The 56,755-nt window shown below is 74.1% G+C and carries 47 protein-coding genes (1 of these 47 only partly in view); 23 read left to right on the forward strand and 24 right to left on the reverse strand.

All coding sequences use genetic code 11. The features are described from left to right. Positions 1-113 precede the first annotated feature (113 nt). Positions 114-284, reverse strand: coding sequence for a hypothetical protein (locus tag ACZ7IF_RS24940; protein ID WP_470975154.1), 171 nt, complete (start codon positions 282-284; stop codon positions 114-116). A 172-nt stretch (positions 285-456) separates the two neighbouring features. Between ACZ7IF_RS24940 and ACZ7IF_RS24945 the strand changes: the two genes are divergently transcribed. Next, positions 457-1,578 carry a type ISP restriction/modification enzyme gene (locus tag ACZ7IF_RS24945; RefSeq protein ID WP_470975351.1) on the forward strand — a complete coding sequence of 374 codons (1,122 nt, stop codon included), beginning with the start codon at positions 457-459 and terminating at the stop codon, positions 1,576-1,578. 10 nt (positions 1,579-1,588) lie between these two features. Here ACZ7IF_RS24945 and ACZ7IF_RS24950 read toward each other — a convergent pair whose 3' ends face one another. Continuing rightward, on the reverse strand, positions 1,589-2,311 hold the full coding sequence (locus ACZ7IF_RS24950) for a TetR/AcrR family transcriptional regulator C-terminal domain-containing protein (RefSeq protein WP_470975157.1): 723 nt from the start codon (positions 2,309-2,311) through the stop codon (positions 1,589-1,591). A gap of 77 nt (positions 2,312-2,388) precedes the next feature. Here ACZ7IF_RS24950 and ACZ7IF_RS24955 point away from each other — a divergent pair, with 77 nt between their 5' ends. Together ACZ7IF_RS24955 and ACZ7IF_RS24960 are read left to right on the forward strand one after the other, a co-directional pair. Then, entirely contained in the window at positions 2,389-3,360 is a 972-nt protein-coding gene (locus ACZ7IF_RS24955; protein WP_470975159.1) for an ATP-binding cassette domain-containing protein, read from the forward strand. Next, positions 3,357-4,148, forward strand: coding sequence for an ABC transporter permease (locus tag ACZ7IF_RS24960; RefSeq protein WP_470975162.1), 792 nt, complete (start codon positions 3,357-3,359; stop codon positions 4,146-4,148). Before ACZ7IF_RS24955 ends, ACZ7IF_RS24960 begins: the two co-directional genes overlap by 4 nt. Positions 4,149-4,180: 32 nt before the next feature. On the opposite strand, the gene ACZ7IF_RS24965 is transcribed toward ACZ7IF_RS24960, so the two are convergent. Further along, positions 4,181-5,137 carry a hypothetical protein gene (locus tag ACZ7IF_RS24965; protein ID WP_470975165.1) on the reverse strand — a complete coding sequence of 319 codons (957 nt, stop codon included), beginning with the start codon at positions 5,135-5,137 and terminating at the stop codon, positions 4,181-4,183. Positions 5,138-5,262: 125 nt separating this feature from the next. Here ACZ7IF_RS24965 and ACZ7IF_RS24970 point away from each other — a divergent pair, with 125 nt between their 5' ends. Continuing rightward, the gene (locus ACZ7IF_RS24970; protein ID WP_470975167.1) at positions 5,263-6,459 is read left to right on the forward strand and encodes a CaiB/BaiF CoA transferase family protein; all 1,197 of its coding nucleotides are present in this window, start codon (positions 5,263-5,265) and stop codon (positions 6,457-6,459) included. Between the two features lie 91 nt (positions 6,460-6,550). On the opposite strand, the gene ACZ7IF_RS24975 is transcribed toward ACZ7IF_RS24970, so the two are convergent. Then, positions 6,551-6,820 (reverse strand): hypothetical protein, encoded by a 270-nt coding sequence (locus ACZ7IF_RS24975; RefSeq protein WP_007263256.1) that lies wholly within the window; start codon positions 6,818-6,820, stop codon positions 6,551-6,553. A 350-nt stretch (positions 6,821-7,170) separates the two neighbouring features. Here ACZ7IF_RS24975 and ACZ7IF_RS24980 point away from each other — a divergent pair, with 350 nt between their 5' ends. Next, complete coding sequence (locus tag ACZ7IF_RS24980) at positions 7,171-8,760, forward strand: serine/threonine-protein kinase (protein ID WP_470975353.1); 1,590 nt, start codon at positions 7,171-7,173, stop codon at positions 8,758-8,760. Between the two features lie 14 nt (positions 8,761-8,774). On the opposite strand, the gene ACZ7IF_RS24985 is transcribed toward ACZ7IF_RS24980, so the two are convergent. Next, positions 8,775-9,584, reverse strand: a complete 810-nt coding sequence (locus ACZ7IF_RS24985; RefSeq protein ID WP_470975169.1) for an SGNH/GDSL hydrolase family protein — start codon at positions 9,582-9,584, stop codon at positions 8,775-8,777. 193 nt (positions 9,585-9,777) lie between these two features. On the opposite strand from ACZ7IF_RS24985, the gene ACZ7IF_RS24990 reads away from it, so the two are divergent. Continuing rightward, positions 9,778-10,875: a DUF5925 domain-containing protein gene (locus tag ACZ7IF_RS24990; RefSeq protein ID WP_470975172.1), complete on the forward strand. Its 1,098-nt coding sequence runs from the start codon at positions 9,778-9,780 to the stop codon at positions 10,873-10,875. A gap of 199 nt (positions 10,876-11,074) precedes the next feature. Here the strand turns inward: ACZ7IF_RS24990 and ACZ7IF_RS24995 are convergent, their stop codons facing one another. Beyond that, positions 11,075-12,133 (reverse strand): protein kinase family protein, encoded by a 1,059-nt coding sequence (locus ACZ7IF_RS24995; protein WP_470975175.1) that lies wholly within the window; start codon positions 12,131-12,133, stop codon positions 11,075-11,077. A 9-nt stretch (positions 12,134-12,142) separates the two neighbouring features. Further along, on the reverse strand, positions 12,143-12,529 hold the full coding sequence (locus ACZ7IF_RS25000) for a GntR family transcriptional regulator (RefSeq protein ID WP_470975178.1): 387 nt from the start codon (positions 12,527-12,529) through the stop codon (positions 12,143-12,145). Between the two features lie 83 nt (positions 12,530-12,612). Here ACZ7IF_RS25000 and ACZ7IF_RS25005 point away from each other — a divergent pair, with 83 nt between their 5' ends. The 3 genes from ACZ7IF_RS25005 to ACZ7IF_RS25015 all read left to right on the forward strand — a co-directional run bounded on the left by ACZ7IF_RS25005 (position 12,613) and on the right by ACZ7IF_RS25015 (position 15,263). After that, positions 12,613-13,557 (forward strand): GNAT family N-acetyltransferase, encoded by a 945-nt coding sequence (locus ACZ7IF_RS25005; protein WP_470975181.1) that lies wholly within the window; start codon positions 12,613-12,615, stop codon positions 13,555-13,557. Next, positions 13,554-14,036: a ribonuclease FAU-1 family protein gene (locus ACZ7IF_RS25010; RefSeq protein WP_470975184.1), complete on the forward strand. Its 483-nt coding sequence runs from the start codon at positions 13,554-13,556 to the stop codon at positions 14,034-14,036. Before ACZ7IF_RS25005 ends, ACZ7IF_RS25010 begins: the two co-directional genes overlap by 4 nt. A 171-nt stretch (positions 14,037-14,207) precedes the next feature. Then, positions 14,208-15,263 carry a lytic polysaccharide monooxygenase auxiliary activity family 9 protein gene (locus ACZ7IF_RS25015; protein WP_470975187.1) on the forward strand — a complete coding sequence of 352 codons (1,056 nt, stop codon included), beginning with the start codon at positions 14,208-14,210 and terminating at the stop codon, positions 15,261-15,263. 38 nt (positions 15,264-15,301) lie between these two features. Here ACZ7IF_RS25015 and ACZ7IF_RS25020 read toward each other — a convergent pair whose 3' ends face one another. The 3 genes from ACZ7IF_RS25020 to ACZ7IF_RS25030 all read right to left on the reverse strand — a co-directional run bounded on the left by ACZ7IF_RS25020 (position 15,302) and on the right by ACZ7IF_RS25030 (position 22,295). Next, positions 15,302-16,162: an esterase/lipase family protein gene (locus ACZ7IF_RS25020; RefSeq protein WP_470975190.1), complete on the reverse strand. Its 861-nt coding sequence runs from the start codon at positions 16,160-16,162 to the stop codon at positions 15,302-15,304. A gap of 1,001 nt (positions 16,163-17,163) precedes the next feature. Further along, positions 17,164-18,471, reverse strand: a complete 1,308-nt coding sequence (locus ACZ7IF_RS25025) for a DNA polymerase Y family protein (protein WP_470975193.1) — start codon at positions 18,469-18,471, stop codon at positions 17,164-17,166. After that, positions 18,468-22,295 (reverse strand): DNA polymerase III subunit alpha, encoded by a 3,828-nt coding sequence (locus ACZ7IF_RS25030; RefSeq protein WP_470975195.1) that lies wholly within the window; start codon positions 22,293-22,295, stop codon positions 18,468-18,470. Before ACZ7IF_RS25030 ends, ACZ7IF_RS25025 begins: the two co-directional genes overlap by 4 nt. Before the next feature lie 144 nt (positions 22,296-22,439). Between ACZ7IF_RS25030 and ACZ7IF_RS25035 the strand changes: the two genes are divergently transcribed. Next, positions 22,440-23,540 carry a DUF3533 domain-containing protein gene (locus ACZ7IF_RS25035; RefSeq protein WP_470975197.1) on the forward strand — a complete coding sequence of 367 codons (1,101 nt, stop codon included), beginning with the start codon at positions 22,440-22,442 and terminating at the stop codon, positions 23,538-23,540. 78 nt (positions 23,541-23,618) lie between these two features. Here the strand turns inward: ACZ7IF_RS25035 and ACZ7IF_RS25040 are convergent, their stop codons facing one another. Together ACZ7IF_RS25040 and ACZ7IF_RS25045 are read right to left on the reverse strand one after the other, a co-directional pair. Continuing rightward, entirely contained in the window at positions 23,619-25,268 is a 1,650-nt protein-coding gene (locus ACZ7IF_RS25040) for an amidohydrolase (RefSeq protein WP_470975199.1), read from the reverse strand. Positions 25,269-25,302: 34 nt separating this feature from the next. Then, positions 25,303-26,679 (reverse strand): purine-cytosine permease family protein, encoded by a 1,377-nt coding sequence (locus tag ACZ7IF_RS25045; protein WP_470975203.1) that lies wholly within the window; start codon positions 26,677-26,679, stop codon positions 25,303-25,305. A gap of 131 nt (positions 26,680-26,810) precedes the next feature. Here ACZ7IF_RS25045 and ACZ7IF_RS25050 point away from each other — a divergent pair, with 131 nt between their 5' ends. The 8 genes from ACZ7IF_RS25050 to ACZ7IF_RS25085 all read left to right on the forward strand — a co-directional run bounded on the left by ACZ7IF_RS25050 (position 26,811) and on the right by ACZ7IF_RS25085 (position 38,601). Next, a complete protein-coding gene (locus ACZ7IF_RS25050; RefSeq protein ID WP_470975206.1) occupies positions 26,811-27,413 on the forward strand; it encodes a TetR family transcriptional regulator C-terminal domain-containing protein in 603 nt (200 codons plus the stop codon). Between the two features lie 359 nt (positions 27,414-27,772). Beyond that, the gene (locus ACZ7IF_RS25055) at positions 27,773-28,636 is read left to right on the forward strand and encodes an alpha/beta fold hydrolase (RefSeq protein ID WP_470975356.1); all 864 of its coding nucleotides are present in this window, start codon (positions 27,773-27,775) and stop codon (positions 28,634-28,636) included. Positions 28,637-28,783: 147 nt separating this feature from the next. Next, the gene (gene fxsA, locus ACZ7IF_RS25060; RefSeq protein WP_470975359.1) at positions 28,784-29,041 is read left to right on the forward strand and encodes an FxSxx-COOH cyclophane-containing RiPP peptide; all 258 of its coding nucleotides are present in this window, start codon (positions 28,784-28,786) and stop codon (positions 29,039-29,041) included. A gap of 29 nt (positions 29,042-29,070) precedes the next feature. Beyond that, positions 29,071-31,326: a radical SAM/SPASM protein FxsBH, inactivated beta-hydroxylase extension form gene (gene fxsBH / locus ACZ7IF_RS25065; RefSeq protein WP_470975209.1), complete on the forward strand. Its 2,256-nt coding sequence runs from the start codon at positions 29,071-29,073 to the stop codon at positions 31,324-31,326. Beyond that, entirely contained in the window at positions 31,323-32,186 is an 864-nt protein-coding gene (locus tag ACZ7IF_RS25070; protein WP_470975212.1) for an AAC(3) family N-acetyltransferase, read from the forward strand. The genes fxsBH and ACZ7IF_RS25070 overlap by 4 nt, the downstream gene beginning before the upstream one ends. Before the next feature lie 43 nt (positions 32,187-32,229). Beyond that, positions 32,230-33,657, forward strand: coding sequence for a TIR-like protein FxsC (locus ACZ7IF_RS25075; RefSeq protein ID WP_470975362.1), 1,428 nt, complete (start codon positions 32,230-32,232; stop codon positions 33,655-33,657). Continuing rightward, on the forward strand, positions 33,654-37,631 hold the full coding sequence (gene fxsT / locus ACZ7IF_RS25080) for an FxSxx-COOH system tetratricopeptide repeat protein (protein WP_470975215.1): 3,978 nt from the start codon (positions 33,654-33,656) through the stop codon (positions 37,629-37,631). Before ACZ7IF_RS25075 ends, fxsT begins: the two co-directional genes overlap by 4 nt. Before the next feature lie 61 nt (positions 37,632-37,692). Continuing rightward, positions 37,693-38,601 (forward strand): DUF4231 domain-containing protein, encoded by a 909-nt coding sequence (locus tag ACZ7IF_RS25085; RefSeq protein WP_470975218.1) that lies wholly within the window; start codon positions 37,693-37,695, stop codon positions 38,599-38,601. A 58-nt stretch (positions 38,602-38,659) separates the two neighbouring features. Here ACZ7IF_RS25085 and ACZ7IF_RS25090 read toward each other — a convergent pair whose 3' ends face one another. The 4 genes from ACZ7IF_RS25090 to ACZ7IF_RS25105 form a co-directional block, all read right to left on the reverse strand. Continuing rightward, positions 38,660-39,139, reverse strand: coding sequence for a hypothetical protein (locus ACZ7IF_RS25090; RefSeq protein WP_470975221.1), 480 nt, complete (start codon positions 39,137-39,139; stop codon positions 38,660-38,662). Positions 39,140-39,230: 91 nt separating this feature from the next. Beyond that, the gene (locus ACZ7IF_RS25095; protein WP_470975224.1) at positions 39,231-40,115 is read right to left on the reverse strand and encodes a S1 family peptidase; all 885 of its coding nucleotides are present in this window, start codon (positions 40,113-40,115) and stop codon (positions 39,231-39,233) included. A gap of 162 nt (positions 40,116-40,277) precedes the next feature. Then, the gene (locus ACZ7IF_RS25100) at positions 40,278-41,087 is read right to left on the reverse strand and encodes a DUF1684 domain-containing protein (RefSeq protein WP_470975227.1); all 810 of its coding nucleotides are present in this window, start codon (positions 41,085-41,087) and stop codon (positions 40,278-40,280) included. 76 nt (positions 41,088-41,163) lie between these two features. Then, positions 41,164-42,444, reverse strand: coding sequence for a DUF5685 family protein (locus ACZ7IF_RS25105; protein ID WP_470975230.1), 1,281 nt, complete (start codon positions 42,442-42,444; stop codon positions 41,164-41,166). A gap of 284 nt (positions 42,445-42,728) precedes the next feature. Between ACZ7IF_RS25105 and ACZ7IF_RS25110 the strand changes: the two genes are divergently transcribed. Further along, positions 42,729-43,187, forward strand: coding sequence for a cell division protein SepF (locus ACZ7IF_RS25110; protein ID WP_007263282.1), 459 nt, complete (start codon positions 42,729-42,731; stop codon positions 43,185-43,187). 17 nt (positions 43,188-43,204) lie between these two features. Here ACZ7IF_RS25110 and ACZ7IF_RS25115 read toward each other — a convergent pair whose 3' ends face one another. Both ACZ7IF_RS25115 and ACZ7IF_RS25120 read right to left on the reverse strand, forming a co-directional pair. After that, the gene (locus tag ACZ7IF_RS25115; RefSeq protein ID WP_470975232.1) at positions 43,205-44,389 is read right to left on the reverse strand and encodes an acyl-CoA dehydrogenase family protein; all 1,185 of its coding nucleotides are present in this window, start codon (positions 44,387-44,389) and stop codon (positions 43,205-43,207) included. 100 nt (positions 44,390-44,489) lie between these two features. Next, positions 44,490-46,229: an MFS transporter gene (locus ACZ7IF_RS25120; RefSeq protein WP_470975235.1), complete on the reverse strand. Its 1,740-nt coding sequence runs from the start codon at positions 46,227-46,229 to the stop codon at positions 44,490-44,492. A 292-nt stretch (positions 46,230-46,521) separates the two neighbouring features. Here ACZ7IF_RS25120 and ACZ7IF_RS25125 point away from each other — a divergent pair, with 292 nt between their 5' ends. Together ACZ7IF_RS25125 and ACZ7IF_RS25130 are read left to right on the forward strand one after the other, a co-directional pair. Then, on the forward strand, positions 46,522-47,676 hold the full coding sequence (locus ACZ7IF_RS25125; protein WP_470975365.1) for a mannosyltransferase family protein: 1,155 nt from the start codon (positions 46,522-46,524) through the stop codon (positions 47,674-47,676). Positions 47,677-47,959: 283 nt separating this feature from the next. Continuing rightward, positions 47,960-49,012 (forward strand): phosphatase PAP2 family protein, encoded by a 1,053-nt coding sequence (locus tag ACZ7IF_RS25130; RefSeq protein ID WP_470975238.1) that lies wholly within the window; start codon positions 47,960-47,962, stop codon positions 49,010-49,012. Between the two features lie 247 nt (positions 49,013-49,259). Here the strand turns inward: ACZ7IF_RS25130 and ACZ7IF_RS25135 are convergent, their stop codons facing one another. Both ACZ7IF_RS25135 and ACZ7IF_RS25140 read right to left on the reverse strand, forming a co-directional pair. Then, positions 49,260-50,231, reverse strand: coding sequence for a helix-turn-helix transcriptional regulator (locus ACZ7IF_RS25135; RefSeq protein ID WP_470975240.1), 972 nt, complete (start codon positions 50,229-50,231; stop codon positions 49,260-49,262). 88 nt (positions 50,232-50,319) lie between these two features. Next, positions 50,320-51,054, reverse strand: a complete 735-nt coding sequence (locus ACZ7IF_RS25140) for a transglycosylase family protein (RefSeq protein ID WP_470975243.1) — start codon at positions 51,052-51,054, stop codon at positions 50,320-50,322. 293 nt (positions 51,055-51,347) lie between these two features. Here ACZ7IF_RS25140 and ACZ7IF_RS25145 point away from each other — a divergent pair, with 293 nt between their 5' ends. Then, entirely contained in the window at positions 51,348-52,163 is an 816-nt protein-coding gene (locus ACZ7IF_RS25145) for a hypothetical protein (RefSeq protein WP_470975245.1), read from the forward strand. 159 nt (positions 52,164-52,322) lie between these two features. After that, positions 52,323-52,721 carry a hypothetical protein gene (locus ACZ7IF_RS25150; RefSeq protein ID WP_470975248.1) on the forward strand — a complete coding sequence of 133 codons (399 nt, stop codon included), beginning with the start codon at positions 52,323-52,325 and terminating at the stop codon, positions 52,719-52,721. 13 nt (positions 52,722-52,734) lie between these two features. Here ACZ7IF_RS25150 and der read toward each other — a convergent pair whose 3' ends face one another. The 4 genes from der to ACZ7IF_RS25170 all read right to left on the reverse strand — a co-directional run. Beyond that, on the reverse strand, positions 52,735-54,198 hold the full coding sequence (der, locus tag ACZ7IF_RS25155; RefSeq protein ID WP_470975250.1) for a ribosome biogenesis GTPase Der: 1,464 nt from the start codon (positions 54,196-54,198) through the stop codon (positions 52,735-52,737). Between the two features lie 75 nt (positions 54,199-54,273). Next, the gene (locus tag ACZ7IF_RS25160) at positions 54,274-54,957 is read right to left on the reverse strand and encodes a lysophospholipid acyltransferase family protein (RefSeq protein WP_470975253.1); all 684 of its coding nucleotides are present in this window, start codon (positions 54,955-54,957) and stop codon (positions 54,274-54,276) included. Then, positions 54,918-55,619, reverse strand: coding sequence for a (d)CMP kinase (gene cmk, locus ACZ7IF_RS25165; protein ID WP_470975256.1), 702 nt, complete (start codon positions 55,617-55,619; stop codon positions 54,918-54,920). The genes ACZ7IF_RS25160 and cmk overlap by 40 nt, the downstream gene beginning before the upstream one ends. Before the next feature lie 169 nt (positions 55,620-55,788). Beyond that, a protein-coding gene (locus ACZ7IF_RS25170) for a prephenate dehydrogenase (protein WP_470975259.1) crosses the window boundary here: on the reverse strand, positions 55,789-56,755 show its 3' portion. The gene runs 122 nt beyond the window's last position; only the last 967 of its 1,089 coding nucleotides appear in the window; its start codon lies off the right edge, out of view; its stop codon occupies positions 55,789-55,791.

Here is a 56,755-nt window from a genome sequence, read left to right on the forward strand (position 1 = left end):
GAGGGGAGGGGGACGCATCCACCCCCCGATTCTCCACCCCTCCCCCCCCCCCCTCCCCCCCCCCCCCCCCCCCCCCCCCCCCCCCCCCCCCCCCCCCCCCCCCCCGGCACACGCTACTTCTGCTGCTCGTTCTCCTCCGTGAGGCGCTCGCCCTCGGCCTGCGAGGGCGTGGTGCGCATCGTCTGGGGGTGGTGGCGCTGCTCCTTCTCCCGCTCGTCCATGTCCTCGTCGAGCCGCTCGCCCTCGGCCTGCGACGGGGTCGAATACTCGTCGTACGTGCTCATGGCCGGCTCCTCGGTCGGTACGGATGCGTACGCCGGTCGATACGGATGCGTACATAAACGACGGGTACGCACATAAGGAGCGTAACGCTTCGGCCGGGACACGGCCCGGCCCCGGCGGGCCGTCGCTACCATCTGCCGGGTGAGCGCTGACGTACCGCTGCTGGACGATCTGATGCCCTGGGCCGTGGGCGGCCTGCGCCTGGGCCGGGACTGGGTGGCGGCGCCCGATCCCGCCACCCTGCGGGCCCGCTGGACGGCCCTGACCGATGCCGAAGGGGCGGAGCGGGAGCGGCTGTTCCGCCCGAGCCGGACCCGTACGCCCTCCGCCGGGGCGGCCGCGCTGCCCGGCCAGCGCTCGGCCACCGCCCGCTTCGCCGATGCGCCCGGCGCCTTCCCGGAGCCCGTACGGGTGCTCCGCGCGCCCTTCGACGAGCAGTGGCTGCTGCCCGACCAGCGGCTCATCGACTCCGCCCGCCCCGAGCTGTGGCGGGTGCGCGACGCACAGCAGGTGTTCCTGCTGGAGGCCCCGGGCCTGCTGGCCACCGCCCACCTCCCGGCGGGCCGGCTCGGCCGGATCCGCCCGCTGCACCGCCGCCCCGGCGGGGCCGAGCCCAACCTCGCACCGGGCCTGCTGCCCCTGCTGGGCGGGCGGCACGGCGGCTGGGTCACCCCGGAGGACGTGCTGTGCTGGATCCTCGCCGCCGGCCGGCCGGGGCCCCGGGGGTACGAGGTCCCGCTCGCGGCCGACCCGGAGTGCTGGCGGGCCGGCCTGGAGCTGGGCCACCGGCTGCTGACCGTCCAGCTGCGCGGGGCGCGCGGCGGGGAGCCGCCCCGGCTGCCCGGCGGGCGGCGGCCGTACGTCCGGGCGGCGGTCACGGCCTGGCCGGAGGGGCTCGGCTACGACGCGGAGAGCGAGACGCTGACCCTCGGCGACGGGGTCGTCTCCCCCGTCCCGGCCGGGGCCTGGGAGTACGAGGTTCAGGGCGCCCGGGTGCTGGAGGGGTGGTTCGCCGCCCGCAGCGCGCACCGGGATCCGCAGGCGGGCGGTCTGGAGGGGCTGGGGCCCGCCGAGTGGCCGCAGTCCTGGACCTCGGAGCTGCTCGCCCTGGTGACGACCCTGGCGCTGCTGGCCGATCTGGCGCCGGAGCGGGCGGCGTTCACCCCCGGGCCGCTGCTGCCGGCCGCGGAGCTGGAGGCCGCCGGGGTGCTGCCGCCGCCGCGCTGGGCCCGGCGTCCGGCTTCGGTGCTGGACCACCAGGAGGAGGGCCCGGGCGGGCAGTTCGCGCTGCTCTGACGACGGGCCCTCAGGCCCACCCCGCCAGCAGCCGGGAGACCGCGCGGTCGAACACCTCCGTCATGTCCGCCCCGGCGGCGGTCACCGGGGTGCCCTCGGTCAGCGCCGCCGTGAGCCTCGGGTACTCCCCCGTCGCCAGCCGGGAGCCGAGCCAGGCCGTCCGTACGCCTTCCTCGGCGGCCTCGCTCCAGGGCAGCGAGCGGGCCCGTTCGGCCATCGCCAGTTCCCCCGCCACGAAGGTGGCCACCGCGCCGTTGACGGACGCGATCAGCTCCAGCTTCTCGGCCCCGGACACCTCCAGCGGCTCCAGGCAGACCAGGCTGTGCTCCAGGTACCGCAGGGCGTTGGGGCTGAAGCCGTAGACCGGGCTCAGCAGCCGGGGCAGCCAGGGGTGGCGGCGCATCACGGCCCGGGTCTGCCGGGCCAGGGCGAGCAGGTCGTCCCGCCAGTGGCCGCTCGGCGGGGTGAGGTCGTACTCCCCGCTGACCGCGTCGACCATCAGCTCGTACAGGTCCTCCTTGCGGGGGACGTAGTTGTACAGGGACATCGTCCCGGCGCCGATCCCGGTCGCCACCCGCCGCATGGAAACGGCCTCGATCCCCTCCGCGTCGGCGATCCGCACGGCCTCGGCCGCGATCGAGTCGCGGCTGTGCGCGGGCCGGGGCCCGCGGCCGGCCCGCTGCGGGCGGGCCCAGATCACTTCGGGTTCAGCAGGGCGCCCGCCGGCTGTCATCGGTCACATCACCTCGTCGTCGTCTCCTCCACCATCTTAGTTACGTACGTCGTACGTAGTGCGGTAGGGTGCGGCGCATGACGACTACGTACGCTGTACTTAGTGAGGGTCTGGAGAAGCATTACGGCACGGTGCACGCCCTGCGCGGGCTGGACCTGGCCGTGCCGGAGGGCACCGTCTGCGGACTGCTGGGCCCCAACGGCGCGGGGAAGACCACCGCCGTGCGGATCCTCACCACCCTCACCGCACCCACCGCCGGACGCGCCCTGGTCGCCGGACACGAGGTCACCGCCGACCCGGCCGCCGTACGCCGCGCCATCGGGGCCACCGGCCAGTACGCCTCCGTCGACGGGGACCTGACCGGCCGGGAGAACCTCCGGCTGTTCGCCCGCCTCGCCGGACTGCGCGGGCGGGCCGGGCGGACCCGCGCCGACGAGCTGCTGGAGCGCTTCGGCCTCGGCGAGGCCGCCGACCGGGTGGCCGCCACCTGGTCGGGCGGCATGAGGCGGCGCCTGGACCTGGCCGCCGGCCTGGTCACCCGCCCCCGGGTGCTCTTCCTCGACGAGCCCACCACCGGGCTGGACCCGGCGGCCCGCGACCAGATCTGGACCGCGGTACGCGGCCTCGCCGACGGGGGCACCACCGTGCTGCTGACCACCCAGTACCTGGAGGAGGCCGACCGGCTCGCCGACGACGTGGTCGTCGTCGACCGGGGCCGGGCCGTCGCCACCGGCACCCCGGCCGGCCTCAAGGCCCGGATCGGCGCCCGCGCCGAGGTCGCCGTCGCCCGGCCCGATGCCCTCGCGGGCGCGGCCGCGGTCCTCGACCGGCTCACGGGCGGGCGGCCCGTCCTGGACGAGGAGCGGCTCACCGTCCGCGTGACCGTGCTCGAAGGCGGGCTCACCCTGCCCCGGATCATCCGCGAGCTCGACACCGCCGGGATCCCGGTGACCGACGCGAGCCTGCGCCCGCCGACCCTCGACGAGGTGTTCCTGCGCCTCACCCGGATCCCCTCCGCCATCCCGGACGACAAGGAGCACGCGGCATGACCACCCTGCTTTCGGACGGCGGCGCCGTCCTGACCCGCCAGCTCCAGAAGGCCCGGCACGCCCCGGCCCTGCTGGTCCTGACCCAGACCATGCCGATCGCGATGCTGCTCTTCTTCGGCTACGTGTTCGGCAGCGCGCTCGCCATGCCGGGCGCCGAGTACCGCGAGTTCCTGGTGCCCGGGCTGCTCGCCGCGACCGCCGCGAACGGCCTGATGACCGGCATGTTCACCGCCGCGCAGGACGCCCACCGGGGGGTCATGGACCGCTTCCGGACGCTGCCGATGAGCCGGGCCGCGGTCCCGCTGGGGCAGACCGCCGCCGATCTGCTGACCACGGCGGTGTCGATGGTGCCGCTGATGCTGGTGGGGCTGGCGATGGGCTGGCGGATCGAGAACGGCCTGCCCGGGGCCCTGGGGGCGCTCGGCGTGCTGCTGCTGTTCCGCTTCGCCACCGCCTGGGCGGGCACCTACCTCGGGCTGGTGAGCCGCAGCGAGGAGGCCGCGGGCCAGCTCGGCAGCGCCACCTTCGTACTGCCGATGCTGTCCAGCGCGTACCTGCCGACGGCCGGACTGCCCGGCTGGCTGCGGGCGGTCGCGGAATGGAACCCGATCAGCGCCGTCGCCACCGCCGTACGGGAGCTGTGCGGGAACGCGGGCGGCGCGGCCACGGCGCCGGGCGCGGCCTGGCCCGCGGCCCATCCGGTGGCGGGTGCGGTGCTGTGGTCCCTGCTGCTCCTGCTGCTGTTCGTGCCGCCGGCCACGCGCCGGTTCGCGCGCGGCCGGGGCTGAGGACCGGTCAGGACCGGGCCTTCCGGAGGGTGTCAGGGGATCGGCGTGAGCGGCACCTGCACGGTCACCGGGACCGTCGCCGTCTGCGGGTTGCCGTCGAGCGCGTCCGTCAGGGACGTCCGGGTGCCGGCCGTGAAGCGGCAGCCGGCGACGGCGAGTCCGCACACCCGGTAGCGCACGACCACCGAGGCGGTGGCGCCGGAGCGGATCGAGCCCACCGTCTGCGGCACCGGGCCGAGCTGGGTGATCCCGGACCCCGTGGGCAGGGCGTCGAGGAGCTTGACGTTGAAGGCGTCGCCGGCGCCCGTGTTCCGGATCCGGTACTCGACGCTCAGCGTGCGGGAGAGGTAGTTGCCGAGGCCGCCCCAGTAGGCGCGGTGGGTCACGGCCACCTGCGGCTGGAGGGGCGAGATGCTCCCCAGGAGGTCCAGACCCCACAGCTTGTTGGTGCCGGGGGTGACATCGGCGTTGATGCTGTAGTTCCCGCTGCCCGTGGCACCCCGGTAGGCGTTCGTCGAGGTGGCGTTCGGCACGACGTGCCAGGTTCCGATCCCCGACGCCGTGGTCCCGTCGTACGAGAGGCCGGGCGCCTCGCAGCCACCGCCGTCCAGCTCCACGGTCACGAACCCCCGTGCGTTGGCGAGGATCACCTGGGTGCCGTCCGGGGGGAGCGCGGCCTGGGTGCCGCCGACCCGGAAGGGCAGGTTGACGGCCATCTGGCTGGGCAGCGAGGAGAAGACGCCGGGGCCCAGCGTGGCGCCGCCGCCGAGCGTCCGGCCGTCGGTGAGCGGTCCGGCCGGGCAGCCCGGCGCGCTCGTCACGACACCGTCGGTACCGGACCCGCTCACGCTCACCGGATCCGGGCCCCGCCCAGCCGCCCCGGCAGGTGCCGCCGTCGCCGCGAGGCCCGCCAGCAGCGCCATCACGACGACCGCCGTCCGCCGGGCCGTGGAGCGGGCGGGGGATGCGGCGGCGGTCGAGGCTCTCATGGGCGGCCCTTCGGTACGGCGCGACGGCGGACGCCCGCACCTTACGCATCCAATCCGGACATTCCGCTGGACCCGGGCTCCGGACACGGGTGACAGACCCGGCTTCCACCCGGTAGGCAGACCCCATGGCTACCGAACCCCTCCCCCTCGCCGGCCTCACGGTCGTCGCCGTCGAACAGGCCGTCTCGGCCCCCTTCGCCACCCGCCAGCTCGCCGACCTCGGAGCCAGGGTGATCAAGGTCGAGCGGCCCGACGGCGGTGACTTCGCGCGCGCCTACGACACCGCGGCCCACGGCCTGGCCTCGCACTTCGTGTGGGCCAACCGCGGCAAGGAGTCCCTCACCCTGGACCTGAAGGACCCGCGCGGGCTGGAGGTGCTCCACGGCCTGCTCGACGGCGCCGACGTCTTCGTGCAGAACCTCGCGCACGGGGCCGCCGCCCGGCTCGGGATCGACGCGGCGACGCTGTGCGCCCGTTACCCGCGCCTGGTCGCCGTGGACGTCTCCGGCTACGGCGCCGAGGGCCCGTACGCCCACAAGCGCGCCTACGACATGCTCGTGCAGTGCGAGGCGGGGCTGGTCTCGGTGACCGGCACCCCCGATCGGCCGGTGAAGGCGGGGATCCCGGCGGCGGACATCGCGGCCGCCATGTACGCCTTCTCGGGGGTGCTCGCGGCCCTGCTGCGGCGCGGCACCACCGGGCGCGGCGGGCCGGTGGAGGTGTCGATGCTCGACGCGCTCGCGGAGTGGATGGGGCATCCGCTGCACCACACGATGCACGGCGGGGAGCAGCCCGTACGGACCGGCCTCGCGCACGCGGTGATCGCGCCGTACGACGCCTACGCGACGGCCGACGGGGACCGGGTGCTGCTGTCGGTGCAGAACGACCGGGAGTGGCGGCGCCTCGCCGTCCAGGTGCTGGAGCGGCCGGACCTGGCGGAGGATCCGGCGTACGCGACGAACGCGGCCCGCACCCGGGGCCGGGAGAAGACGGACGCGGTGGTGGCCGAGGCCCTCGGCGGCCTCGGGGCGCAGGAGGCCGTGGCGCGGCTGGAGGCGGCCGGGATCGCCTGCGCGCGGCTGAACTCGGTGGCACAGCTCGCCGGGCACCCGCAGCTGGCGGCACGCGAACGCTGGCGGGAGGTGGGTTCACCGGCGGGCCCGCTGCGGGCTCTGCTGCCGCCCATCGGGCTGCCGGGAGGCGCGGAACCGCGGATGGGTGCGGTGCCCGCGCTCGGCGAACACACCGACGCCCTGCTGCGCGCCCTGGGGATGACGGACGCGCAGATCACGGCACTGCGCCGGGACGGTGTGATCGCCTGATGCCGGGGTGGCGCCGGGGGTTCCCCGGAAGACGCCGGACGTGGAGACGGGGCCGGGCCGCAGCCGGACGGGGGGCCGGCTGCGCGGACGGTCAGGTGCGGCGGCTGCCGAAGAGCGTGCGCCGCAGCCTGCGCAGCGGTGCGAAGAGCGCGACGCGCGCGCTCCGGCTCCGCTGGACGTGGGTGTGGTCGCGCGAGGTGAGCTCGCGCATCAGCAGGGTCGCCTCGGCGACCTCGTGGCGCGGGGCGGCGGGACCGCCCAGCACGGCGAGGTGGCGGTCGAGGCGCGAGCTGACCGCGCTGCTGCCGCAGGTGATGGCAGGCACGCGGGGCGGCCTGCTGCGCATCGTTATCTGTTCCATGTCTCTCCCCACCCGTACGAGGGCACCCGGCCCGGGCAGGGTAACCCTATCGCCCCCGCAACGCCCGCGGGTATCCCGGCGGTGTGAATTACCCCTGTAATTACGGGTAGTTGACGATTACTCAACGGAGTCGACCGTCACTCTCCGTACCATTCGGCCGACTTGGAGGGCGCCGCGCAGCGGTCGGTGACAGTGTCGTCACGACGGGGGCCGCCCGGCGGGTACTGCGCTAACTTGGAGTGATCACCCGGTGACGCAGGGGGGTTCGCGTGAATGGGAACGAAAGCGGGGACGCCGGGCGTGTCATCGCCGGCCGGTACCGGCTGCTCGGCGAGCTGGGGCGCGGCGGCATGGGCGTGGTGTGGCGGGCCCGTGACGAGGTGCTGGGCCGCGAGGTCGCCGTCAAGGAGGTGCGGGCCCCCGCCGGGCTGGACGCGGCCGAGGTCGAGCGGATGTACCGGCGGCTGGAGCGGGAGGCGTGGGCCGCCGCCCGCGTCTCGCACCGCGGGGTGGTGACGGTCTACGACGTCGCGAGCGAGGAGGGCCGCCCGTGGATCGTGATGGAGCTGGTGCGCGGGCTCTCCCTGGCGGAGGTGCTGGAGGGCGAGGGTCCGATGACCCCGCAGCGGGCCGCGCACATCGGCGAACAGGTACTGTCCGCGCTGCGCTCCGCGCACGACGCCGGGGTGCTGCACCGGGACGTGAAGCCGGCCAACGTACTGGTCGCCAATGACGGCCGGGTGGTGCTGAGCGACTTCGGGATCGCCCGCCTGGAGGGCTCCGCCGCGCTCACGATGACCGGCGAGGTGATCGGCTCCCCCGAATTCCTGGCCCCGGAGCGGGCGTTGGGCAGTGAGCCCGGCCCGGAGTCGGACCTGTGGTCGCTCGGGGTGATGCTCTACGCGGCCGTGGAGGGGGTGTCGCCCTTCCGGAAGGACACCCCGCTGTCCACCCTGCAGGCCGTGGTGGACTCGGAGTTGCCCCCGCCGCGCCGGGCCGGGCCGCTGGAGCCGGTGCTGGAGGGGCTGCTGCGCAAGGACCCGGCCGAGCGGCTGTCCGCGGCGGAGGCCGCCCGGATGCTGCGGATCGTCGGCGCGGGCGGGGCGGTACGGGATCCCGGCGGGCCGGTGTCGGGGCCGGGCGCGCCGACGGCCACCGCGCGGGCGGGATCCGGGGCGGGGTACGGGCCGGAACACGGACAGACCCCGCCAATGCCGGTGCCGGTACCCGCCCCGGCCCCGGCGCCGGAACCGGAGCGCGGTTCGCGGGGGCAGGGGCGGGCGGGGGCGGTGCTGACCCTCGGGATCGTGGTGCTGCTGCTGGCGCTGGCCCTGCTGGGGTGGCTGCTGCGGGACACCTGGGGCGGGGAGGGATCGGGAGACACCCCCTCCCCCTCGGCGTCCCCCTCCGTGTCCCCCTCGGCCTCCGCCCAGGCGTCGGCGTCCGCTTCGGCCTCGGCCTCGGCCTCCTCCAGTGCCACTCCCGCGCAGAGCGTCACCCTGTACGCCCACGCCACGCGCCCGGCGTACGGCGGGAGCTGCCCGCCGGCCGAGGCGGCCGCGCCCGCCTTCACCGGGACCATCGAGGTGGCCCGGACCCCGGCGGTGGTGGAGTACCGCTGGGTCAGGCGCGGCGCGGGCGGGGGGCCGGCCGCCGACTGGCAGAGCGTCGTGTACGAGGAGGGCGGGGCGCGCACCCGCCAGCTGAACCACACCGAGCCGGGCGACCCGGCGGGCGCGAGCGTCCGTGACGCGGTCCGGCTGGAGGTCCGGGCGCCGGCGCAGACGGCCTCGGCCTGGCTGGAGTACTCCCTGACGTGCGAGAAGGAGACCCCGACGGGCGGGGCCTCCTCCCCCGGTTCCGCCGGGCCCTCCGGTTCACCGGCCGCGACACCGACGCCGACGCCCACGCCCACACCGAGCGCGGGTGTCAGCCCCTAGGTGTGCTGTCCGGATCAGGCCTTGGCGGAGAAGACGGGCAGGTAGCCGCCGGACTGTCCGGCGGCGGTGGGGTGGTACGACTCGCCGATGTTGGTCCAGTTGACGCTGTGCAGCCAGGCACTGCCGGAGCAGATCTCGTGGCCGGTGAAGGCTCCGGCGACCGAGGCGAAGGTGTAGCCGTGGTCGGCGGCCCGTTTGGCGATGGCGGCGTTGAGGTGGTCCGCCGCGCCGTTGATGGCGGAGCGTTCGCCCTCGGTCAGACCGGCCACACAGGTGCCGTTCAGCTTGTAGAAGCGGGGATAGCCGAGGACGACGACCTTGGCGGCGGGGGCGCGGCCCCGGATCGCGTCGTAGACCTGGTCGAGCTGACCGGGGAGGGTGGTGTCGACGTACCGCTTGGCCTCGTTGACCCGGCTGACGCAGGTGGACTCGGACTGCAGGACGCAGGTCGTCATCACGTCCGAGAATCCCGCGTCGTTGCCGCCGACGGTGATGCTCACCAGGTCGGTGCCGGAGTTGAGGGGGCCGAGCTGGCCGTTGAGCACGTCACCGGTACGGGCGCCCGAGCACGCGGTGAAGGAGAAGGTCTGCGGGGAATGGGCGGCGGCCCACAGGGCCGGGTAGGCGCGCGCGGTGCGCTTGCAGTTGCCGCTGGAGCTGTCGTAGTTGCCGGCGCCGACGCCGGAGGAGTACGAGTCGCCGAGGGCCACGTATCCGAAGTCGGCCTGCGCGGCGGACGCCTGGCCGGCGCCGAACAGGGCGGCGCCCGCGGCGAGTAACAGGGAGGAGGTCAAGGCGGCGAAACGCGACATTCTCTTGCTCATGTGGGTGCGGCTCCTTGTGGGGGGGTTACTACTGAGTCCGTAGTACAAGCAGCCGGGGATGGCTGGAAGTGTCCATGCCAAGAATGTTCGGGGTGGGAATCTTCACCCGCGCCGGGTTTGAAGAGGGAACCCGGCCACTCGATCCGGCGAAACACACGTGCGTGGGGGCAGTTCGTGCCGGATCATGGGCGCCATGCCAGCAGACCCGCATGACGCGCTGCCGATCCGGCTCAATGTCGACGACAGCGACTCACCGTCGGATGTCGTCGACGCGCTGTTCCTCGGCCGGTTCGCGACCGGCGAGCAGCCCTACGCGCAGAGCGTCACGATCGAGCGGGTGAAGGCGGAAGCCACCCTGCTGCCCCCGCGCGCCACCGTGCTCCGCGCGGCGCGCGACACCGACCGCAGCGCCACGCTCGCCGAGGGCGAGGGCTGGACGGTCCTGGTCTCCCGCTGGAGCCGGGGGGCGGACGTCACCGTGACCGCGGTCAGCGACGAACTCGCGGAGAAGGTGCTCGGCGAGGCCACGGAGGGGGCGCGGGACGAGCCCGAACCGCAGCCCGAGAACGTCACCATGGGCTTCTGGTACGTCTCCCCGCGCCGCGGCCCGTACCGCACGACCCGGCAGATCTCCGCGGGCACGTGGGAGGACGTCCGGCCGAACTACACGGCGCCGGTGGCGCTGGCGATGGACCGGCTGATGAAGGTCACCCCGGACGACATCGCCGGCCGGCTGCTCCTGCTGCACGGGCCTCCGGGCACCGGCAAGACCTCGGCGCTGCGCACGCTGGCGCGGTCGTGGCGGGACTGGTGCCAGGTGGACTGCGTCCTGGACCCGGAGCGGCTGTTCAACGACGTGGGCTACCTCATGGACATCGCCATCGGCGAGGACGAGGGCACCGCGAAGGGCCGGTGGCGGCTGCTGCTGCTGGAGGACTGCGACGAGCTGATCCGCGGCGAGGCCCGGCACACGGCGGGGCAGGCGCTGTCGCGGCTGCTGAACCTGACGGACGGTCTGCTGGGGCAGGGCCGCAACGTCCTGGTCGGCGTCACGACGAACGAGGACCTCGAACGCCTCCACCCGGCGGTGGTCCGCCCGGGGCGGTGCCTGGCCCGCATCGAGGTCGGCCGGCTGACCCACCGGGAGGCGGTGGACTGGCTCGGCACGGACGAGGGCGTCTCCCGCGAGGGCGCCACCCTGGCCGAACTCTTCGCCCTCCGGCGCGGAACGGGTCCGGCGGCCGTGCTGCCGCCGCAGCCGCACTCCCCGGAGGCCGGGCTCTACCTCTGAGGGCTGTCCCGTGCGGATCTCGCCGGTCCAGCCCGCGTCGTCCGGTGCCGTGCACCGCAAGGCGGAGAGGCTCCCGGTCACCGGCCGTCCTCGGGCGCCTCGGCAACGCGGCGAGGTGCGGTGCCGGACGGGGCGGGGCGGGGCGGGCGGGCGGGGCAGGCAAGATCCGGAAGAGACCGTCAGGCCCGGTCCCCGGCGCTCAGGCTCCGGCGGCGCGGGCGAGTTCGGCGGCGGGGAAGGGCGTCCGCTTGCTCCGGGAGAGCAGCCGGTGGTGGAACCCGTCCAGGACGACGGCGGCCCTGACGTGCCGTTCGATGATCGCGGCGATCCCGGGCGGAACGCCGTCGGGCCTTCGCCCCTCGGCCCAGTCCCGGAGGAACACGTCCGTGTCCGTACCGCCCCGGACCCGGTCGGCGAGGTGATGACGGATCAGCTGGCCCGCGGTGTAGTGGCGGTCGTAGGAGAGGTGGTCCGAGAGGAACCTCTCCTCGGCCGCCGAGAGGTCGAACTCCGAGCTCAGGGCCAGCCCGAAGTCCGCGAAGTAGACCCGTCGGCCGTCGGTCAGGAGGTTGCGGAAGTGGGCGTCGAAGTGCACGAGCCCCCGAGAGCTCATGAACGCCGTACCCCGCGCCAAGGCGTCCTCCGCCCACGAGTACGGGGACCCGCCGCCGGCCGGCCCCGCGCCCTCTCGGTGCTCGTGCAGCCACGCACCGAGCGTGTGAGGCACGTGCTCCAGGAAGAGGACCAGGCTGCGGGAAGACCTGCCGATGGCCTCCAGCCGCGCGCGCACGGCCGGTGAGCCCTCCCAGTGCGCCACCGCCGCGTCGATGCCCCCGAAGACGTCCACGAAGCCCTCGGGAGGGGAGTCGGGCAGGACGCGCCAGTGGTACATCAGCGGAAACCCGTCGTACTCCCCGCCCAGGACCCAGTGGGTGGTCATGGTGTGCGCGGCCAGTTCCCGCCAGGCGCCGAAACCGGCCGAGCCCACTCCGTACTGGTAGAACACCGGCAGGCCGAAGAGGTTCGCCGTCGAGCGGACGTTCTCCGGCCGGGTCTCGACGTCCGTCAGCGGCACCCTCTTGACGAAGACCCGCGTCCCGTCGACATCCAGTTCCGCGACCCTGCCGCCGATGCCGGCCCCGGCCGGGGAAGCGGACGCCACCATGTCGGCGAGCCGGCCGTCACTCGGCAGGGACAGCCGGGTGGCCGTGCGCCCGTAGGCGGCGAGACGCGCGGCGTGCGCGGGAGTCACGGACATGACGGACCCTCAGGGAGCGCAATAGCGGGCGCGGAGGGCCTCGGTGGCGGCGGACAGGGCTTCGGCTTCCGTCAGGCCCAGGCGGTGGGCGCGGTCCGCGAAGGCCTGCGCGGCCGTGGCCGCCTCGCGCGAGGAGCCCTCCGCCGCCGCGACGAACGTGCCGTTGCGGCCGCGCGTCTCGATCACCCCGTCGGACTCCAGCGCCCGGTACGCCTTCGCGACGGTGTTCGCGGCCAGCCCCAGTTCCTCCGCCAGCCCCCGCACGGTCGGCAGCTTGTAGCCCGCCGGCAGCGCTCCCGACCGGGCCCGGTCCGCGATCTGCGCGCGCAGCTGCTCGTACGGGGCGGCCGAGCCGGCCGAGCCGTCGATCCTGATCCTGAGGTTGGTCGAGGTCACGCGGCCGATTCTCCCCCATGAGCCCGACGGACCGCGCGTAATTCGCAGGCGCCGCAGGGATCTCCGCCCGTAACGTCCGCCCCATGACCATCCATGTCCGCGACGTCCGCCCCGACGACCTCCCCGCCGCCGAGGCCGTCGTACAGATCCGCCGGGCAGCGCTGCCCTTCATGATCGACACCCCCTCGGGAGTCGCCCATGAACTCGCCTCCGCCAACCCCGCGAAGCACTACCGCCTGCTCCTCGCCGAGACCCCCGACGGCCGTCCCGTCGGCACCGCGCAGGCCGGGCTGGCGTACGACAGCCCGCAGCCGGGGCTGTCCTTCGTGAACGTCCACGTCGACCCCGCGCACCGGGGCCTGGGCACCGGGGCCGCGCTGCTGCGCGCCGCCGAGGAGCACCTCGCGGCGCGGGGCGCGGTGGACGCGTACTCCTGGGTGCTGGACGAGCCCGCGCACCGGGGCTTCGCCGAGCGGCGCGGCTACCGTCCCAGCCGCTCCGCGCACTTCCTGCGGCTGGACCTGGCCTCGGGCGCCCTGCCGCCGCTGCCCGGGGAACTGCCCGCCGGGGTGGAGCTGCGGCCCGGGGCGGCCTTCGCCGCCGACCCGCGCCCGCTGTACGAGGCCGACGCCGAGGTCACGGCCGACGAGCCGGGCGACGTGCCCGCGGAGCTGGACGACTACCAGGACTGGCTGGACACCGTCTGGCACCAGCCGACCCTGGACCACGAGCTGACGACGGTCGTCCTCGTCGACGGGGCCGTGGCCGCCTTCACCGCCGCCCGGACGGACGGCGCGACCCGCTACGGCACGGCCATGACCGGCACCCTGCGCGCCTTCCGCGGCCGCGGACTGGCCAAGCTCGCCAAGACCGACTCGCTGCACCGGGCCCGCGCGGCCGGGTACACCGAGGCCTTCACCGGCAACGACGCCGGCAACGACCCGATGCTCGCGATCAACTCGTGGTTCGGGTACGAGATCTGCGCGACCGAGACGCGCTTCACGAAGAAGCTGGGAGCCACCGCATGACCGAGTCCTGGACCGTGACCCTCACCAAGGCCGGCCGCACCAAGATCAGCTACCCGGCGGCGCAGCTGTCCGACGACGGGGACCGGATCTCGGTGCGGGCCCCGTGGGCGGCCGAGGGGGTGAAGGACTTCGGGTTCGTCCGCTTCGAGCCCGGCGACGTGTTCGTCGAGCACTTCTGGCGGACGCGGTGGTACGCGGTCAAGGAGGTGTGGACCGGGGAGGGCGTCCTCAAGGGCTGGTACTGCGACGTGACGCGCCCCGCCGTGGTCCGCGGGGGCGAGATCGTGGTCGACGACCTGGACCTCGACCTGTGGGTGTCGGCGGACGGGACGTCGGTCCTGCGGCTGGACGAGGACGAGTTCGCGGCGAGCGGGCTGGCCGCGAGCGACCCGGAGGCGGCGGCCCGGGCGGTACGGGCGCTGGACTCCCTGGAGGAGCGGGCGCGCACGGCGGAGGGCCTCGCCGCGCTCCTCCGGTAGGTGTTTCTGTGGGCCCGCTTAGGCCTTCCTTAAGCGGACCCTAAGAATCCCTTCCCCGGGCTCCATCCGGGCCGAACGGGCCTGCCTGCGGGCTAGCTTGGCGGGGCCAGACAGGGCCGCCGGCCGGTTCCGCTGGCGCTTCCCCGCCTTGCGCCCGAAGGAGATCCACCCATGCCCGCACGCCGTGCCCGTACCGCCGTCCGTATCGCCGCCGCCGGTCTCGCCCCGCTCGCGGTGGCCGCGTACGCCGCCGGGCCGGCGGCCGCCCACGGTTCGATGACGGACCCGGTCAGCCGGGTGGCGGCGTGCTACGCGGAGGGTCCGGAGGCCCCGAAGTCGGGGGCGTGCAAGGCGGCCGTCGCGGCCGCCGGGCCGCAGGCGTTCTACGACTGGAACGGGGTGAACATCGCCAACGCGGCCGGCCAGAGCAAGTCGCTGATCCCGGACGGGCAGCTGTGCTCGGCGGGCAACGCCAAGTACAAGGGGCTGGACCTGGCCCGCGCCGACTGGCCGGCCTCCCCGATGACGGCCGGGGCGCACACCTTCCGTTACAAGGGGACCGCCCCGCACAAGGGCTCCTTCGAGCTGTACGTGACGAAGGACGGCTACGACCCGTCGAAGCCGCTGAAGTGGTCCGACCTGGAGCCGGCGCCGTTCGCGAAGGCCACCGACCCGGGCATGCAGAACGGCGACTACGTCTTCAGCGGCACGGTCCCGAAGAAGACCGGCCGCCACCTCGTCTACAGCATCTGGCAGCGCTCGGACAGCCCGGAGGCGTTCTACACCTGCTCGGACGTGGTCTTCGGCAAGGACAGCGGCGGTACGGCTCCGGGGGCGGGGGCCACCCCCGGCGCGAAGCCGTCCGCCGGCTCCTCCGCCAAGCCCGTCGAGCCGCCCAAGGCGCCGACGGACCAGCAGATCTCCGACGGCGCGGGCAAGTCCACGATCGAGCACAACGGCCACGGCGACAACGACCCGAAGACGAACGGGCAGTCCGCCGCCTCCCCGATCGCCGCCGCCCCGGCCTCCGGCCGGGCCTCCGCCGCGCCCTCGCCGGCCGGCGCCGCAGGCACCGGCACCGGCGGGGACCTCGCCGCGACCGGCGGCAGCTCCGCGACCCCGGTGATCGCGGTCGCCGGGGCCGGAGTGCTGGCCGCCGGTGCGGCCGTGCTGTTCGCGCTGGCCCGCCGCCGCGCGACGACGACGGCCGGCCGGCACGGCCGCTAGCGGGCGGGTACCGGGCGGACCGCCCGCACCCCGGGGTCTCAGTCGAAGACCGAGGCGCAGGTGGTCCGTTCGGCGTGCGCCGGGTCGAGGGCGTTGAGTGCCTCGTGCCAGGCGATCCGGTCGGTCAGGCCGATGGTCACGTGCTCCGAGAGGTCCAGCGGGCACAGGTCCTGGAGTACGACGTTGCGTACGTCCGGCCCGTCCAGGAAGGCGCTCCGGTAGGGGGTGACCACCTCGTCGTACTTGGTGGCGATGACCGTGTACTTCACCCCGGGGACGGTGTCGCCGCCCGCGTTCAGCTTCTGCTGGAAGGCGGAGCCGGCGATCTGGTCGGCGAGCCCCGGGGTGGCGGTGCTGATCAGGTCCTCGGCTCCGGGGAAGTACGGGAGCAGCCGGGTGAGTCCGGACAGGGTGGTGCCGTGGTTGTCGGGGGCGAGGCCGACGAGGGCGTTGACCTTGGCGGCGCCGCCCAGGAACTTGAGGTAGTAGCGGGGCATCATGCCGCCCTGGGAGTGGCCGACCAGGTCGGCCTTGGCGGCGCCGGTGGAGGCGAGGACCTTGTCGACGAAGGCGTCGAGCTGGCCGGCGGACTTGTCGATGGGCCCGAGCCCGTTGAAGAAGGGCACGCCGGGCAGCTGGCCGTAGTCGAGGGAGTAGACGCAGTAGCCGCGGTGGACCAGGTAGGGGGCGAATCCGAGCCAGTTGTCGACGGAGTTGCCGAAGGTGCCGTGGACCAGGACGACGGGGCGGGGATGGGCGGCGGACGGCTTGCAGGACCAGTTGTTCCAGCCGCTGCTGGGGGCGGACGCGGCCTGGGCGGCGCCGGTGGGGGCGACGAGGGCGGCTGCGGTGAGTGCGAGGACGGCCAGCGGGCGGAGCAGGCGTCTCCAGGGCAGCATCGTGTGATCTCCTTGCGGGTCAAGGGGAATGCGTGGGGGTTGGTCCCGTGATCCGGATCACAAGGGGAGCTGCTGTGGCTAAATTACGGTCCAGTAGCAAGACTTGGAAGTTACGCGTCGGTAAAAACTGGTGTGTCGAGCCTTCCTCCAGTACCGCTCAGGAACAATGGACGCCCCTGAACACGGACTTGAGGTGAATCCCCGCGATGCAGAGGGCCCCCGGATCCGGCACCGCCCTGGCCGCACCACCCGAGCTGGCCGCCGACCCGCTGGTCGCCGCCGTCACGGAGGCCGCCGTACGCGTACTGGCGCCGGAGGCGGAGCGGACCGCCGTGAGCGGGGTGCCGCGTACGCATCTGGACGCGCTCGCCTCGGCCGGCGCGTACGGGCTGATCGGATACGAACCGGATCCGGCCTACGGGCTGACGGCCCGCCAGGTGTTCCGGGAGGTGCACGAGGTCCTGGCCGCGGTGGACCCGTCGACCTGGTTCGTGTGGACCCAGCACGTCCCGCTGGCCAAGGCCCTGCGGCAGGCGGCCGGACCGGCGGGGGACGCCCTGCGCGAGAGCCGGCTGCCGGACCTCGCCGGCGGGAAGACGCGCGCCACCGCCGGCTTCGCGTTCCTGCGCCATCCGCGCCCGCCCGTCACCGCCCGGCGGGTCCCGGGCGGGTGGCGGCTCGACGGCCGGATGCCGTGGGTGACCGGGTGGGACCTGGCCGACACCGTGTTCGCCGGCGCGGTCGGCCCGTCCGACGAGGCGGTCCTCGCCCTGGTCGACCGCACCGACAGCGGCCTGAGCTCCGTCGCAGGAGCCCCGCTGTGGGCGATGGGCGGTACGCACACCGCCACCGTCGAACTGCGCGACGTCCACGTACCCGACGAGCGGGTGGTCGGGCTGCTGCCGAGGGCCGACTGGATCCGGGCCTACGACCTGGAGAACGCCGACGCGCAGCCGGCCGTCTTCGGCCAGCTGCGCGCCACCGCCGGCTTCCTCCTCCAGTCACCCCCGTACGAGGACCTCGGCCTGCGGCTGGCCGAGCGCACCGCCCGGCTGCGCGCCGAGGCCTACGCCCTGCGCGACGAGGTCCCGCGCGGGGAGCGCACCGGGGACCGCCTCACCCTCCGGGCCGCCGTCCTGGACCTGGCCGTACGGGCGGCGGCGACCTGCGTGGCGGTGGCGGGCGGCCGGGCGATCCAGTACGGGCACACCGCCGGCCGGCTCTCCCGCGAGGCCCAGTTCCACCTGATCCAGGCCCAGACCACCCCGCTGCGCGCGGAGACGGCCCGGCTGATGCTGGACGGCGTCTGAGCGGCGACCGGGGCCCGCGACCGACGCGGGGCGGACCGTGCCGGGGCCGAAACGGGCGTTGGCGCGGTCGATGGCGGCCTCCACCGTCAGCCGGGATTCACGGACCGGGTCCAGGGTGAGCTGGCGGGTCACGCCCTCCGCGCCCGTGAGGTCCTCCGCGCGCAGCACCATCCCGGTCAGCCGGGCCCGTTGCAGGCCGGCCGCGTCCATCAGGCGGTACGCGAGGGTGCGCAGGTCCTCGTCGTGGGCGGAGGGCTCCGCCAGCCGCCGGGACCTCTCCCACCGGGTGCCGCCCGCGAACTGGAGGGTCAGGGACAGGGACCGGGCGGCCTGGCGGCGTCCGCGCAGGGTGGCGCCGAGCCGGACCACGAGGCCGAGCAGCGCGGCCCGGGCGTGCGGGCCGTCCAGCTCCTGGCGGGTGAACCCGGTGCGGGCGGCGGCCGAGGAGGGCAGGTCGCGCGGGGTGACCGGGCGCGGGTCGATACCGCGGGCCCGCTCGGCCGCGAGCCGGCCGGCCCGTTTGCCGAGGATCCGCTCGACGACCCCGGGCGGGACGTGGGTGAGCGCCCCGACGGTGTGCAGCCCGTACCGGCGCAGCGCCTCGGCCTGGCGGGAGCCGAGCCCGTACAGCTCCTCCACCGGGAGGGGGGCCAGGAAGCCGGCCGCCGCCTCCTCGGGCACGGCCAGGACCCCGCCGGGTACGGGGATCCGGGCGGAGGCCATGGCCGCCACCGCCCAGGTGGCGGCGACCCCGATCCGGACGTCCGTGCCCAGCCGGGCCACCGCGCGCAGCCGGACCACTTCGGCGATGCGGGCGGGGTCGGCGCCGAAGTACCGCTGGGCGCCCCGGACCTGGACCAGCGCGGCGCGCGGCGGCAGGGCCTGGACCAGCGGGGAGAACTCGCGCAGCAGCTCCAGCACCTCGCGGTAGCCCTCCCCGGACAGGGCGGGGGCGCAGCGGACGTGCAGCACTCCGGCGGCGGTCCTGACGCCGCTCATCCCGCGCTCCCCGGGCTGGAGTGCCACAGCTTGCGGCCGGTGGCGGCGCGCTCCCCGGGCGGCTGGAGGTCGGCCCAGGGGTTCATCTCGTAGCCGGTGGGGAGGTGGATGCGGCGGCCGGTACCGGTGCCGGTGCCGTCCCCGGCGAGGGGTTCGGCGAGCCGGGCCGTGACCGCCTCCAGGCCGCTGTGCCCGCGCAGTTCGGCCAGCTCGGCGAGGTTCCAGGCGGCGGCCCCGACCACGCTCAGGCTCTGCGGGCCGCGCCGCTGCACGACTCCCCGTACGAGCAGCAGGAAGGAGTGGAAGACGGTGTGCGCGCAGGCCTCCTGGCTGTCGTCGAAGAAGGCCAGGTCGACCAGGCCGGTGCCGTCGTCGAGGGTGGTGAAGATGACGCGGCGGCCGGAGCGGACCGGCGGGGTCTGGGTGGCCGCCTTGGCGCCCGCGACGAGGACGGTCCGCCCGTGCCCGGTGTCCCGAAGCCGGGCGGCCGGGGTCACGCCCAGCTCGGCGAGGAAGGCGTGGTGGTCGTCCATCAGGTGGCGGGAGGCGTCCATGCCGAGGACTCCGAGTTCGGCGCTGAGCCGCTCGGCGTCGGTCAGGTCGGGCAGCCCGGCGGGGGCGGTGGACCGGCCGCCGCCGAGGGGCAGCTGGGCCGCGCCCCTGGTGCCGGCGGCGCGCTGGGCGCCGTGCAGCTCGGTCAAGTGCAGCAGCAGGTCGCGGCGGTTGGCGCCGAACGCGTCCAACGCCCCGACCTGGGCCAGCCGTTCGGCGACCGGCCGGCCGGGGTGGGCGCGGTCCCAGAAGTCGCGCAGGGAGGCGTACGGCTGGCCCGCCTCGATCCGGCGGGCCTCGGCCTCGCTGATGCCGTGGACGTCGGCCAGGGCGAGCCGCAGCCCCCACTCCTCCGGGTCATCGGACACCAGTTCGATGCGATGGGCGACCGCCGAGCGGTTCACGTCCAGCGGCAGCACCGGCACGCCCCGCCGCCGGGCGTCCGCCAGCAGCAGCCGCTTCGGGTACATCCCGGGGTCGTGGGTGAGCAGCCCGGCGTAGAAGGCCGCCGGGTGGTGGGTCTTGAGCCATGCCGACTGGTAGGTGGGCACGGCGAAGGCCACGGCGTGCGCCTTGCAGAAGCCGTAGCTGCCGAAGGCCTCGACGATCTCCCAGGTCCGGGCGATCACCTCGGGCGCGTAGCCGCGCCCGGCGGCCGTCGCCGCGAACCAGGCCTTGATCCGGCCCTGGGAGTCCGGGTCGGAGAGCCCGCGCCGCACCCGGTCGGCCTCGTCGCGGCCGCAGCCGGTCATGACGTGCACGATCTCGATGATCTGCTCGTGGAAGACGACCACCCCGTACGTCTCGCGCAGCGCGTCGGCCAGGTCCGGGTGCGGGAAGCGGACCGGCGCCCGCCCGTGCCGGGCCTCGATGAAGGGGCGCACCATGTCGGCGGCGACCGGGCCGGGCCGGAAGAGGGAGATGTCGACGACCAGGTCGTGGAAGGCGGCCGGCTGGAGCCGGCCCACCAGGTCGCGCTGTCCGGGGGACTCGATCTGGAAGCAGCCCAGCGTCTCGGCCGAGCGGATCAGTTCGTACGTCGGCCCGTCGCCCGGGGGCACCTGCGCGGGGTCGTCGAGGTCGAGCTCGCGGCCCGTCGCCCGCCGCAGCTCGGTGACCGCGTGCGCCATCGCGGACTGCATGCGCACGCCCAGCACGTCGAGTTTGAGCAGCCCGAGGTCCTCCACGTCGTCCTTGTCGAACTGGGACATGGGGAAGCCCTCGCCGCTGGTGGGGACCACCGGGGTGCGGGCGAGCAGCGAGGCGTCGGAGAGCAGCACCCCGCACGGGTGCATGGCGGTCCCGCGCGGCAGCGCGTCGAGCGCCTCGACGAGGTCCCACAGCCGCCCGTGCTCCTCGCCGCGCACCTCGCGGAGTTCGGGCAGTTCGGCCAGGGCGGCGCGGGCGTCGCGGGCCCGGATGTGCGGGAAGGCCTTGGCGAGCCGGTCGACGGCGGCCGGGTCCATGGACAGGGCGGCGCCGACGTCGCGGATGGCGTGGCGGACCCGGTAGGTCTCGGGCATGGCGACGGTGGCGACGCGCTCGGCGCCGAAGCGGCCGATGATCCGGCGGTAGACCTCCAGCCGGCGGGCGGATTCCACGTCGATGTCGATGTCGGGCAGCACGCGGCGGCGCTTGGACAGGAAGCGCTCCATCAGCAGGCCGTGCTCGACGGGGTCGGCGTGCGCGATGCCGAGGAGGTGGTTGACGAGGGAGCCCGCGCCGGAGCCGCGCGCGGCCACCCGGATGCCCATTTCCCGTACGTCGTCCACGACCTGGGCGACCGTCAGGAAGTACGAGGCGTAGCCGTGGTGGGCGATGACGTCGAGCTCCTCCTCCATCCGGTCCCAGTACGCGCGCCGTCCGGCGTAGCCGCGCAGCACCATGCCGGCCGAGGCGCGGGAGGCGAGCACCCGCTGGGCGGTGCGGTGCGCGGCGCCGACGAGGCGGGCCTCGGGGAAGTGCACGGAGCCGATGCCGAGGTCGTCCTCGGGGTCCACGGAGCAGGCCTCGGCGGTCTCCCGGGTCCGCGCGAGCAGCCGGCGGGCGTCGGCGGCGCGCAGTCCGGCCGCCTCGGCGATCCGCTCGGCGGCCTCCGCCATGGCGGCGGGGCCCTTGAGCCACCGCTCGCCGCTGTCGCGGGCGCCCCGGGGGCCGAGGGGGACGAGGCGGCGGGCGGCGTCGAGGACGTCGGCCACGGGACCCTGGCCGGGATCGGCGTACCGGACGGCGTTGGTCAGCACGGCCGTGACGCCCTGCTCGGCGGCGAAGCCGACGGTACGGGCGGCCAGTCGCAGCGAGCCGGGGCCGGTGCCGGTGCGGCCGTGGTGGACGGCCTCCAGGCGCAGGGCGTCGCCGTAGACGTCCCGCCAGGGCGCGAGCAGCCGCGCGGCCCGGTCGGGCCGTCCGGCGGCGAGCGCCCGCCCCACCTCGGACCCGGGCCCGAGCAGCACGAACACCCCTTCACCGCGCAACGCCTCCCACGACAGCCCGTGCCCTCCGGCGGCAGCGGAACCCGGCCCCGCGAGCCGGCCGGCGGCGGCGGACCCCGCCCGGGCCCCCGCGAACCCGTCGCCCTCGAAGCCGCCCGGCACCACGGGCCCGTCGCCGCCGAACCCGCCACCGGCACCCCCCGGCACGACCCCGCCGGAGGCGGCGTCCCCGGAACCCCCGGAACCCCCGGCCCATGCGGCCCACGCGGCTCCGCCGGACCCGGCAGCTCCGAGGAGACCCCCGTCGGCCCGGCCGGCAGACGGACCGCCCGCCCCGAGGAGGCCCCCGTAGGACCGCCCGGCCACGCCGGAGCCCGCGCCGCCGTCCGGCGCGGAGCCGGAGCCCGGGCCGGGGCCGCCGGCCCCCTCCCCCCGCCCGGCCGGGGCATGGGCGGCGGTGACCATCCGGCACAGCTCCGCCCACCCGGCGGCCCCGTCCCGGGCCAGGAAGACCGCGCGCGGGGCGGACTCGTCCACGAAGGCCCCGCCCCTGACGGGGGTACGCCTGCGGTACGAAGCCTCCCCGGCCGGGCCGGAGCCGCCCGGAGCCGCTGGACCCGCGGCCGGCGGCACGGGAAGGTCCACCCCGAACAGCGGCCGGATACCGGCCCCGGCGGCCGCCTTCGCGAACCGCACCGCGCCCGCGAGGGTGTCGCGGTCGGTGAGGGCGAGGGCGTCCATGCCCCGTTCGACGGCGCGTTCCGCCAGCCGCTCCGGGTGCGAGGCCCCGTACCGCACGGAGAACCCCGAAACGGTGTGCAGATGCGTAAAACCAGGCACCCGCGGCCTCCTGCTTCGCTCGACCTTCAACCTCCCCCTTCTCCACCATAGAGCAATTCGAATATCCGTGCGAAACACTTGTTCGATCATCCATTCGGCCCTCCCCTGCTGCGCCGGACCCCACGCGCGCCGAGCGTGGGCACCATGACCCACCCCACCAAGAGCAGGGGCTTCCTCGCCGAGATCAAGGACGCCGTGACCGCCCGGGCAGCCCTGCTGGTCATGGGAGTGCTGGCCCTCCAGCTGGCGTTCATCACCTCCTACATCGGGGCCTTCCACCACCCGAAGCCCAGCGAGATCCCGATCGCGGTGGCCGCCCCCGCCGAAGCCGTCGCCGCGCAGACCGCGAAGGGACTCGACGCCCTGCCGGGCGACCCGCTCGACCCGCGCGCGGTCAAGGACGAGGCGGCGGCGCTCGCGCAGATCAAGAACCGGGACGTGGACGGCGCACTGATCGTCGACCCGGCCGGCACCACCGACCGGCTGCTGGTCGCGAGCGGCTCCGGGGCCTCGCTGTCCCAGGCCCTGGAGCAGATCGTCGGCCTGGCCGAGAAGGCGCAGGGCCGCACGGTCCGGGTCGACGACGTGGCCCCCGCCGACAAGGGCGACGGCCGGGGCCTGAGCTCCTTCTACCTGGTCGTCGGCTGGTGCGTCGGCGGCTACCTGTGCGCCGCGATCCTGGCGATCAGCGCCGGCGCCCGGCCTGCCGACATCCACCGCGCGGTCATCCGGCTCGGCGCGCTGCTCCTGTACTCGATCGCCGCCGGGCTGCTCGGCACGCTCATCGCCGGCCCGGTGCTGGGCGCGCTGCCCGGCTCGATCCCGGCCCTGTGGGGGCTCGGCACCCTGGTGGTCTTCGCGGTCGGCGCGCTCACCCTGGCCTTCCAGGGGGTGGCGGGCGTGGTCGGCATCGGCCTGGCCATCCTGGTGGTCGTCGTGTTCGGCAACCCGAGCGCCGGCGGCGCCTACCCGTACCCGCTGCTGCCGCCGTTCTGGCGGGCGATCGGCCCGGCCCTGCCACCGGGCGCCGGTACGTACGCCGCGCGCTCCATCGCGTACTTCAAGGGCAACGGCGCGGGCGGGCCCATGCTGGTGCTGGCCGCGTGGGCGGTGGCCGGCGCCGTGATCACCCTGGCCTGCGCGGTCATGCGCCGCGGCCGCCCCGGAGCCGCGGTGGGCAGCGGCCTCCCCGACGACGCCCCGTCCGTCCCCCGCTTCACGAGCGGGGCGGCGGAACCGCGTTGAGCGCCCCCGGGGCGTGATCACCACCCTGCGGACGGGCCCGGAGGAGCTCGGCCGGGCGGTCCGCGAAGGGGCTCGGGGTCAGGCCGCGGCCGTGTGCACGACCTCGCCGGCCACCACCACCGTCTCGGCCACCGTGCCCGGGATGGACTCCGGGGCGATGCGCAGGATGTCGCGGGACAGCACCACGAAGTCGGCCGCCTTGCCCACGGTGAGGGAACCGCGCTCCCGCTCCAGGAAGTTGGCGTGGGCGGAGCCCATCGTGTAGCCGTACACCGCCGTCTCCACGTCCACCGTCTCCTCCGGCCGCCAGGGTTCGCCGCCGCCCAGGGGGCGGCGGGTGACGGCGGTGTAGATGCCGATCATCGGGTCCATCTCGGCGACGTTCCAGTCGCTGGAGAAGGCCAGCACCGCCCCCGCCCCGTGCAGGCTCCGCATCGGCCAGGCCTTGTGCCAGCGGTCCTCGCCCACGTTCTCGGCCCAGTCCTGTCCCGGGCCGGCGATCTCGGGCGCGCAGTGCCTCGGCTGCATGCAGGCGACCACGCCCAGCTCCGCGAAGCGGGGCACGTCCTCGGGGTCCAGGCATTCCACGTGGACCACCTGGTGGCGGGCGTCGCGCGGGCCGTTCACCGTCCGGGCGTGCTCGACGGCGTCGAGGACGGTGCGGATCCCCCGGTCGCCGGTGGCGTGCACGAAGCACTGGAAGCCCCGCGCGTCCAGCTTCGCCAGCAGCTCCGCGAACTCCTCCGCCGGGTAGAAGGTCTCGCCGCGGTGGTGCCCGCAGCCGGTGTACGGCTCCAGCAGCGCGGCCGTACGGGGTTCCACCACGTCGTCGATGTACAGCTTGAGCGGGCCGACCCGCAGCCGGTCGTCCGCGAAGCGGCGGGCCGCCTCCGCGAACTCGTCGAGGTCGGCGTCGCCGGTGCCGCGCGGGTGGAACAGCGCCGCCACGATCCGCGAGCGCAGCCGCCCCTCCGCCCGTGCCCGTTCGAAGAGTTCGAGGTCGTCGAGGGAGTTCTGCGGCTCGACCACGGTGGTGATGCCGAAGCCGATGGCGTCGTCGAGGCTCTTGGCGAGCCGCCCGTACTGCCGGTCCGGCGACGCCCACGGCACGCCGAGTTCGCGCAGCGCCCGGTGGCCCTCGCGGGAGAGCCCCTTGACGGCGAAGTCCGTGACGAAACCGGTGGGCTCACCGGTCCCCGGGTCGGTCGCGGCCGTGCCGAAGGGCAGGTCGGTGCGGTCGCGGGTGACGCCGAGGCGGCGCAGGGCGGCCGTGTTCAGCCAGGCCGTGTGGACGTCGTACGAGAGCACGATCGCCGGCACGTCCCCGGTGACCGGGTCGAGGTCGGCGGCGCACGGCATCCGCCCGCCCGGGATGGCGGAGTAGTCGAAGGCCTCGGCCTCGATCCACTTCGCGTCCGGGTTGGCCTCACGCCAGGCCAGGATCCGCTCGTGGATGCCCTCCAGGGTGCGCACCCCCGCCAGCTGGACGCAGTCGGCGTCGGAGCCGAGCCGGACGTGGTTGTGGGCGTCGATGAAGCCGGGCAGGACCAGCTTCCCGGCGGCGTCGACGCGTTCGGTGCCGGGTCCGGCCCAGGCGGCGGCCTCGTGGTCGGGGCCGATCCACACGATGCGGCCGTCGCGCACGGCGAGGGCCTCGGCCTCGGGCAGGTCCGGGTCCACGGTGTGGATGCGGGCTCCGGTGAGCAGCAGGTCGGCGGGGTGGTTCACGGGCGGTGCTCCTGTGTCGCGGTGGCGGGAGGGGTCAGGCGGCGGCCGGGACGGGGGCGGGGGTCCGGCGGTACAGGGCCGCGTAGGCGAGGCCGGAGACGACCGAGCCGAGCAGGGTGAGGTCGGCACCGCCGAGGGGTGCCACGAGCGGCCCGGTCCACAGCTCGGAGTCGCAGGTCAGGGTGGCGAAGGTGATGCCGGCCAGGAGGGCGGCCAGGCCGGCCGGGTGGTAGCCGGAGCGGTACCAGTAGGCGCCACCGGGGCCGGTGGTGTGCAGGGCGTCGCCGTCGTAGCGGCAGCGGCGCAGCAGCATGTCGGCGAGGAAGACCCCGCCCCAGGGCGCGAAGACGATGATCAGGAGCGAGAGGAAGGAGGTCAGCGCGCTCGTGAAGTCGGTGAGGAAGAGTGCGGCGAGGGAGCCGGCTCCGGTGATGGCGGCGCTGACGACGATGGCCTTGGCCCGGGACCACGGAATGCCGAGTACCTGGAGGTTCAGGCTGGACGAGTAGAGGGTGATGATCGAGTTGGTGACGGAGCCGCCCAGTACGAGGGCCAGGAACAGCGGCTGGAACCAGCCGGGCAGCAGGCTTTCGGTGCCGGCGACGGCGTCGGTCATGTCGGTCCGGGTGGCGGCGGCGACGCCCGCGACGCCGAGGGCGACGGAGGAGAGGAAGCCGCCGAGGGCCCCGTACCAGGTGATCGACTTCAGCGAGGTGGTGCGGGGCAGGTAGCGGGTGTAGTCGGCGGGCATCGGCAGGTACGAGAAGGGGGCCGCCAGCATGATCACGAAGGCCAGGCTCCAGCCGGAGGCGCCGGGCACGGTGGTCGCGGGGGCGGCGGTGTCGGCGCCGGGGAGCAGGAAGGCGAGCAGGGCGGCGAAGCCGGCGGCGAGGACGTAGGCCATCCAGCGTTCGGCGAACTGGACGGTGGCGTGGCCCCACATGGCCACGACGAAGGTCAGGGCGAGGGTGACGAAGAGGGCGGCGGCGCGGGCGGGGGTGCCGTGGAGCAGGCCCAGGTCCGCCAGGAAGACCTCCAGGGCGAGGGTGCCGACGACGGTGTTGAGGATGGTGTAGCCGATGCCGACCAGCCAGTTGAGGACTCCGGCGGGGAGATTGCCCCGGACGCCGAAGGCGGCGCGGGAGATGACCAGGGTGGCGGTGCCGGTGCGGATGCCCGACAGTCCGGCGGCGCTGATGGCGAAGAAGGCCAGTCCGCTGATCACGACCACGGCGGTGGCCTGCCAGAAGGTGAGGCCGAAGGCGACGGCCAGGGCTCCGTTGATCACGTAGGTGAAGGTCAGGTTGGAGCCGAACCAGAGCCAGAAGAGGTCACGGGCGCTGCCGTGCCGCTCGCCGTCCGGGATCGGATCGATGCCGCGCGTCTCGACTCTGAAGATCTCGTCACTCATCGTGCACGCACCCTTGATCTTGAATGGCGTTCTAAGTTCTTGAATGGCATTCAAGATGAGGGGTGGGTCCGGCCCCCGTCAAGACCCCGTCCGGGATAAGGTCGGCCCACGAAGATCGGGAGGCGGCGGCGGTGGCAGGAGCGGCACGGCGGCGCGACGGGCAGGTCGCCCAGGAGCGCATGCTGGAAGAGGCCATGGCGGCGATCGCCGAGGACGGGCTCGCGGCACTGACCATGTCCAAGCTCGCCGACCGCCTCGGCACCAGCGGCGGCCACATCCTCTACTACTACGGCAGCAAGGACCGGCTGCTGCTGGAGGCGCTGCGCTGGAGCGAGGAGCGGCTGGCGGCCGAACGCAAGGCCCTGCTGCACCGCCGGGTCACGGCCGCCCGCAAGCTGGAGCTCTTCCTGGAGCTGTACCTGCCCCGGGGTCCCCGCGACCCGCGCTGGACCCTGTGGATCGAGCTGTGGGCCCGTACGCCGTCCAACGAGGACCTGCGCGCCGCCCAGGAGGAGATCGACGCCGGCTGGCACGAGGACCTGGGGGCCCTGCTGGCGAAGGGCGTCGAACAGGGCCGGTTCGCCCCGACCGACACGGCCGCCCGGGCCTCGGAGCTGCTCGCCCTGCTCGACGGGCTGAGCACCCGGGTGGTGCTGGGCCAGCGGGACGCGGACCGGGCGCGGGCCCTGGAGCGGGCGCGCTCGGCGGCGGCCCTGCTGGTCGAGCACCGCTGAGCCCCGGACGGGGTCCGGAGGCTGCGGTGCGGCGGGGCGGGAACTCCTTCAACGGGAAATCCCGATGGCTCAATTCGACGCCCAAAAGCGGAAGCAGCCTTGCCGAAAATGGCCTTCGCGGGTAGGCCGAAGGCCCCTCCTCACACACCCCGAGCGCCGCGATCACGCCACTGACCTGCGAGAGAATCCAGGAACCAGAGACCCGCGGGCGTTTGTGGAAACTTTCACGAGAATTTCCCTCCCAGTGCGCCCTACCGCGCTCCCCCACCGGGGAGCACAATCGGCCTGACTGCTCGCGTCGGACGTGAGGGAGGGAGCGCGTGCGCAAAGAGGTGCGCACCGCGGACGGCCGCGCCCTGATGGCGGAACGGTGGGGGGACCCGGACGGCAGGCCCGTCTTCCTGCTCCACGGGATGCCCGGCAGCAGGCTCGGCCCGGCACCCCGCGGCATGGTCCTCTACCAGCGGCGGATGCAGCTCATCGGCTACGACCGGCCCGGCTACGGCGGCTCCGGACGCCACCCGGGCCGCACCGTCGCCGACGTGGCCCAGGACGTGGCCGCGATCGCCGACGCCTTCGGACTGGACACGTTCGCCGTGGCCGGCCGCTCGGGCGGCGCCCCCGGCGCCCTGGCCTGCGCCGCCCTGCTGCCGGAGCGGGTCACGCGGACCGCGGCCCTGGTGCCCCTCGCCCCCCGGGACGCGGAGGACCTGGACTGGTTCGCCGGGATGGCCGCGTCGAACGTACGGGAGTACACCACCGCCACCGACGACCCCGAGGAACTGGCGGCCCGGCTGATCCCGCGCGCCGCCGGCATCGCCCGGGACCCCGGCCGGCTCCTGGACGAGCTGCGCCGGGAGCTGACCGCCAGCGACCGCATGATCGTCTCGGACGCGGGCCTGCGGTCGATGCTGCTGCGCAACTACCGGGAGGGCGTGCGCGCTTCGGCGTACGGCTGGATCGACGACATCCTCGCCTTCAGCAGCCCCTGGGGCTTCGACCCCGCCGACATCCGCTGCCCCGTACTGATCTGGCACGGGGAGCTCGACGTCTTCTCCCCCGTGGGCCACGCGCGCTGGCTGGGCCGCCGCATCCCCGGCGCCACCACCGCCATCGATCCGGACGCCGCGCACTTCGCGGCGCTGCGCGCGCTGCCCGACGTGCTCACCTGGCTGCTGCGCGAACTGCCCACCCCCTCCGTGGGCGAACAGCAGCCCGCCTGAGGGCTGTCCGGCCTGCGACGACGCGGTCCGGGCCGGACCCCCGGAAAACTGGATCTTGCGCTGCGGCGAACGGCCGGATGCGGGTCCTCGATAAATGCACCACGCTTTCTATAGAACGCTTGACCAGGCGTCATGCCTCGGTTGCCAATGGGGTGTGGACGAGTAAAGTCCACGCTTGACAGCAGCGATGCGCTGACGTCATTCCCGCCCATTCCAGATGGCCTCCCCGAGGACGGTGTCGTGAACACTTCCGCAACCCCCCCGACCAGCACGGTCAAGGACCGTCGCGTCCCGCTCGCGAAGATCGACGTCCGCAGCGCTTCCGCGGCCGCGGTTCTCGAACGCGTACTTCCGTCGGAATCCGGCCGTCGCGTTCAGGCACCGATCTTCAACTCAGCGCTCTGACGATCAGTTATGAGCTCTAGACTGGTGGAATGACCCGCACGATCGCTTTCCGCGAGATCGTCCTGAAGGTTCACAGCAGATGCGATCTCGCTTGTGATCATTGCTATGTCTACGAACACGCAGATCAGAGCTGGCGAGCCCGGCCGAAAGTGATCTCCCCCGAGGTCATTTCCCAGACCGCGTCGCGGCTCGCCGAACATGCCCGTGACCATGCACTCCCCTCCGTCACGGTGATCCTCCACGGAGGGGAACCCCTGCTGGCCGGCCCCGACCGACTGCGGCTCGTGTGCGAGGAGTTCACCCGCGCACTCGCCGGAACCGCCGACCTCGACCTGCGGATCCACACCAACGGGCTCCAGCTCAGCCGCCGTTACCTGGACCTCTTCGCCGAGTACGGCGTCCGGGTCGGCGTCTCCCTCGACGGGGACCGCGCGGCCAACGACCGCCACCGCCGTTTCGCCGACGGCCGCTCCAGCCACCCGCTCGTGCTGGCCGCCCTGGACCTGCTGCGCTCCGCGCCCTACCGCCACCTCTACCAGGGCCTGTTGTGCACCGTGGACGTGGCCAACGACCCGGTCGCGGTGCTGGACGCGCTGGTCGCACTGGAGCCGCCCCGGGTGGACTTCCTGCTCCCCCACGCCACCTGGGAGGCCCCGCCGGACCGGCCCGACGGTGCGCCCGACGCGTACGCCCGCTGGCTGCTGCGGGTCTTCGACCGCTGGGAGCAGCTGGAACGGCCGGTGCCCGTACGGCTCTTCGAGTCCCTGCTGTCCACGCTGCGCGGCGGACCCAGCCTGACGGAGTCCCTGGGGCTGGCCCCGACCGACCTCGTCGTGGTGGAGACGGACGGGACGCTGGAGCAGGTCGACTCCCTCAAGAGCGCCTTCGAGGGGGCCGCCGCCACCGGCTTCGACGTCTTCGGCCACGCCTTCGAGCAGGTCGCCGCGCACCCCGGGGTCCGGGCGCGGCAGCTCGGGCTCGCGGGTGTCAGCGGCACGTGCCGCCGCTGCCCTGTCGTACGTTCGTGCGGGGGCGGTCTCTACACGCACCGCTACCGGGAGGACAACGGCTTCGACAACCCCTCCGTGTACTGCTCCGACCTGCGCGAGCTGGTGGACGGGGTCGAGGGGCGCACCGCCGCCCGGCAGACCGCTCCCGAGCTGGCCGACCCGGCCGAACTGGCCCGGTCCCAGGAGGAGCTGACCCGGATCCTGCTGGCCCGGCTGCACGGGGACCTCGCGGGGGACCCCGCCTGGGCGCGGGCCTGGGAGCTGCTGGCCGGGGTGGAGGGGGCCGGGGAGGCGGGCGCGGACGCGCTGGACGCCGTACTGGGCCACCCGTTCACCCGGACCTGGGTGCTGGAGGCCCTGGACGCCGTGCGGGAGGGGCGCCCGGACGGCCCGGCCGCGGCCCGCCGGCTGGCCGCGCTGACGGCGGCCGCCGTGCTGCGGGGCGGGCTGGAGCTGCCGGCCGAGGTGGCCTACCGGGACGGGGAGGTGTACCTGCCGACGCTGGGGCTGCTGCGGCTCGGGGAGCCCGGCACCCGGGGGCGCGCCCTGCTGCACGCCACCGGCGAGGGGTACGCGGTCGTCCGGGCGGGGCGCACCGAGCACCGCTTCGGCCCGGCGGCGGAGGACGCGCGCTGGCTGCCCGTACGGACCTGGTCGCCCGGGCCCGGGGAGCCGGCGGTGGCGCTGGAGGACCTGGACCCGTACCGCAATTGCTTCGCCCGCCCGCCCCGGCTGCGGCTCGGGGCCGGGGAGGCCGACGAGTGGCGGGGCCGCCTCGACGCGGCCCGGGCACTGCTGCTGCGCACCGTCCCCGGGTTCGCGCGGGCGGCCGCCGCCGGGCTGGGCACCCTCACCCCGCTCGCCGGCGGCCCGCGGGCCGGGGGCTGGGGCGAGGCCGGGCGGCACGGGCCGGGCGCGCTCGGGGTTCCGTACGCCGCCGGGGTCAGGGAGACCGCGCTCGCCCTGCTGACCGGGCGGCGGCGGGCCCGGCTGCGGGAGCTGACCGAGGTGGCCGACCTCTACGCGCTGGACGGGGCCTGGCAGCACCCCTCGCCCTGGCGGACCCGGCCGGTGCCGGTCTCGCGGCTGCTGGCCGACGTGCACGAGCGGGTCGCGGTGGAGGCGTACCGCCGGGCCACGGGCACGCAGGAGCCGGGCGGCGCGGACCGGATCCACCGCGCGCTGGACCGGCTGGCGGAGGCGGCGGAGCTGACGGTGAGCGGCAAGCGGCTGGTGGAGGAGCTGCGCTGGGAGCTGAAGGCGGTCGACGCGTGACCGCACCGGCAGCCGCCTCGGCTGCCCCGCCAACACCGCCGGCCCCACCCGCGGCCCCACCCGCCCCGCCCGGCCGCTACCAGCTCGCCGCCGGGCTCCGGCTGCTCGGCGTGCGCCCCGGACAGCGCCTGCTGGTGCACGCCGCCCTCGGCGGCACCGGCCTGCGCGCCGAGACGCTGCGCGACGCCCTGCTCGGGGTCCTCGGCCCCCGGGGCACCCTGCTCGTCCCGGCCTTCACCGCGGAGAACTCCCTCACCTCCACCGCCCACCTGGCCCGCGTCGCCGGTCTCGACGAGGCCCGGGTGGCGGCCTTCCGGGCCCGGATGCCGCCCTTCGACCCGGACCGCTCCCCGAGCCAGGGCATGGGCGTCTTCGCCGAGGTGGTCCGCACCACCCCGGGCGCCGCCCGCAGCGGCCATCCGCAGACCTCCTTCGCCGCGCTCGGCGCGGACGCGCACCGGCTGTGCGCGGGGCACCGCACCGAAAGCCACCTGGGTGAGGATTCCCCGCTGGGAAAGCTGTGCTGGGAGGGAGGACAGGTACTCATGATCAATGTGGGATTTTCGGCCTGTACTGCTTTCCATCTCGCGGAGTATCGAATTCCGAAGCCCCCCTTGCGCATGTACGACTGTGTGGTGAAGGTGAACCTTCCGGAGGGGCGGGGAGGGCGCCCTCAGGAGGGGGAGTGGACGAGGTACGAGGACGTCGCGCTGGACGACGGGGATTTCGAGGAGATCGGCCGGGCGTTCCCGGATTCGCTGGTGCGCGGGGGGCGGGTGGGAGGGGCGTCCGCGGTGTTCTTCTCGATTCCGCACGCCGTGGACCACGCCCAGGCCTGGATGACCGAAAACAGACGCTGATTGACTGAACGATGAGGGGATGTGGCGAAGCAGCTCCGGAATGATGTTTCTTCGCTCGCAGCTTCGGGACGGGGGTCGTGTGCCCGCATCAGTGCAGCCGTACTTTTTTCTCAGTTATGCGCATACACCGAGGTTCGGGCCGGGAGGACCCGATCCCGACATGTGGGTGGAGCGCCTCTTCCGTGACCTGTGCAGTCACATCATGGCGCTCACGGACCTGCCGGCCGGATCCGAGGCCGGCTTCATGGACCGGGAGATACGCAGCGGCGAGGGCTGGTCGGAACGGCTCGGGGCGGCGCTCGCCACCTGCCGGGTCTTCGTCCCCCTGTTCTCGCCGCGCTACTTCGCCAGTGAGATGTGCGGGAAGGAGTGGTTCGCCTTCGCGCAGCGCACCATCCAGCACGGGGCGGTCAGCAACCAGCCGGCCGCCGAGGCCATCGTCCCCGCCCTGTGGGTGCCGGTGCCGCCGTCCCAGCTGCCGGGCCCGGCCGAGCGGTTGCAGTTCAACCACAACACCTTCGGCGAGCGCTACGTCACCGACGGGCTGTACGGCCTGATCAAGCTGCGCGGGTACGCCGAGCAGTACGAGCAGGCCGTGTACGAACTGGCCCGGCGGATCGTCCGGGTCGCCGAGACCGTGCGCCTGCACCCGGTGCGCCCGCTGGACTACCGGGTGGTGCCCAGCGCCTTCGGGCACAGCGGCGGCCAGGGTCCCGCTCCCGGCGGCAGCCCCTCCCGCACCCTCCACGTGACCGTGGCCGCCGCCTCCCGGCACGACCTGCCGGACGGCCGCAGCCCCGAGTACTACGGGGAGAGCGCGCTGGACTGGAACCCGTACCACCCGACCTCCCAACGGCCCGTCGCCTACGTCGCCGAGGACCTGGTCAAGAACCTCAACTACCAGACCACGATGTCCTCCTTCGACGACGAGGCCGGCCACTTCGACAGCAAGCAGCCGCCCACCCGCCCCGAGATCCTGATCGTCGACCGCTGGGCGGTGGAGGACGAACAGCGCCGCCAGCGGCTGGCCGCCTTCGACCAGGAGCACCGCCCGTGGATCAACGTGGTCGTGCCGTGGAACCGGTACGACCACCAGAGCCGGGCCAAGGAGGCCGAGCTCGCGCGCCGGCTGGAGGAGACCCTGCCGGTCAAGATGGGCCAGGGCCGGGCCGCCTGCCGGGCCGCGGCCAACGGCGTGGCCAGCATGGAGACGCTCGGCCAGATCCTGCCGCAGGTGGTCGAGGCGGCCGCGCAGCAGTACCTCAGACACGCGCAGGTGTACCTGCCCGCCGGGAACACCTCCACCGAACGCCCGCGGCTGCTGGGCCCGATGGGGATGGGCGGGCCGCCGCCGTTACCGCCGCCGGCCCCCTTCCCGCACGCGCGGCGGCCCGACGACGGCACCGGCCCGGACGGCGACACCGACGAGCACGGCGCACACACCGACACAGACCCGGGGGGACGCGGATGACAGCCAGTCGTGACAGCCGAGACGGACGCATCGTCACCTTCTACTCGTACAAGGGCGGCACCGGCCGCACGATGGCCCTCGCCAACACCGCCTGGATCCTCGCCGCCAACGGCAAGCGGGTCCTCGCCGTGGACTGGGACCTGGAGGCCCCGGGCCTGCACCGCTTCTTCCACCCCTTCCTGGACCCCTCCACCCTGGGGGCCACCACCGGGGTCATCGACCTGATCAGCGAGTACGCCTGGGCCGCCACCAGCCCCGTGCAGCGCGCCGCCGACTGGCACAAGGAGTACGCGCGGATCCAGCCGCACGCCGTCTCCCTCACCCCGGAGACCCACGGCTGGGAGTTCCCGGACGGCGGCACCCTCGACTTCGTCTCGGCGGGCCGGCAGAACCGCGAGTACTCGGCGACCGTGTCCACCTTCGACTGGGACAACTTCTACGACCGGCTCGGCGGCGGCCTCTTCTTCGACGCCCTGCGCGCCGACATGAAGGCCAACTACGACTACGTCCTGATCGACAGCCGCACCGGCCTGTCCGACATCGCCGACATCTGCACCGTCCACCTCCCCGACGTCCTGGTCGACTGCTTCACCCTGTCCGACCAGTCCATCGACGGCGCGGCCGCGGTGGCCCGGCAGATCGACGAGCGGTTCAACGACCGCGGCATCAAGATCTACCCGGTGCCCATGCGCATCGACGAGGGCGAGAAGGAGAAGGCCGACGCGGGCCGCGCCCTGGCCCGCCTGAAGTTCGACCGCTTCCCCAACGGCCTCGTCGGGGACGAGCTGACCTCCTACTGGGGCGCCGTGGAGATCCCGTACCGCCCCTACTACGCCTACGAGGAGACCCTGGCCACCTTCGGCGACGAGGCCGGGCTGACCAATTCCCTGCTCTCCGCCTTCGAACGGCTCACCACGGTGGTCACCGGCGGCGAGATCACCTCCATGCCGGTGATCGGCGAGGAGGTGCGGCTGCGGATCCGGGACGCCTTCACCCGGCGCCGCCCGGCGCTGCCCGCCGACCTGTTCCTCTCCTACGTCGCCGAGAACCGGATGTGGGCCGACTGGATCGAGTCGGTGCTCACCCGGGCCGGCTTCCGGGTCGTGCCCAAGGACGTGTCGGCCGAGCGCGCGCCCGACGCGGCCGCCGGCGACACCCTGGGCGGGGCGGGGATCGGCGTGGACACCGCCGCCCGGACCGTGGTGCTGCTCTCCAGCGCCTACCTCAAGTCGGCCCGGGCCGTGGACGTGTGGAACCGTGCCGCCGCCGAGGACCCGACCGGGGGCAGGCGCCACCTGGTGCCGCTGCGGGTGGGTGACGTACGCCTGGCCACGCCCTACATCGACCGGAACCCGGTGGACCTGTTCCGGCTCGACGAGGTGCACGCGACCGCCGCCCTGCTGCGTGCGGTGGAGCGGCCGATGGCGCTGCCGGACACCGTGGCCAGCGCCTCCCAGCCCGGCCCCCGCTTCCCGGGCACGGTCCCGAAGATCTGGAACGCACCGCCCCGCAACCCCGGCTTCACCGGCCGGTCCATCGTGCTGGAGCGGATGCGCGACCAGCTCGGCGGCGGCATGGCCGTGGTGCTGCCGCAGCCGCAGACCCTGTACGGGCTCGGCGGCGTGGGCAAGACCCAGGTGGCGCTGGAGTACGTGCACCGGTTCATGGCGGACTACGACCTGGTCTGGTGGATCTCCTCGGAGCAGACGGACGACGTGGTCGCGGCCCTCGCGGAGCTGGCCGTACGGCTGGGCGCTCAGACCGGCGAGGACATGTCGGCCGCCTCGCAGGAGGCGATCGACCTGCTGCGGCGCGGGGTGCCCTCCTCGCGCTGGCTGCTGGTCTTCGACAACGCCGACGATCCCGAGACCCTCAAGCGGTTCTTCCCGCCGGGCGGCCCGGGGCACGTGCTGGTGACCTCGCGCAACCAGTCCTGGTCCCAGTACGGGGACGCGCTGCCGGTGGACGTGTTCCTGCGCGAGGAGTCCATCGAGCACCTCCAGCGCCGCGCGCCCGGGCTGGGCAAGGAGGACGCCGAGCAGGTGGCCGTGGCGGTGGGCGACCTGCCGCTCGCCGTCGAACAGGCGGGCGCCTGGATCGCGGAGACCGCGACGCCGGTGTCCGCGTACCTGGAGCAGCTCGCCGAGCAGACGGCGCGGGTGCTGGGCCTGAACCAGCCCGCCGGGTACCCGCAGCCGGTGGCGGCGACGTGGAACGTGTCGATCGAGCGGCTCCAGTCCCGCTCCCCCGCCGCCGTGCGGCTGCTCCAGCTGTGCGCCTTCTTCGCGCCGGAGCCGATATCGGCGAACCTCCTCTACAGCAAGGAGATGATCGACGCGCTCAAGCCGTACGACGCCTCGCTCCAGGAGAAGCTGGTGCTGGGCCGGGTGATCCGGGAGATCGGCCGGTTCGCGATGGCCAAGGTCGACCAGGTCGGCAACAGCATCCAGGTGCACCGGCTGGTCCAGGCGGTGATCCGGGCGCAGCTGTCGGAGGAGGAGCAGCGCGAGGCGCGGCACGCGGTGCACCGGATCCTGGCGGGGGCGCGCCCCGACGACGACGAGCCGATAGACAACCCGGAGACCTGGCCGAAGTTCAACACGATCTGGCCGCACCTGAGCCCGTCCGAGGCCCGGTTCTGCGTGGAGCCGGAGACCCGCCGGCTGCTGATCGACCGGGTGCGCTACCTGTGGAAGCGCGGTGACTTCAAGGCGGCGTACGCGCTGGGCGAGGAACTGCGCGAGGCCTGGCGGGAGATGCTGGGCAGCGACGACCTCCAGTACCTGTACCTGCGGTTCCACCTGTCGAACATCCTGCGGTCGCAGGGCCGGTTCGTGGAGGCGAAGGAGCTGGACGAGGTGACGCTGGACCGGCAGCGGGCCGCGCTGGGCCCCTCGCACCCGCACACGTACATGACCACCAGCGGTCTGGCGATGGACCTGGGCGCGCTGGGCCGGTACGGGGAGGCGATGGAGCTGGCGACGGCCGCGCACGAGGGATTCGGGCAGATCTTCCACGAGGCGCACCCGCGCACCCTGGCGGCGGCGAACAACCTGGCGCTGAACCTGCGGATGGTCGGGCAGTACGCGCGGGCCCGGGAGATCGACCAGGAGGTCTTCGACCGGCGCACCGAGGTGTTGGGCCCGGACCACCCGTACACCCTGTCCTCGGCGCAGAACCTGGCCCGGGACCTGCGCGAGGTGGGCCGGTACGACGATTCGGTGCAGCTGCTGAGCCGGACGTACGAGATCTACAAGCGGCAGCTGGGCCGGGCCTTCCCGGGCACGCTGTCGGCGGCGAAGAACCTGGCGGTGTCACTGCGGCGGGCCGGGGAGCTGGAGAACGCGCTGCGGCTGACGACGGCGACCCGCAACCGGTACCGGGCCAAGTACACCTCGGTCAATCCCGACCTGCTGGCCTGCGAGCTGAACCTGGCCTCGGACCTGTTCGCGACGGGTGATCCGGGCGCGGCCCGGGACCTGGCGCAGGAGGTGGTGGACGAGTACATGAAGGTGCCGGGCGAGAAGCACCCGTACACCCTGGCCGCCGTCAACAACCTGGCGGTCTTCCACTGGGGCGCGGGCGCCGCGGAGACGGCGGACCCGATGCTGCGGCAGACGATCCGCAGCATGCGCGAGGTGCTGGGCGACAACCACCCGCACACGGTCTTCGCGCACCTGAACCTGGCCAACGCGCGGGCCGATCTGGGTGACCCGGAGGGGGCTCTGGAGCTGGAGCGGATCGCGGTGGTGCGGCTGCGCGAGGCGCTGGGGGCGCACCATCCGGAGACCCTGGCGAGCGCGTCGAACATGGCCGTCAGCCTGGACATGCTGGGCCGCAAGGAGGAGGCGGCGCGGGTGCGGGCGGAGGCGGTGTCCGAGCTGACGCGGCTGCTCGGGGAGGACCACGGTCTGACCCGGTACGCCCGTGACGAGCGGCGGGTCCACCGGGACCTGGAGCCGCTCGCGGTGTGATCCGACGGCGGGTGGCGGGGCTTCGCGGCCCCGCCGCCCGGGAACGAGCGCAGGGGGCGCCGTGACCGACAGCACGACCTTTCGCAACGAGGACCTGCCGGTCCTCTTCCACCACACCGATCAGGCGGCGGTCTCCCGGCAGCGGGAGTCGACGCGGGCCACGCGCGTGCAGCTGCTGCTGCTGGTCGCGGCCGCGGGGGCCGCGGCCCTGCCGGCCGGGCCCGCGGTGGGCGGGCTGCACGTGTTCGCGGCGGTGAGCGCGCTGGCGTACGCGGGGGTGCTGGCCGTGGGCGTACGGGCGGGCAGTCGGCGGGCCCGTCCGCAGTGGCAGCTCAACCGCAGCGCGGCCGAGTTCATCAAGTCCCTGGCGTGGCGTTACGCCGTGCACGGGGCACCGTTCGGGTCCGAGGTCGCCGGGCCGGAGGGGGTGTACCGGGCGCGGCTGGAGAAGGGGCTGGACGAGCTGCGCAAGATGGGCTGGGAGGATCCGCGGACGGCCGGCCTGGTGCCGGAGGGCGGGGAGATCACCGGGGCGATGCAGCGGCTGCGCGGGCTGGACTACCAGGCGCGCAGGGAGACGTACGTCCGGGACCGGCTGATCGAGCAGCGCAACTGGTACCGGCGCAGGACGGAGGGGGCGCGGCGGACCACGGCGCTGTGGTCGTGGACGATCGTGCTGCTGACGTGTCTGGCGCTGCTGCTGGCGCTGCTGGGTGCCTTCGGTTCGGGGCCCGGGGCGGGGCCGGCGGGGTTGCTGAGCGCGGCCGCGGTGGCGGGGATCGCCTGGAACGAGGTGCGCCGCCGTCATCCGCTGATCGAGGCGCACACTCTGATCGAGCAGGACCTGGCGGCGATGATGGTGGTGATGCAGACGACCATCACGGAGTCGCAGTGGCCGTCCGCCGTGTACGAGACGGAGCGGTACGTGTCGCCGCAGCACACCGACTGGCTGGCCCGGCACAGCAGTTGAGGAATTCGCAGCAGTCGGGGAATCCGCGGTGGTCGAGGCCGGCGGAGAGGGGCGTGGCTCAGTCGCGGGTCACGCCCTCGCGCCAGATGACGGTGACGGGTTTGCCGAGGGCCCGGGCGTAGGCGACGATCTCGCCGGTGCCGCCGTGCCCGCGGGCGGGGAGGCCGTCCCAGACGGCGACGAGCCGGTCGCAGCAGTCGGCGATGTAGGTGCCGGCGGCGTAGTAGGCCTCGTCGGTGGAGCGGGCGAAGGCCAGCCGGACCTCCTGGGCGGCGCGGCGCTTGAGCCGCCGGTAGCCGGCGAGGGCGTCGGGGTGCTCGAAGGTGTCCTCGTAGTCCCCGCTGGGGATCACGACGGTGAGGTCGGCACCGTGTTCCAGGGCGATGTCCGCGAAGAGCTGGTCTGCTCCGTCGGCGAGGCTGGAGAAGGCCTCCAGCGGGCCCCGGTGGCCCGCGAGCACGGCCCGCAGGCCCTCCTCCACATGGCCGAGCACCTCATCGGGAATCGACCGGTGGCCGGTCACTCCGATGCGCTTCATACGAGCTCCTCCCCCGTGGGCGCCCTGGACATCCTGGACATCCTCCCAGAAGGAGGGAGGACGTCCAGGGGGCCTGCGCGGGGGCCGGCCGTCAGTAGACGCTGACGCCGTAGGCGTTGAGGGCTTCGACGACGGGCTGGAAGAACGTGGTCCCGCCCGAGGAGCAGTTGCCGCTGCCGCCGGAGGTGAGGCCCACGGCGCGGCTGCCGGAGTAGAGGGGGCCGCCGCTGTCGCCGGGTTCGGCGCAGACGTTGGTCCTGATCATCCCGTAGACGATGTCGCCGCCGCCGTAGTTCACGGTGGCGTTGAGGCCGGTGACGGAGCCGCTGTGGATGCCGGTGGTGGATCCGCGCCGGGTGACGGACATGCCGGTGGTGGCGTTGACGGCGCTGGTGATGTCCTGGCTGCCGACGGTGCCGGGCGGGACCGGGCTGTTGCTGGCGTACTTGATGAGGCCGTAGTCGTTGGTGGGGAAGCTGGAGCCGGCGGTGCTGCCGACGACGGTGGTGTGGGAGGAGTTGGTCCACCAGGTGCCGGCGCCTTCGGTGCAGTGGCCGGCGGTCAGGATGTAGTAGTTGCTCCCGCTGCGCACGTTGAAGCCGAGCGAACAGCGCCAGCTGTTGGCGTAGATGGCGTCGCCGCCGGAGAGCAGCTTGGTCAGCTTGCCGGGGGTGCGTTCGATGCGCAGCGCGGCGGCGTCGGCGCCGGCCTCGCGGCGGATTCTGGCGATGTCTGCGGCGGTGACGGTGGAGTCGGCGGTGACCACGAGGGTGCCGGTGGCGGGGTCGGTGTGCCATGCGGTGCCGGCGACGTCGGCGCGCAGGACGGAGGCCCCGGCGGCGGCGAGGCGGGCGGCGCTGAAGCCGTTGCCGTCGTCGTCCGCGCTGGCGGCGGTGGGGGTGGCGAGGGCTGCCGTGGCGGCCAGGCCGGCGGCCAGGGCGAGCAGGCGCAGGCGGATGGTGCTGTTGGTCCTCACTTCACGTCCTCCCGGGTGGGGGTCGGGGGCCCGGCTGGGGTGGGGGTGCCGGAGCCCGTGAGCGGCGGTGGGGGGACACTGCGGGTGCGCGGCCGGGAAGCCGCACTCTCGTCGTGACCCTGACAAGTCCGCCGGGTGACGCTGAACGGGAGTGTCCTGGCGTCAGTCACCGGCGGCAAGGGCGCCTTTCAGCCGACGCTCCCCGGCGGCGACCTCGAAGGGCAGGGTGTTCCCCGGCGGCGGGAACGGGCAGATGAAGTGGTCGGCGAAGGCGCAGGGCGGGAGCTGGGCCCGGTTCAGGTCCACCGTGATGGAGCCGTCGGGGGCGGGGGTACCGGGGTGCAGGAAGCGGAAGCGGTAGCTGGAGTCGCCGCTGGTGGCGTCCGCGAAGACGGCCCAGAGGCTGCCGTCGTCCTCGTCCACGGCCACCTGGAGGGTGTGCGGGACGCCTTCGCGGACGAAGGCGAGCTCGCCGCCGAGGCCGAGGCCGCGGGCGCGCCCGTCGGCGTTGCCGACCTGGACGGTCCGCCGCTCGGGGTACGGGCGGAAGTGTCCCGGCACCGTGAAGTCCGGGTCGTACGGGGTGGCCTCGATGCCGGCGAAGGCGCGCCGGGCCGGGGCGGCGGGGTCGTAGACGCGGACCGCCCACTGCCCCTCGCGCCGGATCACCACGAGCCGTACCTCCCCGGCCGCGAGCCGGGAGTGCGCGGGCCGGCCCTCGTCCGCGGCGAGGGCGGCCTCCCCTATGAGGGGCCGCCCGTCGAGCTCGATCCCGTCCTCGGCGGAGGCGCTCAGCACGACCCCGCCGTCGTGGGCGCGCCAGTGCCCCGGAACGGCCGGAATTCGACCTTCCGGGTAGTCGGTGATCCAGTGGGTGCCCGTCAGGGCGAGGGGTCCGTAGGGGGCGGAGACGGTGGCCGAACGGTGCTCGTGCCACTCCCGCCAGGCCTTGCCCGCTTCGTCATCGCTCATGCCGCTCAGCCCTTCCCCCGCGGGCCGGGCGGGAACCTTCCGGTAACCCGTCCGGGCGCGGGGAACTGATGCCGGATCAGCAGTCGCAGCCGCACCCGTCGCAGCAGCAGCCGTCGCAGCAGTCGCACCCCTCGCAGCACTCGCAGATGTCGCACCAGGCGTCGCGCTTCTTGCGGGACCAGGGGCCCTCGTGCTCCGAGCAGCAGAGCTGGCACGTACAGAAGAGGCCGATGGCCACCGCGCAGCCGGCCAGCAGTCCGCGGCGCGGCCTCTGTGGCGGAAGCCCGCCGAACCCACCGCTGCCACCGCCACCGCCGGGGCCGCCCGGGCCCATCGGCGGCGGCATCCCGGGCCCGCCGGGGGCGTACGGGCCGGCCTGGCCGCCGCCGTACGGGCCGGCCTGGCCGTACCCGGCCGGGTGGCCCTGCGGGGGCTGCCCGTAGCCCTGCGGGGGCTGCCCGTAGCCCTGGCCCGCCGAGTTCGCGGCGGTGTGCCCGCACGAGGAGGTGCCGAACGCCCGGTCCACGGAGGTGCGCAGCTCGTGCACCAGCAGCCGGTGGGCGAGCCCCGCGTCGGCGAACTCCACCTCGCGCAGGGCCAGCCGTATCCCGTGCAGCGCGTCGTCGCACAGCCGGCGGGCCTCGGCGAGGGAGGTGCCGGTTGCCGTGAGCGGGTTCCAGGCGCCCGCCCGGGCGTCGGCGCCCTGGTCCTCGACGGCGTCCAGCAGGTGCGCGAGCCGTCCGAAGTACCGGCCGGCCTCGGCGAGGGCCGGGCCGTTGCCTGGCCGTCCCGCCAGGATCGCGGTATGCGCGAAGGCCGCCGCGGTCGCGGTCTCCGTCGGCTCGGTGACCTCCAGCACGGGCGTGCCGATCCCGGCCAGGGTCTCGATGCCTCCCTGGCGGTCCACGGCGTCCACGAGTACCGCCGTGTCGAAGCCGAGGGAGGCGCCGGTGCGGGCGCCGGCCCGGTCCCAGCCCCGGGCCACCTTGCGCGCGGCGGCGGCGATCGGGGCGCGGGCCAACAGGCCGTCCCGGTCGGCCACGTGGTCCCGCACCTTCGCCGAGGCCAGCACGAGCGAGACGGCGGCGGCGAGCCGGGCGCCCTCGCCGTTGGCGACCGGCGCGGTGCGCATGCCGCGCAGCGGGCAGGGTCCGGCGGTGCGCCGGGCGCCGGGCAGCGGGCCGGCCTGAGCCTCCGTCAGGACGGAGACGAGCAGCCCGTCGTAGTTGGTGACGATCCTGGCGAACTGGCCGTGGTCACCGCGAAGTGCCAGGCAGAGGCCGCACAGATGGGCCATCCACTCCGTTTTGAAGCGCTCCCCGAGCCGGTGCGCGCAAGGTCTGACGATGCCGAACAACCGCTTCCCCCGTGTGTCATACGCATGATTCCGGGGCATCGTATCCAGCCAGGCGGATCACTCGTACGCCCCAGTGCCTCACCCGGACAGCGGTGGCGGTCGTATTTTCACTCAGTCAGCAGCGGTGGCGTCCGGGAACCTCGTCCGTGCAACGGATGTTCTGCACCAGTCCCGTCACGAAACATCTGCGCGGCGGCTATCCACTTGGCGCGTTGTCAGCATCATGGACGACCATAGGGGCAGCGGAGAAGAAGACAGACTGGCCACGGTGAAAGGAGGCGTCCATGGGTTCGGTACGCAAGGCGAGTGCGTGGTTGGGTCTCGTAGAGGACAGCGACGACGAGCGGTACTACGACGACGACTACGCGGAGGCGGTGGAGCGCCAGCAGGGCTCGGTCTCCGGCCCCGGCGACCAGTGGGTCACCGACCCCCGGGTGAAGGTGGCCTCGGATTCCGCGGTCGAGCGCGGCCGCCGCATCGCGACCGTGACCCCCGACGGCTTCCGCGACGCGCGCGGCATCGGCGAGCTGTTCCGCGAGGGCGTCCCGGTCATCGTGAACCTGTCGTCGATGGACCCGACCGACGCCAAGCGCGTGGTCGACTTCGCGGCCGGCCTGACCTTCGGGCTGCGCGGGTCGATCGAGCGGGTGGCGACCAGGGTCTTCCTCCTGACCCCGGCCGACACCCAGATCGTCAGCGGTGAGGCGGGCGGCCGCTCCCGCGACTTCTTCAACCAGAGCTGAGCAGGGCACTCACCGGCTTACCGGAAGGCGTCGAGCCCGGTGAGCGCCTTGCCCAGGACCAGCTGGTGCATCTCGACGGTGCCCTCGTAGGTGAGCACCGACTCCAGGTTGGTGGCGTGCCGCATGACGGGGTACTCCAGGGAGATCCCGTTGGCCCCGAGGACGGTCCGCGCGGTGCGGCAGATGTCGATGGCCTCGCGGACGTTGTTGAGCTTGCCGAAGCTGATCTGCTCCGGCCGCAGGGTGCCCGCGTCCATGCGCCGGCCCAGGTGGTGGGCGAGCAGAATGCCCTTGTGGAGTTCCAGCGCCATGTCCGAGAGCTTGGCCTGGGTGAGCTGGAAGCCGCCGATCGGCCGGCCGAACTGCTCCCGCGTCTTCGCGTAGTCGAGCGCCGCCTCGAAGCTGGCGCGCGCCGCGCCCATCGACCCCCAGATGATCCCGTACCGGGCGTGGCTCAGGCAGCCCAGCGGACCCTTGAGCCCCGTGACGTCCGGAAGTACCGCGTCCGCGGGCAGTCGTACGTCGTCCAGCACCAGCTCGCTCGTCACCGACGCGCGCAGCGACCACTTGTGCTTGATCTCCGGTGCCGAGAAGCCGGCGCTGTCGGTGGGGACGGCGAAGCCGCGGATCCCCTCGTCCGTCTGGGCCCAGACGACGGCCACGGCGGCCACCGAGCCGTTCGTGATCCACATCTTGCGGCCGTTCAGGACCCAGTCGGAACCGTCGCGCTTGGCGTACGTGCGCATCGCTGCCGGGTCGGAGCCGACGTCGGGCTCGGTCAGCGCGAAGCAGCCGATCAGCTCGCCGGCCGCCATGCCGGGCAGCCACCGCTGCTTCTGCTCCTCGGAGCCGTACTTCCAGATCGCGTACATGGCGAGGGAGCCCTGTACGGAGACCAGCGAGCGGATCCCGGAGTCGGCGGCCTCCAGCTCCAGGCAGGCCAGGCCGTACTGGACGGCGCTCGCGCCGGCGCAGCCGTAACCGGTCAGGGACATCCCGAGCGCGCCGATGGAGCCGAGCTCGCGGGCCAGCTCGCGGATCTGCGGGAGCTCCCCGTCCTCGTACCACTGGGCGATGTGGGGCAGGACCCGGTCGGCGGCCCAGGATCGGACGGTGTCGCGGACGGCGAGGTCCTCGGGGCCGAGCAGCTCGTCGAGTCCGAGCGGGTCGGTGGGGGCGAACGGGGTCTTCGGCGCGGACAAAGGGGCCTCCCGGCGGCCACGTGGGGCGAAACCTAGCGGTGCAAGTTTGTCGCCGACCCGGCCCCGGGTCCACCCCCGACTTCGGCGGGCGGGAGGTGGGTCAGCCCTGGCGGCCGGGCCTGCCGCCGACCGCGGGATCGCGCTCGGGCTGTGCCGGAGCGGGGATCCGCGCGCCGGCGGACGGCCGGACCGGGCCCGTGGGCTGCGCGGGCAGGCGTACGGCGGCTCCGGCCTCGGCGACGGCCGCGGCGTCCACGGCGGTCCCGTCGCACTCGGCCGGCTCGGCGCTCTCCATGGTGCGCGGCAGCTTCAGCGCCATCACGGCGCCCGCGAGCAGCAGGCAGGCGCTGACGAAGAGGGTGATGTGCAGCCCGTGCACGAAGGAGTTGCGGGCGGCCGCGTAGAGGGACTCCCCCGCCTGGCCGCCGAGGTGGGCGGCGATCTGGTAGGCCTCGCCGAGGGAGTTCGCGGCGCCCGCCGCGTCCTCGGCGGGGACGCCGGGGACGTCCAGCAGGCCGGGCCGGTAGGCGGCGTTCATCACGCTGCCGAGCAGGGCGATGCCCATGCCCGCGCCGAGCTGGTAGGAGGTCTCGCCTATGGAGGCGGCGCCGCCGGCGGTGTCCGCCGGGGCCTCGCTCAGCATGGACTCGTACGCGGCGAAGAGGGTGGTCTGGAGCCCGAAGCCGAGCAGGATGAAGCCGGCGGTCAGCAGCACGGGCCGGTCGTGCTGGCCCATCAGCGTCAGCAGCAGCACCGCGCCGGCGGTGAGCACGAAGCCCAGCGAGACCATGGTGCGCGGGCCGACCCGCTGGAGGGTGTAGGAGCCGGTGGCGCCCGCGGCCATGGCGGCGAAGGTGAGCGGCAGCAGCCGCAGGCCGGTCTCCAGCGGGCTGAGGTCCAGCACCAGCTGGAGGTACTGGACGGCCAGCAGCTCCAGCCCGACCAGGGCCAGCATGGCGAGCACGATGCAGCCGACGGAGGTGGAGAAGGCGGCCCGGGAGAACATCCGCATGTCGATCAGCGGGTGCTCGCGCCGCTTCTGGCGGCGCACGAAGAGGGCCAGCAGGAGCACGCCGAGCAGCAGCGGCACCAGCGCCTCGGGGTCGGTGAGCTGTCGTTCCGCGCCGATCCGCTTGATGCCGAGCACCGCGCCGAGGACGCCGGCGGCGGCCATCAGCGCGCCGAGCACGTCCCAGGGCCCGTCGGCCGAACCCCTCGATTCGGGCAGCAGCCAGCGGCCGAGCGGGAGGATCAGGGCCATCAGCGGGATGTTGATGAGGAAGACCGAGCCCCACCAGAAGTGCTGGACGAGGAACCCGCCGAGGACGGGGCCGCTGGCCGCGCCGATCGCGGCGACGGCGGTCCAGATGCCGATGGCCAGGGCCCGCTCCCGCCGGTCGGGGAAGACCTGGCGCAGGATCGACAGGGTGGCCGGCATGATCATCGCTCCGCCGATGCCGAGCAGGGCGCGGGCGGCGATCAGGACCTGTGCGTTGTCGGCGAGGGCGGCGATGGCGGAGGCCACACCGAAGAGGGTGTAGCCGAGGAGCAGGATCCGGCGGCGGCCGACCCGGTCGCCGAGGGTGCCGAAGAGGATCAGGAGCGCGGCGCAGACCAGCGGGTACGCGTCGACGATCCACAGCAGTTCCTGGGAGCCGGGGCGCAGGTCCTCGGTGACGGAGGGGACGGCCACGTGCAGGATCGTCGCGTCGAGCGCGACGAGCACGAGGCTGACGCACAGGACCGCCAGGACCACCCAGCGGTTGGCCCCGCCGGAGGCGGCGGCGACCCGCTGCCAGAGGGAGGGCTTCCTGTCGCCGGCCGTGTTCGTCCCCGACATGCATGTACCTCCCAGGTGGTCCCTCGCACTCGGCGGACAGCGTCGTGGGTAGCCGCGGGGTGGTGCGCTGTGCGGCGTCCTACGGGGTCCGGCATCGACACGCGAGTGAAGGGTCAGCGTACGCGAGTTCGCGTGCCCGACACGTGGCCAAGCTCTCATCCCGGCGACGGCCCCCGTGTGGTGTGTGCCACTCGCCCCGTCCACCCTCCCCCCTCGCGCACGCCCGCTCACGCTCCGTGCCCGCGTTCCGTTTTCGCCGGTCGCGGCGCCGATACTCGTCCCCGTGACCACTCTGCCCGTTGACGACGCCCCCGCGAAGTACCCCGGACCGCGCCGTGCCGCGCCCGCGCTCGCCGCCTTCGCCGCTGTGCGGCTGCTGGGGCTGGCGGTGCTCGCGCTGTGGTGCGCGGCGGCCGGCAGCAGCCCGCACACCTTGCTCTCGGCCCGCTGGGATTCCCTCTGGTACGCGCGGATCGCCACCGAGGGGTACGGGTACGAGGTGGTCCTGCCGAGCGGGGCCGTCCATTCCAACCTGGCCTTCTTCCCGCTGCTGCCGTGGCTGGAGCGGCTGGTGGCCGCGCCCACGGGGCTCTCGTACGGGTCGGCCGGCCTGGTGGTCTCGGTGGTGGCGGGCCTCGCCGCCGCGTGGGGGGTCTTCGCCGTCACCGACCTGGTGTGCTCCTTGCGGCACCACTCCGTTGACGGGCGGCGCGCCGGGGTGCTCGCGGTGGCGCTGTGGGCGGCGCTGCCGGTGGGGATCGTGCAGTCCATGGCGTACAGCGAGTCGCTGTTCACCGCCCTGGCCGCCTGGGCGCTGTACGCGGTGCTGCGCGGGCGGTGGGCCGTGGCGGGCCTGCTCGCGGCGGGGGCGGGGCTGACCCGGCCGGTCGGGGCGGCGGTGGTCGCGGCCGTGTGGGTGGCGGCGGCGCTGGCCTGGCGGCGCGGGGAGCGTTCGTGGCCGATGGCGGCCGGGGTGCTGCTGGCCCCGCTGGGGGCGGCGGCGTACGCGCTGTGGGTGGGGGCCCGGACCGGCGGCGGGCTGACGGGCTACCTGGACGTGCAGGCGGGCTGGGGCAACGGCTTCGACGGCGGCTGGGCCTTCGCCCGGTTCATCGGGGCGCGGCTGGCCTCCCCCGCGTTCCCCGCCGGGGTGGGGCTGATCGCCGGGGTGCTGCTGGTGCTGTGGCTGTACCGGCTGTGCGTGCGCGACCGGCAGCCGGCCGCGCTGCTCGTGTACTGCGGGATCGTGGTGGCTCTGGCGCTGTGCGCCTCCGGGTACTTCGGCTCCAAGCCCCGGCTGCTGCTGCCGGCGTTCCCGTTGGTGCTGCCCGTGGCGGTGGCCCTGGCGCGGTGGCGGGCCGGGCGGGCGGCGGCCGTACTGGGCGCGTTGGCGCTGGTCTCGGCGGTGTACGGGGCGTTCTGGCTGAACGGTTCGGGGCCTCCGTAGGCCGGTGGGGGCGGGCACGCGGACGCGATCACGGAATGGATCATTCCAATCCATGATTGTGCAAAGGAATTGACCTGCGGCAATAAATACCGTGTAAGTATGCCGATAATTGCGGGGGCAGCACTCCCGGAGTTGAATCCCGAAAGTTCCAACAAGTGCCGGAACAAGGGGAATTAAGTCCCGCGTGAGACGCACTCCACATCACATGGTCATCACAAAGCGCGCGATTCGCCCGGGGTGCGCTTCGACGCGCGGTAACGTCGATTGAGTGCGTACTGACCAAATGCTTGCCCGTCTGGAGCCGGTGTTCGCCCGGCTCGACCGGGAACCAGAGCGACCGGCTCATCTGCAAACTCCGCAGATGAGCCGGCACCGCGTCGTGCTCCTCTCCGCGACCCTCGCCTTCTACCTGGTGATCGTCGTGGCCGTGCTGACGACCTCCTGGCTCGTCCGCCTGGACTGGCAGATCATGTTCTTCCGGCCCTACGAGCAGTGGCCGCAGGTGCACGCCTTCCTCGACTACCTCGTCGTACTCGGCCAGCGCGGACCCACCGCGGTGATGGTCGCGGCCTGGCTCGGCTGGCGCTCCTGGCGCCAGCACACCCTCCGCCCGCTGATCGCACTCGGCGTGGCGCTGCTGCTGCTGAACATCACCGTGGGCTCCGTCAAGCTCGGCCTCGGCCGGCTCGGCCCGCACTACGCCACCCAGATCGGCTCCGCGGAGCTCTTCGCCGGCGGCGATATATTCCCTTCGGGCCACACCGCCAACGCCGTCGTGACCTGGGGGATCCTGGCCTACCTGGCCTCCACGACCGTCACCCGGCGGGTGCTGTCCATCCTCTCCGGGGTCCTCTCGCTGAGCGTCGGCGCCACCACCGTGTACCTCGGCACCCACTGGGTGAGCGACGTGCTCCTCGGCTGGACCGCCGGACTGCTCATCATGCTGGCGCTGCCCTGGTTCGAGCCGCTCATCGGCCGCACCGAGGCCTACGTCTTCGGACTGCGCGAGCAGTGGCGCCGCCGGCTGGAGGACGGCCGGCTCTCCGAACCGGTCGCCGCCGCGCTCACCCCGCTGCTCTCCGCGGGCGGGAAGTGGCAGCCCGGCCGCACCCCCGCCGCCGGGGAGGACGGCGCACCGGCCTCCGCCGCCGCCTCCCAGGCCCCCGCCGGGCACTCCCCCGCGCTGCGCCCCGCGGCGCACGCGCACCAGGTCTCCCGGCAGCACGTCATCCGCTCCGAGCGCACCCCGCTCACCCCGGGCGGCAGCCGCCGCCCGGCGCACACCGAGCGGGCGTCCGCCCGGGGGGCCTCGGCCCGCCCCGCCACCGGGGGCTGACCCTTCGCGGGGCCGGTACGCACAGCCCCACCCCGCACCGCGAAAACGGCGGGCCGGTCCATCGGACCGGCCCGCCGTCGGCGTTCGGCGGCGTTCATATGTCCGGACACGTCAGCCCGCTGAGCGGATGTTCCTCCGTGCCGGGTCACGCTTGTGTCACGGATTGTCGACAACCGCCGCCGGTAATACCGGCTTTACGGGCCGCCTTTCGAATTCCACCGCAGAGCCCGAATTCCCCGCTGCGGACTTACTCCCGAGGGGCTTCCACGGCCCGGCCCAGCAGGTCCCGCAGGCCCCGGATCCGGTCCGTCAGCTCGGGGGGCTCCACCACCTCGAACTCACAGCCGATCAGCATGACGTGAATCACCAGGACGTCGAGGCTCACCGCCCCGGTGCGCAGCAGGCAGCTCTCCGCGTCGACCGGCTCCAGCACCCCGTCGGAGGGCCCGATGATCCGCGCCGCCTCCTCGGCCGGGACCCGGAGCCGCACCACCGCCCGTGCCGCGTACGCGCGGTGCGACACGCCCCGGGAGACGTACGCGGCGAGGTCCTCGGCGGGCGCCGGGCGCGGGACGAAGCGCGGGCCGTGCGGCGGGCGGGGCTCGATCCGGTCCGCGCGGAAGGTCCGCCAGTCCTCCCGGTCGAGGTCCCAGGCCACGAGGTACCAGCGCCGCTCGGAGCACACCAGCCGGTGCGGCTCGACGGTACGGCGGCTGACGCTGCCGCCGTGGTCCCGGTACCCGAACCGGAGCCGCTCGCCGTCCCGGCACACGGCGGCGAGGTCGGTGAGCACAGCGGGGTCGACGGTGTCACGGCCCGGCCCGCGCAGCATGGGCACGGTGAACTCGTTGAGCGCCGAGACCCGTCGGCGCAGCCGCGACGGCAGCACCTGCTCCAGCTTGGCCAGGGCCCGTACGGAGGCCTCCCCGATCCCCTCGACGCCGTTGCCCGCGGCCGTGCGCAGCCCCACGGCGACCGCGACGGCCTCGTCGTCGTCCAGCAGCAGCGGCGGCAGCTCCGCCCCCGCCCCGAGCTGGTACCCGCCGCCGGTGCCGGGGCTGGCGTTCACGGGGTACCCGAGCTCCCGGAGCCGGTCGACGTCCCGCCGGACGGTCCGGGGCGTCACCCCGAGCCGGGCGGCGAGGTCGGCACCGGTCCATTCCCGGTGGGCCTGCAGGAGGGACAGCAGGCGCAGCAATCTCGCGGAGGTCTCAAGCACGCCCCCATTTTGACGCGCCGCCGTTCCCCCACCCGACGCGGTCCTCGCGCAGCGCCCCACCCGCCCGCGGACGGCGCCGGCCCCGGCCTCAGCGCACCGGCGCCGCCGATGCCGGGGCCGGCGCCGCAGGGGTCGGGGACGGGACCGCCGGGCCCGCGGGGGCCGGGGGCGCCACGGCCGGCGGCGGGGCGGCAGGGCCCGCGGGGGCCGGGACGGGGGGCGCCGCAGGGGGGAGGGTGAGGAGGAGGCCCGGCTTCAGGCGGGACGGGTCCGGGCCGATCAGGGGGCGGTTGGCTTCGTACAGGGGGCGCCAGCCGCCCGGCAGGCGCCGGCGCCGCGCGATGCCCTCCAGGGTGTCCCCGGCCCGCACCACGTGCATCCGCCCCGCCAGGCCGTACCGCTTCGCGCACACCGGCCACGCCTCCCACCCCTGCACCGCCAGCAGTTCCTCCGCGACCCGGATCTGCTGGTCACGGCTGGCCAGGTCCGCCCGCGCCGCGTACGCCAGCCCCCCGTGCTCCTCCCAGGCCGGCTGCCAGAACTGCAGGCCCCCGTAGAAGCCGTTGCCCGTGTTCACCGTCCACCGCCCGCTGCTCTCGCAGTCCGCGACGCAGTCCCAGGGCCACTCCCCGCCCGGCCCGCAGTCCCCCGGTCCCGTCCCGATCACGCCCGGCGAGCCCGGGTGCGCGGCCCCCGCGGGGCCCGGTGCCGGAGGGGGCGGCGCGGCGACCGCGCCGACGCCCGACGGGAGAACGAGCACCAGCGCGGCGACCGCCGCGGCCACAGCGGTGGCCGCCACCCGCCGCGTACACAGATCGGGCATCGGCTCACGCTACGGAGCCCCCGCCCCCGCCACGCCCCGCCACGCGGCGCTCCCCCGGGGCCCACTCGGACGGCCGACACCCCGAACACCCCCGAGACGACCGAAAACCGGCTCCAACTGCGCACGAAGGGGCAACAGTTGACACGAAACAGAAGTCGCGGCCGGACGGTTCACTCTTCCGGGTGGCCGGTTCGATTCCGTTCCCTCAAACGGCGTGACCCCGGCCGCCGCTGCGCCGTTGATCCCGGCGAGCCGGGAACCCCCCGGCCTCCGCACGAATGAGGAGCCACCCCGTGCCGCGCATGCTCGACGTCAGTCTTGAGGTACGTGCCGAGATCGGTGACGAAGAAGCCGACAGGCTGCTCACCGGCGACGACGCCCCGGGCAGTTACGACTGCACCTCCTGCCGCACCCCCGGCGACCCCGAGACCGACCCCACGAGCACGGTGCTGTTCGTGGGCGAGGAAACCGCCGTCCTCGCCTTCGCCCACACCGCCTGCATCCCCTCGCAGGTCGTCCAGGTGTCCGAGGAGCAGCTCCAGGGCGCGGTGCGCAGCATCACCGGCGACGGCCCCGCCCCCGCCCCGGAGCAGGCCGGCGGCGAGGCCCCCCAGTCGGTCCCCGGCGGCCAGGCCGTCCTCGGCATCACCAGCGGCCTGGTCCTGATCGCCGGGGAACTGCACCCCGCGCTGGTCGTCGAGCCGACCGCGCCGATCGCCCGCCCCGGCACCACCGGCCCCGGCGACGACTTCCTCCCCCTCCTCATCGAGCAGGGCTTCATCCCGGTCACCGACACCAACGAGGTCCCCTCCACCCTCGCCGGCTGGTCGGTCCTGCTGGCCGCCGGGCAGCTGCACGCCGTGCTCCAGCCCGGCACCGACGGCGGGCCCCAGGTGGCCTGGTGGCAGGCCCACCAGGCGCTGGGCGTCACCGACGGCTGGCGGGCCGCCGTCAACAAGACGAAGCGCGTGCTCATCTACGCCGCCCCGGTCGGCTCCATCGGCCAGCAGCCGCGCGAGGACCTGCTCCGCGACGCCCTGGACAAGGCCGCGAGCAACGGCAAGCTGGTCGGCGCCGCGATGCCGCTGGCCGGTACCCCGGTCGCCTGAGCCCCACTCCTCCCCGCCGGAACGGCCGTCCGGCCCCCTGCCGAGGGGGCCGGACGGCATGCGCCGGGGGTGCGCGGTCCGTCCCGCGCACCCCCGGCGATCTGCGTTTTCCGCCCCGTCACCCCGCATCCGCAGGGCGCCGGTTTCGTTGGCTGATACGTGCATTCATACGACCCCTCCCGCGCCCCGTTCCGTGCGAGCAGCGCCTCGCACACCCCGATCTACGACAGCCTGTACTCGGAGTACCTGCGCGCCTTCCGGGCGCTGCCGGGCGACCGTACGGGCGAGGAGGACCTCGGCTTCACCGCGTTCTCGTACGGCAGCGGGTACACCGGCACCTCGTACGGCGGCGCGAGCGGCTCGTACGGCAGCGGCTGGAACGGTTCCTCGTGGCAGCAGGCCGACGGCTGGCAGCCCCCGTACGTCCCGCAGCAGGCGGCCCAGCCGGTGTACTCGTACGCGGGCGGCGGCTCCGGATACGGCGGCGGGCGGCAGCACCAGACCGGGATGCAGCACATCCCGGCGGCCCTGCCGCCCGCTCCGCGCCGGGGCTACTGACCCCGGACCGCCGCTACTTCTTCTTCTTGTACTGCGCGCCGCGCTTCTCGCGCACCCGCACCGAAATGTGGAGCGGGGTGCCCTCGAAGCCGAACTCCTCGCGCAGACGGCGCTCGATGAAGCGCCGGTAGCCGTGCTCCAGGAAGCCGGAGGCGAAGAGGACGAACCGCGGCGGCTTGCTGCCCGCCTGGGTACCGAACAGGATGCGGGGCTGCTTGCCGCCGCGGATCGGGTGCGGGTGGGCCGCGACGATCTCGCCGAGGAAGGCGTTCAGCCGGCCGGTGGGGACGCGCGTCTCCCAGCCCGCGAGGGCCGCCTCGATCGCCGGGACCAGCTTCTCCATGTGGCGGCCGGTCTTCGCGGAGACGTTGACCCGGGGCGCCCAGGAGACCTGCTGCATCTCGGTCTCGATCTCGCGTTCGAGGTAGTAGCGGCGCTCCTCGTCCAGCTCGTCCCACTTGTTGTAGGCGATGACGATCGCGCGGCCGGCCTCGACGGCCATGGTGATGATGCGCTGGTCCTGGACGCTGATGTTCTCGGTGGTGTCGATCAGGATGACCGCCACCTCCGCCTTCTCCACGGCGGCGGCCGTGCGCAGCGAGGCGTAGTAGTCGGCGCCCTGCTGGAGGTGGACCTTCTTGCGGATGCCCGCGGTGTCCACGAACTTCCAGGTGACGCCGCCCAGCTCGATCAGCTCGTCGACGGGGTCGCGGGTGGTGCCGGCCAGCTCGTTGACGACGACGCGGTCCTCGCGCGCGACCTTGTTCAGCAGGGAGGACTTGCCGACGTTGGGGCGGCCGATCAGGGCGATGCGGCGCGGTCCGCCGATGGCCGTGCCGCCGAAGGTCTGCTCGGGGGCCTCCGGCAGCGCCTCCAGGACGGCGTCGAGCATGTCGCCCGTACCGCGGCCGTGGAGCGAGGAGACCGGGTGCGGCTGGCCGAGGCCCAGGGACCACAGCGAGGCCGCGTCGGCCTCGCCGCTCTGGCCGTCGACCTTGTTGGCGCACAGGACGACGGGCTTGCCGGACCGGCGCAGCAGCTTGACGACGGCCTCGTCGGTGTCGGTGGCGCCGACCTTGGCGTCCACGACGAAGACGACCGCGTCGGCGGCCTCGATGGCGTACTCGGCCTGGGCGGCGACGGAGGCGTCGATGCCGAGGACGTCCTGCTCCCAGCCGCCGGTGTCGACGACCTTGAAGCGGCGGCCGGCCCACTCGGCCTCGTACGTGACGCGGTCGCGGGTGACGCCCGGCTTGTCCTCGACGACGGCCTCGCGGCGGCCGATGATGCGGTTCACCAGGGTCGACTTGCCCACGTTGGGGCGGCCGACGACGGCGAGGACGGGGAGCGGGCCGTGGCCGGCCTCCTCGATCGCGCCTTCGACCTCTTCGAGGTCGAAGCCTTCCTCCGCGGCGAGCTCCATGAACTCCGCGTACTCGGCGTCGCCAAGTGCTCCGTGGTCGTGCTGGTCGTTCATGAAGTCCGTTCCTCGTCGTTCGTGGTGATCGGTGGCACCCGCGCAGCGCGGTTCCACTACTAGGTCAAGTCTCGCTCAGCGCCCGGTGAGGCGCTTGGCGTCGGCCAGGTGGGCGGTCAGCCGTCCCTGGATGCGTGCGGTGGCCTCGTCCAGCGCGGTGCGCGTACGGCGGCCCGTGCCGTCCCCGGCGTCGAAGGCGGAGCCGAAGACCACGTCGACCCGGCTGCGCAGCGGCGGCAGGCCCTTGACGAGCCTGCCCTTGGCCTCGGTGCTGCCCAGGACGGCGACGGGGACGACCGGGGCGCCGCTGCGGACCGCGAAGTAGGCGAGCCCGGCGCGCAGGGACGCGAAGTCCCCCTCGCCCCGGGTGCCCTCGGGGAATATCCCCAGGGCGCCGCCGTTCTCCAGGACGCCGAGGGCGCGGGTGATCGCGGTCCGGTCGGTGCCGGCGCGGTCCACCTTCACCTGCCCGATCCCCTCCAGGAAGGGGCCGAGCGGGCCGACGTACGCCTCCTTCTTGATCAGGAAGTGCAGCGGCCTCGGCGCGGTGCCCATGACCATGGGTCCGTCGATGTTGTGCGCGTGGTTCACGGCCAGGATGACGGGGCCGGAGGCGGGCACCTTCCAGGCCCCCAGCACGCGCGGCTTCCACAGCCCGTACATGAGGCCGATGCCGATGCGCCTGCCGACCGCCGCACCCTTGGGGGAGGGCGCTCCGCTCACTTGCCCCGCCGCTCTTCGACCAGGGTCACGACGCATTCGATGACCTGGTCGAGGGTGAGCTCGGTGGTGTCCACCTCGACGGCGTCGCCGGCCTTGGCCAGCGGGGAGGTCTTGCGGCCGGAGTCGGCGGCGTCCCGCTTGATCAGGGCTTCCCTGGTGGCCGCGAGGTCCGCGGCCTCCTTGCCGCGCAGCTCACCGCTGCGGCGGGCGGCGCGGGCCTCGGCCGAGGCCGTCAGGAAGATCTTGAGGTCGGCGTCGGGCAGGACGGTGGTGCCGATGTCCCGGCCCTCGACCACGATCCCGTCGGCCTCCTCGGCCGCCTGGGCGGCGATGGAGCGCTGGAGGTCGGTGATCAGGGTGCGCACCTCGGGGACGGCGCTGACGGCGCTGACCTTGGAGGTGACCTCCTGGGTGCGGATCGGGCCGGAGGCGTCCAGGCCGTCCACCGTGATGGTGGGGGCGGCCGGGTCCGTGCCGGAGACGATGGCCGGCTTGCCGGCGGCGAGGGCGATCGCCTGCGGGTCGTCGGTGTCGACGCCGTTGGTGATCATCCACCAGGTGATGGCCCGGTACTGGGCACCGGTGTCCAGGTATCGCAGCCCGAGCTTGGCGGCCACGGCCTTGGAGGTGCTGGACTTGCCCGTGCCGGAGGGACCGTCGATGGCGACGATCACGGCGGACGGAGCGGCGGTTTCCACGGTGCGGGCACCTTCCTGGTTGCGCGTACGTGTGCGGGCGCGCCAAAAGCGCCCCCGCACCAGGTTACCGGCCCCTGGAACCCTCCGGTCCCAGCCCCGTCCAGCCCCGCCGGCGTCCGAGGCCCTTGGGGCCCGGGGCGGAGCCCCCGGCAACGGCGCCGCACCCGGACTACTGCTGCCGCAGCGCCCAGCCGCGCTCGCGCAGCTCGGCGGTCAGCGGGGCCACGGCCCGCGGCTCGATCATGAGCTGCACCAGGCCCGCCTGCTGGCCGGTGGCGTGCTCGATCCGCACGTCCTCGATGTTGACCCCGGCGCGGCCGGCGTCCGCGAAGATCCGCGCGAGCTCGCCGGGCTTGTCGCTGATGAACACCCCTACGGTCTCGTACGCCATGGGCGCCGCGCCGTGCTTGCCGGGGACCCGGACCCGGCCGGCGTTGCCGCGCTTGAGGACGTCCTCGATGCCCGCCGCGCCGCCCTTGCGCTCGGCCTCGTCGGCGGACTGGAGGCCGCGCAGCGCCTCCACGGTCTCCTCCAGGTCGGCGGCGATGCCGGCCAGGACGTCGGCCACCGGTCCCGGGTTGGCCGAGAGGATCTCCACCCACATCCGGGGGTCGGAGGCCGCGATGCGGGTCACGTCGCGGATGCCCTGCCCGCACAGCCGGACGGCCGTCTCGTCGGCCTCCTCCAGGCGGGCGGCGACCATGCTGGACACCAGCTGCGGGGTGTGCGAGACCAGCGCCACCGCCCGGTCGTGGGCGTCGGCGTCCATCACCACGGGGACGGCCCGGCACAGCGCGACCAGTTCCAGGGCGAGGTTGAGGACCTCGTGGTCGGTCTCCCTGGTCGGGGTCAGCACCCAGGGCCGGCCCTCGAACAGGTCCGCCGTGGCGGCCAGCGGGCCGGAGCGCTCCTTGCCCGCCATGGGGTGGGTGCCGATGTAGGCGGAGGTGTCCGCGCCCAGCGCGGCGAGCTCCCGGCGCGGGCCGCCCTTGACGCTGGCCACGTCCACGTAGGCGCGGGCCAGTCCGCGTCCGATCGCGTCGGCCAGCGCGGCGGCCACGTGGGCCGGCGGTACGGCGACGATCGCGAGGTCCACCTGGCCCTCGGGGGCGTCGTCGGTGCCGGCGCCCAGGGCG

The organism is Streptomyces sp. NPDC037421 (assembly GCF_055602105.1).

Coding starts and splice junctions, on each gene's coding strand:
- ACZ7IF_RS25010 (WP_470975184.1), top strand. CDS start 13,554: ATGACCGAGTCCTGGACCGTGACCCTCACCAAGGCCGGCCGCACCAAG.
- ACZ7IF_RS24995 (WP_470975175.1), bottom strand. CDS start 12,133: ATGTCCGTGACTCCCGCGCACGCCGCGCGTCTCGCCGCCTACGGGCGC.
- ACZ7IF_RS25020 (WP_470975190.1), bottom strand. CDS start 16,162: ATGCTGCCCTGGAGACGCCTGCTCCGCCCGCTGGCCGTCCTCGCACTC.
- ACZ7IF_RS25120 (WP_470975235.1), bottom strand. CDS start 46,229: ATGTCGGGGACGAACACGGCCGGCGACAGGAAGCCCTCCCTCTGGCAG.
- ACZ7IF_RS25045 (WP_470975203.1), bottom strand. CDS start 26,679: ATGAGTGACGAGATCTTCAGAGTCGAGACGCGCGGCATCGATCCGATC.
- ACZ7IF_RS24985 (WP_470975169.1), bottom strand. CDS start 9,584: ATGAGCAAGAGAATGTCGCGTTTCGCCGCCTTGACCTCCTCCCTGTTA.
- ACZ7IF_RS24960 (WP_470975162.1), top strand. CDS start 3,357: ATGACCACCCTGCTTTCGGACGGCGGCGCCGTCCTGACCCGCCAGCTC.
- ACZ7IF_RS24945 (WP_470975351.1), top strand. CDS start 457: ATGCCCTGGGCCGTGGGCGGCCTGCGCCTGGGCCGGGACTGGGTGGCG.
- ACZ7IF_RS25015 (WP_470975187.1), top strand. CDS start 14,208: ATGCCCGCACGCCGTGCCCGTACCGCCGTCCGTATCGCCGCCGCCGGT.
- ACZ7IF_RS24990 (WP_470975172.1), top strand. CDS start 9,778: ATGCCAGCAGACCCGCATGACGCGCTGCCGATCCGGCTCAATGTCGAC.
- ACZ7IF_RS24970 (WP_470975167.1), top strand. CDS start 5,263: ATGGCTACCGAACCCCTCCCCCTCGCCGGCCTCACGGTCGTCGCCGTC.
- ACZ7IF_RS24965 (WP_470975165.1), bottom strand. CDS start 5,137: ATGAGAGCCTCGACCGCCGCCGCATCCCCCGCCCGCTCCACGGCCCGG.
- ACZ7IF_RS24940 (WP_470975154.1), bottom strand. CDS start 284: ATGAGCACGTACGACGAGTATTCGACCCCGTCGCAGGCCGAGGGCGAG.
- ACZ7IF_RS25130 (WP_470975238.1), top strand. CDS start 47,960: ATGCTTGCCCGTCTGGAGCCGGTGTTCGCCCGGCTCGACCGGGAACCA.
- ACZ7IF_RS25055 (WP_470975356.1), top strand. CDS start 27,773: ATGGCGGAACGGTGGGGGGACCCGGACGGCAGGCCCGTCTTCCTGCTC.
- ACZ7IF_RS25110 (WP_007263282.1), top strand. CDS start 42,729: ATGGGTTCGGTACGCAAGGCGAGTGCGTGGTTGGGTCTCGTAGAGGAC.
- ACZ7IF_RS24950 (WP_470975157.1), bottom strand. CDS start 2,311: ATGACAGCCGGCGGGCGCCCTGCTGAACCCGAAGTGATCTGGGCCCGC.
- ACZ7IF_RS25035 (WP_470975197.1), top strand. CDS start 22,440: ATGACCCACCCCACCAAGAGCAGGGGCTTCCTCGCCGAGATCAAGGAC.
- ACZ7IF_RS25005 (WP_470975181.1), top strand. CDS start 12,613: ATGACCATCCATGTCCGCGACGTCCGCCCCGACGACCTCCCCGCCGCC.
- ACZ7IF_RS25025 (WP_470975193.1), bottom strand. CDS start 18,471: ATGAGCGGCGTCAGGACCGCCGCCGGAGTGCTGCACGTCCGCTGCGCC.
- ACZ7IF_RS25140 (WP_470975243.1), bottom strand. CDS start 51,054: ATGCCCGATCTGTGTACGCGGCGGGTGGCGGCCACCGCTGTGGCCGCG.
- der (WP_470975250.1), bottom strand. CDS start 54,198: ATGAACGACCAGCACGACCACGGAGCACTTGGCGACGCCGAGTACGCG.
- ACZ7IF_RS25160 (WP_470975253.1), bottom strand. CDS start 54,957: ATGCGTCGTGACCCTGGTCGAAGAGCGGCGGGGCAAGTGAGCGGAGCG.
- ACZ7IF_RS25090 (WP_470975221.1), bottom strand. CDS start 39,139: ATGAAGCGCATCGGAGTGACCGGCCACCGGTCGATTCCCGATGAGGTG.
- ACZ7IF_RS24980 (WP_470975353.1), top strand. CDS start 7,171: ATGGGCGTGGTGTGGCGGGCCCGTGACGAGGTGCTGGGCCGCGAGGTC.
- fxsT (WP_470975215.1), top strand. CDS start 33,654: ATGACAGCCAGTCGTGACAGCCGAGACGGACGCATCGTCACCTTCTAC.
- ACZ7IF_RS24955 (WP_470975159.1), top strand. CDS start 2,389: ATGACGACTACGTACGCTGTACTTAGTGAGGGTCTGGAGAAGCATTAC.
- ACZ7IF_RS25100 (WP_470975227.1), bottom strand. CDS start 41,087: ATGAGCGATGACGAAGCGGGCAAGGCCTGGCGGGAGTGGCACGAGCAC.
- fxsA (WP_470975359.1), top strand. CDS start 28,784: ATGGGGTGTGGACGAGTAAAGTCCACGCTTGACAGCAGCGATGCGCTG.
- ACZ7IF_RS25075 (WP_470975362.1), top strand. CDS start 32,230: ATGTTTCTTCGCTCGCAGCTTCGGGACGGGGGTCGTGTGCCCGCATCA.
- ACZ7IF_RS24975 (WP_007263256.1), bottom strand. CDS start 6,820: ATGGAACAGATAACGATGCGCAGCAGGCCGCCCCGCGTGCCTGCCATC.
- fxsBH (WP_470975209.1), top strand. CDS start 29,071: ATGACCCGCACGATCGCTTTCCGCGAGATCGTCCTGAAGGTTCACAGC.